Source organism: Pseudomonas sp. TKO26 (genome assembly GCF_003225665.1).
Lineage (GTDB): Bacteria > Pseudomonadota > Gammaproteobacteria > Pseudomonadales > Pseudomonadaceae > Aquipseudomonas > Aquipseudomonas saponiphila.
Map to the genome: position 1 here is coordinate 1 of NZ_QKLN01000016.1, position 57,671 is coordinate 57,671.

Here is a 57,671-nt window from a genome sequence, read left to right on the forward strand (position 1 = left end):
GATATCGGCGTGGAGACCTTGCTACAAAACGATCGTTTGGACCTAGGAGCTAGCGATCGTCCACGCCGACTCTCGACACCTAATCTGGCAGATCTGGAACAGATAAGGAGCTGGCTTGCCAGCGAAGACGCCCTCAGGGGTACGAGGCCTCTTCGCCGGCAAGCCGGTTGCCATGCGGTTAGGAGCCCTGGGGATCAACTACCGCTGCGGATCTTGTTCCACAGCCGGGTGCGGATGCGGTCGATGTCCAGGGGCATGGCCTCCAGGGCAAACAGCTTGTCCATCATCGCCGGGCTCGGGTAGACCTTGGTGTCATTCTTGATCGACGGATCGATCAGGCTGTCGGCTTGCTGGTTGCCGTTGGCGTAGTGCACGTAGTTGCTGACAGCGGCCATCACGTCGGGACGCAGCAGGTAGTTCATGAAGGCGTAAGCGGCCTGCTCGTTCGGCGCATCCACCGGCATGGCCACCATGTCGAACCAGATCGGCGAGCCTTCCTTGGGAATCGAGTAGCCGATCTCCACGCCGTTCTTCGCCTCCCGGGCCCGGCTCTCGGCTTGCAGAATGTCCCCGGAAAAACCCACCGCCACGCAGATGTTGCCGTTGGCCAGATCGCTAGTGTACTTCGACGAATGGAAGTAGCTGACATAAGGCCGGACCTTCATCAGCAGGGCTTCGGCCTGCTTGTAGTCGGCGGGATTCTTGCTGTGGTGGGCCAACCCCAGGTAATTCAGGGCCGTGGGAATCAACTCCGGGCCATTGTCGAGGATCGCCACTCCGCACTTCTGCAGCTTCTGCATGTACTCGGGCTTGAAAATCAGGTCCCAGGAGTCCAGCGGGGCGTCATTGCCCAGCACCTCCCTGACCTTGGCCACGTTGTAGCCGATCCCGGTGCTGCCCCACAGATAAGGGAAGGCGTGCTGGTTGCCCGGGTCGTTGACCTCCAGTGCCTTGAGCAGCACCGGGTTGAGGTTCTTCCAGTTGGGCAACTGGCTCTTGTCGAGCTTCTTCAGGGCGCCGCCCTGGATCTGCCGGGCCATGAAGTGGTTGGAGGGAAACACCACGTCGTAACCGGATTTGCCGGTCATCAACTTGCCATCCAGGGTTTCGTTGCTGTCGTAGACGTCGTAAGTGAAGCCGATTCCGGTTTCCTTCTGGAACGCCTTGGTGGTGTCCGGGGCGATGTAGTCCGACCAGTTGTAGATCTTCACCGTGTCGGCGGCCTGGGCCAGGGAGGCACCGAACAACAGTGCATTGAATAACAGCAAAGCGGAGTTCTTGCGGATCATGGATCGTTACCTGTGGCTGGTTTTGTTATTGGCAGGCGATCAAGGGGATCAGTAAATCAGGACGTAGGTCTTGCGCACCGTTTCCTGGATGTCCCAGATCCCGGTGCTGTTGGCCGGCAACATCAGTGCATCGCCGGCTTCTATGTGCAGTGGCTCGCCATCGTCGGGGGTGAAGGTGCAACGCCCCTGGATGAAGTGACAGAACTCCTGGGCGACGATCTGGCGCCGCCAGCGCCCCGGAGTGCATTCCCAGATCCCGGTCTCGACCCCGTCGTCGCGCTCGACGGCGGTCACCGAGGTCATCGCCACCGGGGTGCCCAGGGGCACGGCGACCGGGGTCGAGGAGTCCAGGCTGACACGGGCGGTGTTCTTGAATTGCGTGATGCTCATGGGTTCTACCTTTCACTGGACATTCAAATGGACATCGTTGGCTACGAAAAACCGGTTCAGTGCATCAAGCCTTCCATGAACCCGGCGACCCGGCTGGCCATGCGCCGCCGCCACGGAGCCGAAGCCGGGTTGGCCAGGGTCTGGTCTTCATGGACGAAGCTGCGAATGATTGCGTTGTAACCCAGCCAGCGACAGGGTTCCGGCTCCCAGGCACGCAGGGCCTCCAGGCGGCCTTGCGGCAACACCCAGGGTTGGCTGACCAGCGGGCTGTCGCGTTCGAGAATCAGGTCAGCCAGGGTCCGACCACCCAGGTTGCTGGCACCGACACCCTCTCCGCCGTAGCCGCCGGACAGCGCAATACCCTTTTGCCGGTCGCACAGCATGTGCGGCTTGAAATGCCGGGACATGCCCAGGTTGCCGCCCCAGGAATGAGTGATGCGCACGTTCTTGAGTTGCGGGAACAGTTCACCGAACAGGTAGCGGCGCAGCTCCACTTCGTCCCGGGTCAGGTCGAAGTCATGGCGCAGCTTGCCGGCAAACTGATAGCCACCACGGGCGCCGAACACCAGTCGATTGTCCCGGGAGCGCTGGCCATAGGTGACCTGGCGGCTGCTTTCACTGAAGGCCTGGCCCTGGCTCAGGCCGATCTCGTCCCAGACCGATTCCGCCAGCGGCTCGGTGGCCACCAGCAGGCTTTGCACCGGAAGTTGATAACGGCCCAAGGGGGGCAGAGTCACCGAATACCCCTCCACCGCCGGCACTATCCAGTGACTGCGCACGGCGGCCCTGGCGGTCTTGAGGCTGCCGGACTGCCAGTGGCTCACCGGACTGTTCTCGTAGATGCTCACCCCCAGGCGCTCCACCGCCCGGGCCAGGCCACGCACCAGCCTGGCCGGCTGGATAGTCGCGCAATGCTTGGCGTAGATGCCGCCATAGGGCTGGGCCACGCGGATCTGTTGGGCCAGTTGTTGCGGGTTCAGCCAACGGTAGTCATCCGGCTCCAGACCCTGGGCATAGAGCTTGTCCAGGTACTGGCGCAGGCTGGTTTCCTGCTCGGGATAGCGGGCCGCGCAATACAGCACGCCGCCCTTGCGGTAATCGCAGTCGATGCCTTCGCGTTCAAGGACGCTGGCCACTTCGTCGGGAATGCCATGCAGCAGGTCGTAGGAAGCCCGGCGCTGCAGCGGCGACAGCCCGGCCAGCAGCCGGTCCTCCCCCAGCAGATTGCCCATCAACCAGCCGCCATTGCGGCCCGAGGCGCCAAAACCCGCAGTCTGGGCCTCGATCACGGCGATCTTGAGCTGCGGTGCCTGGCGTTTGAGGTAGTAGGCGGTCCAAAGCCCGGTGTAACCGGCACCGATGATCGCCACGTCCAGGTCCAGGTCCTGCTCGAGCGCTGACCGCGGCAACAGCGGCTCGTCGAGCTGGTCCATCCACAAACTGATACTGCGCCACGCTGGCATGCAAGCACTCCGCTACCCGAATTTCGAATGCGGCGATCCTAGTGCCTGTATTCAGGGGTTGTCTTGCGCGCGGGCACGCAAAGAAATTTGCCTGACGTAGGCCTTGGGCGACTGCCCGGTGTGCTGGCGGAAACAGCTGTAGAACGCCGAGAGCGAATTGAACCCGGCGGCAAAGGCCAACTCGTCGACCCGCAGCGGCGGTGTCGCCTGGTCGAGGGCGCTCAGTACATGTTGCAGGCGCGCCTGATTGACGTAGCGGTAGAAGCTCTGCCCCAGCACCTGATTGAGCAGATAGGAGATCTGATTGCGGCTGTAGCCGCATTCGCGGGCCACCCGCTGCAGGTCCAGTTCTGGGTCGAGGTACGGCTGCTGACGCTGAAAATACTGCTGCAGGTCCTCGGCCATGAACCCCAACTGGCGCGGTGACAGCCCCAGGCGGCTGACGGCCGGACGCTGGCTGGCGGAAGCCTTGCCCGCCCCGGGAGCATGCACCAGGGAGGCGTACTCATTGACCCGCCAGATCAGCCCGTCACGCACGGTGATGGCTTCGCTGGAGCGGAACGACACCAGCCCCTGGCCACCGCGCAAGGTCACCTGGTACTGGATAAAGGCCGTGTCGCCATCCAGGCGAATCCGATCGCAATGCTCCAGGGCCTCGTCCGGGGCCCGGGGCATGCAGGCCTGCACATACTCGCGCAGCTCGTCGAGGCCCAGGGTGCGATTCTGGAAAAAGTCGTTGTACTGAATCTCGGGGTGATACAGCGCCATCACGCCATCAAGGTCGCGGTGCTTCCAGCACAGGTGATAACGCATCACGGTTTCACCGGTAGCCTGGGTCAGCAGCGGCCCGTCATCAGGGACAGACATAGGTTTCTCGAACAGGAAAAGGCAAAGCTTGCCGAACTTGCGCAGCGGCTTCAACGACCACCCGCGCGACGCGGGTCATGGCACGACAATGGCACCGCCCGCCAAGATATGACCTGCATCATGAATCCGACAAACAACTGCCGGACGGTGGGCAAAAAAACGCCGAGCCGTCATCAGCCGGTGCTACTTTTATACCCTCAAGCGAGCGGATCAATGACGATCCGCTTATCCCTACCGCGAGCACAAGGAAGCGCTCAATGAACCAGGGTGGGCCACCGATGAACAGAGTCTGGGCCAGTAAAGTCACCTTTCCCAACGCCTGCCAGCTGATGCGCTGGCATTTCCATCCCCTGGGCTTCGAAGCCAGCATGGATGCGCCCGGCAGCATGATCGCCCGGCTGTTCGACCGTGCCAGCGGCGAAACCATGATCGCCATCGCCGGCATCCCCTGTGCCACGGTGATGAGTGCAGCGGATGTCGAACGAATAATCGAGGCCGTGGAGGACGAACTGGAAGCCTTTGCTCCCTCTCTGGCGCTCAAGGCCTGAAACGCCGCCTCGACTTTAAGCCCGCCTGACCGGCGGGCTTTTTCATGCTCACTGCCGCAGATCGCGGAAATATGGCTTGTCGCCAGGCACCCGGTCCGAAGCCTTGGGCGTATTGCCCGCCGTCGACTCCTGGGGATCGACGTACCAGTAGCAATGCTTGACCGCGCGGGTTATGCCCACGTAGGCCAGGCGCAGGATCTCGTCCCGCTGCGCATTGTCGTAAGGCTCGGCGTCGCCATCCTTGCCCAGCCCGGCCTGCCGATAGACCTGGTTCTTGTAGGGTGAACTGCTCAGGTGCTGGCAATCACCCAGCAGGAACACCGCATCCGCTTGCAGCCCCTTGGCGCTGTGATAGGTCAGTTGCTTGAGCCGACGGGCCGCCGGCGGCAAGCTAGAATCGACATTAACTATTTGAGAAATATGCTGTTCAATCAATAGCTTATCGCTTGTTTTTCGAAACAGCATCAAGATTGAATCACCCTGACGGTAATGCTCTGCCAGGCGCCGAGCCAGGTCCTGGTCGTCCCGATCCAGCACCTGCACCGGCCACAGCTCCCTGTCCTGGCCAACAGCCTTGGCCTTCTTGCCGGCAATGGCCGGGGCAGCGCGGACAATGTGCTCGGCGGCGTCGATCACGTGCTGATGACTGCGGTAGTTCTCGCTGAGCATCACCCGCGTGGTGCCCGGCGACGGGAACTCCTTGTTGAACTCGATGAAGTATTTCGGCGAGCTGCCGCGCCAGCCGTAGATCGACTGCCAGTCGTCGCCGACACAGAGCAAGGATGAATGCTGGGCCCCGCGCCCCAGGTTCAAGGCCGCACCACGGCGGCGGATCTCGCGCAGGCTGGCCTTGATCCAGGAGACGATCTGCGGCGAGACATCCTGAAACTCGTCGATCATCAGGTGCGACATCGGCCGCAGGCAGGCATCGCTGAGCAGCTTGAAGTTTTCCGGCGAGCGCTCGCTGAACAGGGCGAACATCCGGTTGTAGCTCATGATCGGCGGCGACTGATCCAGCAGGTGGTCCTCCAGGGCTCGCCAGAACAGGCTCAAGGCCTCGAAGAAGAAGCGATCCGGGTCGTCCTGGGCAAAGCTCATGCCGGCTACGGCATCTCCCACCTCCAACCCCAGGTTCTCGATAAAGCCGGCCGCCGCAACAAAACAGTCCAGCAAAGGCGCCGAAGCCAGCTCGCCCTTGACCCGATAATCGAAGCCCGGCCCCGCACTGACCTGGGCAGCAAAGGCCCCTGAAACGCGCCTTGCGCTCTCGTAACTATCCAGCCAAATCAAAGGCTTACGACAAAAAGCTTGAAACAAGGTGCGCTTGACGGCGCACTCGGCACGCAGCGTCAGCTTGGCCCCGGGCCGGGTGATCTGCGGGCTCTCCCGAGGGTCGAAACCCAGCACCACCCAGGCATCCAGCTCGGCGGCATAACCGTGGCAGTAGAAGGTCGAACCGTTGATCAAAAAACTCTGGCGCTGAGGCTCGATCCCCTGAATCGGCCAGGCGCCGGCACGCAGCCACAGGTCTTCCACGGTGTCGCACAGCTCTTCGTCGCGCTTGGCCGCCAACTCGGTGACCGCCACGCGCTTTTGCACATCGGGGTGGTCGCGCTCCAGCTCTCTGAGCTGCAAGGCGTGGCGCGCCAAGGGTTGCAAGGCCAGGCGGAAGCGCTCGTCACTGCGATACAGCGCCTGGTAGCAGGCATTGAGCTGCTGGCGCTGGGCATCGTTGATGCGCAGGTCGAAGGGGTTGCTGTCCACCTCGTCCTCCGCACCTGACTGGCGCTCGCTGAGGTTCTCGAAGGCCTGCAGCCGCTCGAATCCCGGCAGGCTGCGCACCATGGGCAGGATTCGCGAGTGGAAGGTCCGCACCAGCTCCCGGGCTTCGCGGGGCGCCAGTACCCGTCCCCACAGGGCGAAGACCTCCACCAGTTTGCTGATGAAGTCCTTGCGCGACTCCCGGGTGAAGGTCACCACGGTCATGGAATCCAGCTCGAATCCCAGGTAGTGGTTGAGCAGCAACAGACGCAGCACCAGCGACGTCGACTTGCCGGCACCGGCCCCGGCAATCACCGCCGTGGCCGGTGTGTCGCTGAAGATCATCTTCCACTGGGCGGCGCTGGGCTGGGCCTGGGCCGGCAACAAGCGGGCGACATCGGCCTTGAAGCGCTTCTTCAGGTCGGCGCTCAGCGGCAGGCGCCAGTCGTCGAACAACCGGTCATCCACCCCCGGTGGCCGGTGCTCGGTGTTGCGGCTGTCACGGATCAACAACACCTGACGGCCTTCTTCCAGCCCCTCAAGCCGGCCCTCCTTGTAGCCGTATTCCACTCCTGCCGTGTGCCCGCTGCGAAAGCCGTCGGCCTGACCGTGCAGCCAGGAGGCCCGATGCTGGGCCCGCAGGCGGTTCAGGCCATGACCGAAGAAGCGCGCAGCCAGGCGCTTCAACAAGGGCATCTGGGCCAGGGGCAAAAGCTCGGGGGGCAGATCGGGACTGTGTTGCGACACGCGGACTCCAAGGGGGTGAGACTGAGCGGTAATGGTCGCCGGATTTATTCCTGGTATCCAGCGAATTGCTTGCAGGTCATTAACTTAAGCGATGAACCGAAGGTTTAACACCAAGATTCCGACAAAATAATCATCTAATTTTCCGATTGAATTACGGCATTTTTTGCGCTTTTTATCGATCTATGACTGATAGAAGATGCACGCCATCAACCAACGGTTATCGTTTTTGGCCCGGCTACAAGGCGCCATGGCGAAGCCTCATGAGGAGACGATCATGCTTGAACTCAGACCCTTCAGCTCCCTGGGCGGCGCACACCACGGCTGGCTGGATGCTCATCACCATTTTTCCTTCGCCGAATACTACGACCCCAAGCACATGCACTGGGGCAACCTGCGGGTCTGGAACGATGACGTGATCGCTCCCGGCACCGGTTTTCCCCAGCACCCGCACCGGGACATGGAAATCATCACCTACGTCCGCGAAGGCGCCATCAGCCATCAGGACAACCTGGGCAATAAGGGCCGCACCGAGGCCGGCGACGTGCAGGTCATGAGCGCCGGGACCGGGATCGCCCACAGCGAATACAACCTGGAGGCCACGCCGACCAAGATTTTCCAGATCTGGATCATTCCCAACCAGGCCGGCTCTGCGCCGTCCTGGGGCGCCAAGCCTTTTCCCAAGGGGCTGCGCGAAGGTTTTGTGACCCTGGCCAGCGGCAAGGACGGCGACGAGGAAAGCTTGCGCATCCGAGCCGATGCACGGCTGGTGGCGGCCAATCTGAAGGCCGGGGAAACCGCCGAGTACCATCTGGATGCTGGACGCCGGGCCTATCTGGTGCCCGCTACCGGGGCGATCGAGATCAACGGCTTGCGCGCCGAAGCTCGAGATGGGGTCGCGATCGAGGACGAACGCGTGCTGCGGGTGAGCGCGCTGCAGGACAGTGAAATCGTCCTGGTGGATCTGGCGTGAAGCGCTGCGGCCAATAAAAGCGCTGCGAACCATAAAAAAGGGGCGACCATGAAGGTCGCCCCTTTTTTTGCCGGCGAGCCGGCTTTGGCGCGGATCAGTTGCCGCTGATGGCGGTGTCCACAAGAGTCTGGGCTTCCTGCACCAGTTGCTTGAGGTGATCGTCGCCGATGAAGCTTTCGGCGTAGATCTTGTAGATATCCTCGGTGCCCGATGGCCGGGCGGCGAACCAGCCGTTCTCGGTCATGACTTTCAGGCCGCCAATGGCCTGATCGTTGCCCGGGGCCTGGCTGAGGATCTGCTGGATCGGCTCGCCGGCCAGCTGGGTCGAGGTCACCTGTTGCGGCGAAAGCTTGCTGAGCAGGGCCTTTTGCTGCGGGTTGGCCTTGGCATCGACCCGCACCGAGAAGGGTTCGCCCAACTCGTCGCACAAGGCGCGGTAGGCCTGGCTCGGATCACGACCGGTGCGAGCGGTCATTTCAGCGGCCAGCAGCGACGGGATCAGGCCGTCCTTGTCGGTGCACCAGACGCCACCGTCCTTGCGCAGGAACGAGGCACCGGCACTTTCTTCACCGCCAAAGCCGAGGGATCCGTCGAACAGGCCGTCGGCAAACCACTTGAAGCCCACGGGCACTTCATACAGGCGACGGCCCAGACGCGCGGCCACCCGATCGATCAGGCCGCTGCTGACCACGGTCTTGCCCACGGCGGCGTCGGCGCGCCATTGCGGACGGTTCTGGAACAGGTAGTCGATGGACACCGCCAGGTAGTTGTTCGGCGCCAGCAGGCCGCCGCTGGGGGTGACGATGCCGTGGCGGTCGTGATCGGGGTCGCAGGCGAAGGCCACGTCAAAGCGCTCTTTCAGGCCGATCAATCCTTGCATGGCGTAGCTGGAGGATGGATCCATGCGGATCTGCCCGTCCCAGTCCACCGACATGAAGCGGAAGGTGGCGTCCACTTGCCGGTTCACCACATCCAGATCAAGGCGGTAGTGCTCGGCGATCGCCGACCAGTAGCGCACCCCTGCTCCACCCAGCGGATCCACGCCCAGGCGCAGCTTGGCGTTGCGGATGGCGTCCAGGTCGATGACGTTGATCAGGTCGGCGACGTAGGTATTGAGGTAGTCGTGGCGATGGGTGGTATCGGCCTTCAGCGCCTGCTCGTAGCTGATGCGCTTGACTCCGGCGAGCTTGGCCGCCAGCAGTTCGTTGGCCTTGGCTTCGATCCACTTGGTGATGTGGGTATCGGCCGGGCCGCCATTGGTGGGGTTGTACTTGTAGCCGCCGCTTTGTGGCGGGTTGTGCGAGGGCGTGATGACGATCCCGTCCGCCAGGCCCGAGGTACGGCCACGGTTGTAGCAGAGAATGGCATGGGACACCGCCGGGGTTGGGGTGTACTCGTCACCGGCGGCGATCATCACGGTCACGCCGTTGGCCGCCAGGACTTCCAGCGCACTGGCCCCGGCCGGGGTCGACAGCGCGTGGGTGTCGATACCCACGAACAACGGACCATTGATGCCCTGGGATTCACGGTACAGGCAAATGGCCTGACTGATGGCCAGGACGTGCCATTCATTGAAACTCAGATCGAACGAACTGCCGCGATGCCCGGAGGTGCCGAAAGCCACACGCTGGGTAGGCACCGAGGCATCGGGTTGACCGGTGTAATACGCCGTAACCAGTCGCGGGATATCGACCAGCAATTCAACCGGTGCCGGTTTGCCCGCAAAAGGACTGAGAGTCATGCAAAACCTCTGGAAAAGGATGGTTCGGGAATGGAGCGCAGTTTACTGGCAGTTTGACCGCAGCGCGATGGAATCTATCCCGCAGCGCCACGCTTTTCTGTAGGCGTCGGCTTGCCGGCAAAAGGGCCCGCAAGCCTTGTGCAGTTTTCAAGAGAATCTTCACCGACCGGCCGCTAGCCAAGGGCGCAGATACAAAAACGCCAGGCTAGGCCTGGCGTTGGAGTCATCAGGCCGGTTCAACCTGAAGCGCCACCCGCTCGCGGCATGGACACTCGTCCATGTAGCGATGCGCTTCGACAAACTCGCTAAAAGGAAAGACCCGAGTCTTCAAGGGCAGCAACACCCGGTCCGCGGTCAACTGGTTGATATCGCGCAGCGCACGCTGCAACGCCACCTGATCCTGAATGATCCCCAGCTCCGGCTTGCCGGTGAAATTGCCGATGCAGTGGACGAAGAACTGAATGTTCTTCTGGAACGCCGCACAGGCAGGAAACGGTGTCTGGTTACCACCTTGCAAGCCATACAGCACCAGGCTGCCGCGGGGCGCCAGGACATCGCCAAGCATCGACATCTGCGGACCGCCCAAGCCATCGAACACCACATCGACCCCACGATTGTCGGTGAGCTTGTTGATCTGCATCAGCAGGTCCTGCTCCTCGGTGACGATGACTTTCTCGGCTCCCAGGGACAGCAGGTACTCACGTTCTTCTGCGCTCTTGGTGGCGGCAATCACCCGCACACCCGGGGCCTTGCCCAACTGGACAAAGGACGGACCGGCGCAGTGACTGGCGTCGGTCACCAGGGCGAACTGCCCGGGCTTGACCCGCGCCAGATCAGCGTAGGCGAAATAGGCGATCAACAGCGGCGTGTAATGCACGGCCGCCTCGATGGGGCTCAGCACCTCCGGGTAGCGGGTCAAGGCCGAGCGCGGCAGGACGATCAGCTCGCCGTATACCGGATAATCATTGGGACTTTCGGCGGGAAAGCTGGCGACCTTGTCACCGACCGCGAGGTCGTCGACGCCCTCGCCCACTGCGGTGACCACGCCGGCCATTTCATGCCCCAGACCCGATGGCAGACGGGCATGGGACGACGCCAGATTCTGCCGCCAGAGCACGTCGTACCAACTGATACCAATGGCTTCGACTCGTACCTGCACTTCGCCTGGCGCAGGCAACGAGGCCGCATGCTCTTCGCATTTGAGCACCTCGGCCGGTCCAAACTTGTGAAAACGAATCGTGCGGGACATCGCAAACCTCGTCAAATTAACCTCTAATGCCGCGAACTTTATCCGGGCTTTGAAAGCAAGACTATCAGTGCCTATTAATAGTCGACATGTCTGTCATTGATTCCGTGCCCTTGCTAAGCGGGGCGGACAGCACTTCCCGTGCGCGGCCTGACTACAAACAACATTTAGCCGGTGCAGAGTACCAGCCTTTACCCGTAAGATTCACGCCGACCTTTTTACCCAAAGGGTCGCTCCCGTCAAGTTCGCTGACTCTGCCAGGACTCCAGATGAATCGTAATGACCTGCGTCGTGTCGACCTGAACCTGTTGATCGTGTTCGAAACACTGATGCACGAACGCAGCGTGACCCGCGCCGCCGAGAAGTTGTTTCTTGGCCAGCCGGCCATCAGCGCCGCCTTGTCGCGCCTGCGCAATCTGTTCGACGACCCCCTGTTTGTGCGCACCGGTCGTAGCATGGAGCCGTCGGCCCGGGCGGTGGAAATCTTCGCCCTGCTCTCGCCGGCCCTGGACTCGATCTCCACCGCCGTCAGTCGCGCCGCCGAATTCGATCCCGCCACCAGCACCGCGGTGTTCCGCATCGGCCTGTCCGACGACGTGGAGTTCGCCCTGCTGCCCATGCTGCTCAAGCGCCTGCGGGCCGAAGCCCCGGGTATCGTGCTGGTGGTGCGCCGGGCCAACTACCTGCTGATGCCGTCGCTGCTGGCTTCCGGTGAAATTTCCATCGGCGTCAGCTACACCGCCGACCTGCCGGCCAACGCCAAGCGCAAGGTATTGCGCCGCAGCCTGCCGAAACTGCTGCGCGCCGACACCGTTCCGGGCGCCCTGAGCCTGGACGACTTCTGCGCCCGCCCCCATGCCCTGGTGTCGTTTGCTGGGGACCTGAGCGGCTTTATCGATGAAGAACTGGAGAAGCTCGGACGCAAGCGCCACGTGGTACTCGCCGTGCCGCAATTCAACGGCCTGAGCACCCTGCTGGCCGGCACCGACATCCTCGCTACCGTCCCCGACTACACCGCCGACGCCCTGACCGCCGCTGGCGGCGTACGTGCTGAAGACCCGCCCCTGCCGGTGCGCAGCTTCGAGTTGCACATGGCCTGGCGCGGCTCCCAGGACAACGACCCGGGAGAACGCTGGTTGCGTTCGCGGATTCAGATGTTCTTTGGCGATCCGGATAGTCTTTGATGGCAAGGTGCCCAGCCTCAACCTTGAGGCGTGGGCATACGCAAGGTCGGCATGCCGCCTCACGGCGCTAGTGCCAAAATCTCGTCTGCATGCCCAATGGACCTGCGTGCAGGACAAACTCTGGCGACCGGTTGCACGGCAAACACTCCCATCATTGACCTCGGCGAGCACAGACCTGTACTCGCCACCCTTTGCGCATCGAATCCGCCCTCTCATGCCAGAGGATCAACTCGCGCGGATTTCAGCCTCCTTGATCCAGATGCCTTCGAGCCAGACATCCTGATGCTCTTGCGCAGTAACGCCGATGCCAAGGGCCGCCAGGTTCTCCTGGCCAGCGGCACTCACCAGGTCGATCTGCGCTATCGCGTCGTCGAGGTCGACCTTCTGCACCACCGCGCGCCCAACCCCGTCGGTATAAGTCAGATCGAAGCGGCCACTCCCGGCGAGGGTCAGTCGACAGCCTTCGCGCAATTGAATCCCGGGCGTCATTTCGAAGGTCATGCCTTCGCGCAGTCGCGCCAATGGCAGGCGCAACAATCCGTCTTCCTCGGCCAGCCCATGAGCCCGTAGAACATCACTCAGATCTCTACCGGCCAGTTCACCGCGCAAGTCCTTTGCCTGTTGCTCCAGCAGATCCAGTTGCGCCAGCAGGCTGTCGCGCAAGCTTGGCAGTTCATCGTCGCTCGACGGGCGGGCAGCGAGCGCTGCTAGTGTACTTTCGACAAGGGTTTGCGCCTGTTTCGACAACTGGTCGGTATACGCAGCCAGCAGCGCAAGTGGCGGCGACAGGCGATCCTTGCCCAAGCTCGTCAACTCGGCTTGCGCCTCCAGGTAGGCCACCACGCTTTGGCTGTTCCAGCACAGTCCCAGGACCTGCTCGATCTGTTGCGCAGTGGCTCCAGCCAGGCCGAGAAACAGGGCCAGCTGCGAGATGCTGGCATCGAGTGCCTTCAGCTCGGCGGAGCAGTCCTGGGGGATGCGCCGATTATAGGCGGCGATCCATTGTTGCTGGATCTGCCGGCAGTCTTCGCCAAGCGCCACGAACAGGCCGTTATCACACGACGGCAGAGCCACCGAAAGCACCCGATCATCCTGGACGCTCATCGACACGATCGACACGTCCTTGCCGGCGTAACGCATGACCAGCGCTCGCGTCGAGTCATCACCGTCCAAGCGCAACTCACAGGCGTTCAGTGCGTGTCCCAAGACAAGGGTGCGACACAGCTTCTGCAAGCGCCAGTTGCCCGCGGGCGCATCGAAGTAAGCCTGCAAGGCCGAGATGTCCTGATCGCGACGCTGTGGCCGGTTCGATTCGAGAGTATCGAGCGCCAGATTGCTCAGCCCCAGGCGGGGCAAGCGGTCGAACATCAGCGGCAGCAAGGCCGGTGTATCGGTCAATAGCGACGAGGGCAGGCGCAGCGTCTGGCCGAACTCGCGAACCGTCACCCCGCGACAGGCTCGCAGCAGCTCCAGCGCGCGCTCCAGATAGCGGTCGAGCAAGCGCGAGAAGAACTCCTTGTCCTGTTGCAGGCCGACGAGGAACTGCCGTGACCTGGCCACCGGGGCATCCACCAGTTCCGCCACTGCGGCCATGATGCTCAGCGGATTTTCCAGCCAGCGCGCATACCAGGATTGCAAGCGCAGAAAACGTCGACTCAAGGGAAATGCCACCGCCGTCGAGTTCCACACCTTGCTGGAATGGTCCCGGCTGTCCGCGCCCTGGGAGGCGTAGTAGAACGCGAAGCACTCTGCGAAGTGATCGGTGGCCATGACCCGGGCCATGTTCATCACCTCAGCGTTCTCGAAACTGTCGAAACACAGGCTGGCCAGCGGTCGACTGATACCGCCGGCCAGCAGCTTGTTGCGGATCCCGCTTTCCAGGCGGTCGCGCATCTGCTGCAGACGGGCGGGATCGTTCTGCAACGCAACCAGTGCCGCAGCCTTGCCATGTTCACGCTCGGCGTTGGCGATCATCACGTCAATTTCATTCAGATCGGCCAGCAACTGCGTGCTCATCAAGGCATTCAGCCCTTGCAGATCCGACTTGAAGCCCTGATTGGCCATTTCCATCCGATTGACCAGATCATCGTGACTCCAGACGATGCTGGCCAACACCTGCTGAGTGGAGTCGCGAATTTCCCGACGGGTCATGCGCAGGCCACTGACCAGCGCCGCGTCAAGTTGCTGCAGTTGTCGGGTCAAGGACACGGACATGTCGTCCAACTGACGCTGCAAGCCATCAAAACGGGCGTCGACCTGATGGTTGAACACATTCATCTGCCAGCTCAGGCTCTGGTTCATGTTCTGCAATTGCTCCATGACCTGATCAAAACGCTGGTTCATCACGTTATACATCTGGGTGATCTGCTCGGAGATGGCCTTGGCCGCCTCCAGATAGGGGTCGGGTTGCGGATTGAACATGCCGAAGATGCTGGCTGCCAGATTAGCTACAGCCGTTACCACACCGAACACCCCCATGCCGCCCCCGGAAGAGAAGGCATTGGCGATCGACTTGACCGCATCGATTGCCACCACAGCGATGTTGATCGCCAGGTCGACGTAGTCCAACACCTTGTTGACGATCTCGCCAGCGTCGGAGTCGCCCAGGAAATGGTTGGACAGCATCCGCGTGAACTTGCTGATTGCCTGTACCCCTTGAAGAATCTCACGGGTGTTGTCCAGGCCACTGTTAAGCTTGTTCAGCGACGCCTCGCGCTTGGCTATGGCCTCCATGCGAGGATCGGCATTGACCTCGAACGTGCGCCGCGCTTCAAGGTTCTTGAGTTGCTTGCGCTGAGCGTCGGCCCTTTCCACTCCGCGTTCGATCTGAAATGTTTCCTGATCCTTCCATTCATTTACCAGCGCCCGCTGCTGCGCCTCATTGAGACCGGCGTCCGGCTGGATCCCGCGCTTTTGCGCAACGAACTGATACTGGCGATCGAGCGAAAGGGTGTCCAGTTTGTGCAGATCTTCGCTCTGAGCATTCAGCTCCCTGTACTGGCTAGCAACGTGGTCCTTCAAGGAGCGGATTTCTTCGGTCAGGGGGTGAGCGGATTCCACTTTCGCCCGTTTGCTCTCCTTGTAGTCGGCGAAGTAATCCTTGCCGGGCTTGGATTTTTCCGCCATCGCGTCCCCGGCCGCCCTGACCTTGGCGATATAGCCGCGATGATCGTCCAGATCGGGGGCAGACGATCCAGGCGTTGACTGTTGCGCGGGTCTAACGCCGGATGCCTGCCCCGGCACATCCCAAGCAGAGCCGGTGCCAGACGGGGTCGCGACCTGGCCCTGCTCACGAGTGACCGACGAACCCAAAGGCGGATCGAATGCCCAGTTGACCCAGGCCAGGGGCTGCGCCAGCGGATCGACCCGTGGTGACCAGGGTGCGCTGGCATAACGTGCCAGGAAGTCTGCGGCCCGGGCCTGGGTCATGGCGGGATGTACAACGGCCACCAGCAACTGGCGCATCGCCTGGTGGGCGCGGTCAATGGCTTCGTCGGGAAGCGCCATCGCCACTGGCTGCGGACTCCCGACGCTGAAGCCGGTGATCAGATCCGCCAAGGCAGGACTCCAGACCTTGAGCTGCTCGGCCATCTGCGCAGTTGCACGCGGGTAGAGAGTGAGAAAGTCGATGGTCGCCGCGGGCAGGTCCGCAGCACACACATCCGCCTTGATGTTCAGCAGGTCGCCAGGTTGTGGCGCTGCCAGCTCGACGAACTGCTCCAGCAGCTGTTTGCGCTGGAGAGCCAGCAGCGGCTGTTCCAGGGCCTGATCGAGAATCCGCTGCAGCACCGTGACGCCTTGCTCGAAGATCGCCAGGTCATAACGCCCCTCCCCGGCCAACTGCGGTTTTACTCGGCGGCAGGCGTTCTGCACCGCATCCAACGCGCCAGGGTCCGCCTCCCCCAACTGCTGTGTCAGGGCCAGGCGCAAGCTCGCTTCGTCAGCAAAGCCGCGCCCGCGCAGGGGCTGCACCTGTGCAACGACCCGCGGACACTCCTGGCGCAGCTCGGTCAGGCAGTCATCATCGATCTCGAAATGTGACAGCAGATTTTGCAACTGCCTGGCCAGGAGCGGCACCAGCAGGTAGACACAGATGGCCATGCGTCCGGTCAGCAACGGGTAACCCGTCAACAAGTCATGGCAATCGCTCGGCAACTGCGACAGATCGAAGCCAGGCTTGACTCGCGCCACCCGATTTTCCGCCGGCAAGGCCGCGATCAGTGAAGCAGGTAACAACTCGGCAAGCAGCTCGGCATTCAGCAGTTGCCCATGGCTGGCGGCGTGCTCCGCCTGCCACAACGGAGCTCCCGCCCTCAGCAGCATCGCCGCGGCCTGGGGGCGGCCGGCACGCATGGCTTCGGCCAGCAAGGTCTTGTCGGTACCGGGCAACCACCAGTCCGCCGGCGCGCCGATGGCCAGCCACTGCTCCAGGCTGGAGGTACGGGTACCCTTGGCCAGCCAGTGCAATGCGGTCAGCCCATCCTTGTCGGTGACTTGCCAAGGGGTGCGGCGCGCGGCCTGGACCCTGGGCCAGCCTGGAAACTCCAAGCGTTGCAGGCTTTGGCCCTGGGCCACGAGCAGACTGGCGTCCTGCAGCAGTGCCAGGGCGCTGGCCCCGGGCACGACAATCTGCTGGATCACCTCGTACATCCGCGTACTCGGGTTCGCCTGCCAGAGCACCAGTCGCTCGCGATCCAGCAGGGCAAAACCGCCGCTGGGCAGAACGGCCACGTCCAACCAATCGCGGGCGATGCCATTCCAGGGCTGAACGGTCACCTCCAGTGCCTGGAGTCGTCCGTCATCGCGCGCCACCTGCCAGAGTTGCAAAGCCCCGCTGCCAAGGCATGCCAGCAAGCGCCCGTCCGGCAGCAAGCGTAGCAACCGGGGTACCTCGATGCCCATGGTCAGGCTCAAGGGTTGCAAACCACTGGCCTCGGCCGTCCAGAGAAATGCCTCGCCATCGTTGCTGACCAGCAGCAACTGACCGCCGGACAGCGGAGCAAACGCGACCAACTGCGCGGAATGATCGACTCGATGGATTTGCTGGAAGCACGATGCGTCGAAGGTCCAGACCAGCAAGCTCTGTCCCTGCAACGCCGCTATCTGGTTCGGGCCTACACAACTCATGTCATGAATGCTCCCGGCCAGCTCCAACTCCTTCTGGCACTGACCATCCTGCAGACGCAGGACCAACAAAGTGCCGTCTGCGCGGCGCAACAGCAGGCGACCATCGCTCAACGGCAAGGAGGCCGTCCGCCCCGTTACAGCCTTGTCGAACGCCAAGGTACACTGGGTTTCGAAGCCTTGATACTGCGTCGTCAGCAGGTGCAGACCTGCCGCACTGATCGCCGCAACGGCGCCGCCTGGTAGCGCGGCCAAGGCCTCAATGGATTCAAATCCGAGATCCTGGGCATGGCTGGCCGGTTGTGCCGCGTATTCCACCACCCGGCTCGCCAGGGTCAGTGCCACCACCGGCTCGTCCTTGCGAGCCGCCACCAGCCATGGGTCCTGCTCTTGCTCGCAGAACGTCACGGCAGTTGCCGGATGGCACTGACGCAACTCGTCCGACACCGCAGCGATCAACGAGTCTTGGTGGCTGACTGGCACATCGTCGGACAGGTCCCAGATCATCACACCGCCCCACTGCTCCGCCAGGGCAAGGCGAACCTTCTCGCGCAGGGAACGCGGATCGTCATAAGTCAGCGACACACCGCTGAGGGTGCTGTAGGCATAGGGCGAGCGCGCGAAAGGGTCCATTTCGCTGACGAATTTCATGCCGGGCCAGCCAAGCGCGGGGGCGTTTCCCTCCTTGCGCTTGTAGCCACCCGCTTCGCGCATGGCGACAATTTCTCGATAAAACGGCTCACCCGGTGAGGCTCGCCCCTCTATGCGGCAGAGCAGGCCTTTGTTGTCATCATTGACAGCTTCGACCTGCACCGCACGGCCATAACCCGCCAGGCCCAGCGTCAGTTGCCGGCGCGTCAGGCAATTTCGCGCCACCAGTTGCAGGAAAATCCTGACCGTCTCATTGAGGCAGTAGGTACGCTGATTTTCCGGCACTCGGTTGCCCCCGGCCGCCGGATCGGGCATGCCCATGGGCGCGTTGAACCACGATACCTGCGACCAACTGCCGTGGTAGTCGTAGCTCATCACGTTGACGTGATCGACCTGATCACCCAAACCGCGCCATTGGCGTTCGGTCAAGCGGCTGATCTTGTCCGGCGCGCAGGGGACCGCAACGGCCAGTTGCTTGTCGCCAAGGGTTCTACGCAGCTCGCACAGCAAGTCCAGGTAACCGTCGCCATCCTCGACCAGCGGGTACTCCCAGTCCACCTCAAAACCATCGAAGCCCAGGGTACGCAAGGCAGTGGCTGCCGATTGTGCCAGGCGTTCGCGTTGGGCGGGATTTCTGGATATCTGCCGAAACTGCATGGCAAAGGGCGCAATGGACGACTGCGCGTCGAAAGCCTTGCCCAGCAACGACATCAGCTCAAGATCAGCGTCCAGGATGGACTGATCGGCGGTTTGGTATCTGCTCTGGTATTGACTCTCATCGGCAAGGTTGATGCTGCATCCCTCGTAGGATGCGCCATGCTTTGTCAGCCAGGCATACAACCCGCGCTTGGGCGCGCTGTCGTCGAACAGACGTTGTGGGTCCAGAGCGAAATATGAGTACGGCTCCGGTTCTCTATCGATCTGCAAAGAGATGACGGCCCCGGGGAGCGTGGGAGTGGACGGCCTGCTGTAGAGCACTTCCCACTGATTCTTCTGCTCCAACTGGACGATCCGAAAGTGGCCTTCCTCAACTGACTGTTTGCTCGGGAAACTCGGGGCAGTACTGAACGTGACGCTCGGACTCTTGGGCCAGCCACCGACGATCAGGGAAACCTGCAAGCTGGGGTTCAACTGCTTCATGAACTGCAGCGCTGCTACCTGGAAGTTATCGGACCACTCATCGCTGCTGCACAGGCTACCGTCCTCCTGAACGCTCATCATGCCGTAGGAAATGCAATTGATATGGTCGATCGGGATATCGGTGACAAAGTAATCACGCTCATACATGAAGTAGTTGGCGTAATAACCGACGAAACGTCGGGTCAGGTCCGACGATCTGGCCTTGTCGGCCATGTTCCGGTCCAAAACTCGGCGCTCGCCCCCCTCCTTTTGCAGGATCACCGCGTCCAATTGGACTTCCTGGAAATCGGCCTCTTCGGGTTTGGCACTTAAACCCTTGACGCCACTGGTATCGACATCCAGTTGAACGAACACCCGAGGCAAGTACTGCACCCCTGCGATCGCCGATCGGATGGGCAACCCGTAAAACGAGTTGGCATAGGACAACGCAACCTGCTCATAGGGACCGATAACCTGAGGCTCCTGGTAGTTCCAGGTGAGTTCGTAATGGTCTCCTAAGTCCTGGCGCAAGCAACTGCCGTGGCTCAGGCCGTCCCAGGCACAGAAATAGTTGTCGTACAGCTCGGTGACAGACCATATTTTTTTCACGTCTAGCAGGTCGCTGAAATCGACTTGGAGCTTTGAACGTAAAAACTGGATCTTTTGCGCATTACCGACGTTATCGACCGGCAGTGAATTGCGGGTGAGCCAGTCGACTGTATCTTTGGTCAGGTTGCTCGGTGTACCCACGCCGACGAAGACGTTGTTCCGTAAGCGCAACTGCTTGATTTTGATTACAGACTTGCTGTCGTTGTAAAGATAGAGGGTGTCGACTCCCTTGTTCTTTTCAAACAAGCATTGCAATCCATTGCTCAGTTTTTCTTGCATCTGATGCTCCTGCGACCCGGCTTGGGCCATGAAAGGTCCCGTCCCGACGCCGATACATCAGGACGAACAAAAAACAAAAGACTGGACGACTGGACGACTGGACCGATTCAAGGAGATCAGGTGCACCTGACACCTTGTGAGTCAGGAAGGCGCATGCATGAACACTCCTTGTTCCAAGCATTACGTAGAGGGGCATGAATGCCCCTAGAAAAAAGTAGCAAGATGATATCAATCCGGCAAAAAAATCCGCTCTCCCGCCATGGCAAGGGGAATGGGCTAAGGCTGGGACCCACCCGTGCATCACGCTGCATGGCGGCATGATTGCGCTGGCGCAACATCGATGTGTCCAGCATGTTTGGCCAGACCTTCCGATCGCATTTACCTGACCCGCACAAAATCCCCACCTGCGCGCATTGACAAGGCCAGGGCAAAAACTCAACATGCCAGCACTTGTTGGACAACCTACAACCAACAACCGACAAGTACTGTTCTTCAACCGCCAAGGCGTGCGAAGAGCTGTCGAGGAGATGAAATCCATGTCTCACCCCAAATCCGCCACACAGTGGTCGCCCTCCTGTGCCGCCCCGCGAGAAAAAATCCGAGCGCCTGGCTTCGTGCTACCGGCAGGTGCATGCGACACCCATGCGCATGTAATAAGTGCTGATTTTGAGCGCTATCCCCTGGTACCAGAGCGCAGTTACACCCCGCCTCCGGCACCTGAGGCGTTGTATCTGGACATGTTGCGGGCGACCGGGATGCAGCGAGGAGTGTTGGTGCAGCCAAGCATCTATGGCACCGATAACCGCTACATGCTCGAGGTGTTGCAACGTCACCGCGATCGACTGAGGGGAGTCGCGGTAGTCGACGAACGAATCGGCGATGACGAACTGGAGCACATGCACACCTTGGGTGTGCGCGGCGTTCGCATCAACGTTCTGTTTCGCGGAGGCGTGAACCTGGACTTGATGGAGCCCCTCGCCCATCGAGTTGCCGAGCTGGGCTGGCATCTGCAGTTTTTGATTGATGTCCGGCGGTTAGGCGAGCTGCAGGCACGGATGGCCAAGCTGCCCTGCCCTGTGGTGATCGATCACTTCGGACACTTCCCGGCCCACCTGGGCGTCAAGGAGCCGGGGTTCGAGCTGCTGCTGAAAAACGTGGCGCAACACGGTTGGTGGGTCAAGTTGTCGGGCGCCTATCGCCTGAGTGAGCAACATCCGGACTATGCCGATACGGATGCGCTGGCCCATGCCTTGCTGAGCGTCGCACCCGAACGAATGCTTTGGGGCAGCGACTGGCCTCACGTAGCGCTCCCAAGCACGCCCGACACCGGTTCACTACTGGATCGCTTGCACTCATGGGCGCCCGGTGAACGCCAAAGACAGAGCATCCTGGTCGACAACCCCGCTGTTCTGTACGACTTCAAATAACAAAAACAATAACCCAGCGGCACCAAGGTGCCGCACGGAGAACAATAATGAGTTGGTTTAGCGAACTTAATACCGTTGAAAAACGCACCTTTTATTCGGCATTTGGTGGCTGGGCCTTGGACGCCCTGGACTTCATGGTCTTCACCTTTGTCATCGCCTCCTTGATGACCCTCTGGCACATCGATAAGGGATCAGTGGGGCTGCTAAGCACCGTGACTTTGCTGTTTTCGTCGATTGGCGGATGGGGGGCGGGGATTCTGGCTGACCGCTACGGTCGGGTGCGGCTGCTGCAGATCAGCATTCTGTGGTTCTCGATCTGCACGGTGCTGATCGGCTTCGCGCAAAACTTCGAACAGCTGTTTGTTCTTCGCGCACTGCAGGGACTCGGGTTTGGCGGCGAGTGGGCCGTGGGCTCGGTGCTGATCGGCGAAATGGTTCGAGCGCAACATCGCGGCAAGGCCGTGGGTATCGTGCAGAGCGGATGGGCCATTGGCTGGGGCGCGGCCGCGCTGCTCTACACAGTGGCCTTCAGCTACCTTCCTGAAGACCTTGCCTGGCGCTCGCTGTTCTGGATCGGCATCGCACCTGCGCTCCTGGTGCTCTACATTCGTAAATACGTGCCAGAACCCGAGGTGTTCCTGCAGAGCAAAAAGCACCAGAGCGAAACAGGCAACACGGTGGCCTTCTGGCACATTTTCTCCCCTTCGCTGCTGCGCACCACTCTGTTGTCGGCCCTGCTGTGCATGGGGGTACAAGGTGGCTACTACGCGATCACCACATGGTTGCCGGCCTATCTGAAGCTGGAGAAGGGCCTGTCAGTCTTCGGCACCGGCAGCTATCTGCTGGTGGTCATCCTGGGGTCGTTCTTCGGTTATGTGTGCGGCGCCTTCCTCTCCGACCGGCTGGGGCGCCGCGCCAACTTCATCCTCTTCGCCGTCCTGTCGGGCATCAGCGTGATCTGCTACATGCAACTGAACCTGACCAATACCCAGATGCTGATTCTCGGCTTTCCCTTGGGATTCGCCGCTTCCGGTATCTACAGCGGCATGGGGGCCTTTCTGACGGAACTCTATCCTTCGGCAGTACGGGCCAACGGCCAGGCGTTCTCCTATAACTTCGGGCGAGCGGTGGGGGCTCTGTTTCCAGGACTGGTCGGCTTTATCAGCGCCCAATACAGCCTGGGCACGGCGATTGCGATGTTCGCCGGAGGTGCCTACTGCCTGGTCCTGGTGGTGACCTGCTTCCTCCCGGAAACCAAGGGCAAGCAATTGCACTGAGCGAGCCATCATTTGTTAGAGTAACGCCCGCGTATCGTTCGTTACGCGGGCGTTCTACGTTTCAAGCGTTTGAAACCGACATTCGATGACTGAGTAAAATGACTATAAAAGCAATTGGCCGACGTGATCACTTCTCGGTTGAGATCTTTCGTTATCTGGAAAGTGAAATACGTGAAGGCCGACTCCGTCCCGGTGACCGCATCCCCACTGAAAGTCGCTTGGCCGAAGCCTTCGCCGTTAGCCGAAATGTCGTGCGTGAAGCCGTGGCCCGGCTCAATTCGGCCGGCCTGGTCATCAGTCGCCAAGGGCTTGGGGTATTTGTTGCAACCGAAGCCAACCAGAGCAGCTTCCGCATTACTCAGGAGGAACTGACAGACAGCACCAAGCTGCGTCAGCTCTACGAACTGCGCCTGGACCTCGAAGTCGCCGCCGCCGCCATGGCCGCCCGACGCCGCTCGCTCAATCAGTTGAACAAGATCGCAGCGGCACTGGACACCCTGCGCGCCGGCCTGCAAAACCGTCAGGACATGCTGGAGCACAGCCTGCAGTTCAAGCGCGCCATTGCCGACGCCACAGGCAATGACTACTTTCGCAACTTCATCATCTTTCTCTGCAGCCACGTCTACGAAGCGGCCTTGCTGGAGAACCGCCTGGTGCGTTCGAGCGACCTCGGCGAAACGCTGCTGGCCGAACATCAGGCGATCTTTGACGCCATCAAACTCGGCGACCCCGATCTCGCCAGGCGCGCCACCTGGCAACAAATCATCAATTCCGCCGAGCGCAATGGATTGCGCGGATTGCAAGGCTGGGAAATCACCCGTATGAGTTCGCTGGGCGAGACGTATGCGCCGCAGTGCGCAGGCCCGGATCCCGAGCCTCGCCAACTGCAACGCAGCTTGCCGGACGGCGCATGCGACTGCCACTTCCACGTCTTTGGTGACGAGCATGGGCAGCCGTTCTCCCCTCACCGCTCCTACACCCCGCCCCCCGCTCCCCTGGAGGCCTTTCAGCGCGTCCAGAAAACCCTCGGCTTGAGTCGCGCGGTCATCGTCCAGCCCAGTGTCTATGGGGCGGATAACAGCACCACCCTGGCGGCGCTGAAAGAAGGCGGAAGTGCGTTGCGCGGCGTTGTGGTGATCGATACCGACACCGATACCCAAACCCTGCGGGCGATGCATCGCCTCGGGGTCCGCGGCGTGCGCGTCAACCTGATCTTCAAGAGTGGCGTTGAGGTATCGGATGTTGCGGCGCTGGCGGAAAAAGTCGCGCCACTTGGCTGGCATCTGCAGTTGCTGATCGATATCACCGAGTTCGCCGACCTGTATGAAACCGTGGCCAGCCTGCCCGTGCCAGTCGTCATCGACCATATGGGGCACATGCCCACCAGTTGCGGGCTGAGCCACCCGGGATTCATCGACCTGCTGCGACTGCTGAAAGAAGGCCGGGCGTGGGTCAAGCTTTCCGGCGCCTATCGCTTCACCGCGTCGAAGGACTTCCCTTACGACGACGTAACGCCCTACGCCCGAGCGCTGATCGAGGCCAACCCGAACCGCCTGCTATGGGCAAGCGATTGGCCGCATCCGTGCATACCGGTGCCAATGCCCAACGACGCCAGCCTGCTGGAGATGCTGTTCGACTGGGTTGAAAACGATGACGCGCTGATCAAGCAGATCCTGGTGGACAACCCGGCACAGCTCTACGGTTTCTGACGACTAGGGAGTCGGCGCGGCCAGGGCCGGGAACTGCGTCAACAGGTGCGGCGGGGACAGCAGTGCCACAAGGCAGGCGCCCGCCGCGTAGAAAGCGATAAAGCCCTTGCCCAGCAGCCCGGCATAGCCGACCACTATGTTCAGCCCCAGGGCCAGCATGATGTAGAGCAACGCGAAATCCAGGCTCTGGCCCCAGGTGTTGCCGCCCGCGTGGCCGATCACCCAGGACGCCAGGATCACCGCCAGGACGATGCTGATGGCCGACTGGACCTACGAGCAGTTCGACCCGACGCTACGCTTGGACGACATCAAGTGGATCAAGGATCGCTGGGGCGGAACACTGATTCTGAAAGGCATTCTCGATGTTGAGGACGCACACCTGGCCGTTGCCAGTGGCGCCGATGCACTGATCGTCAGCAACCACGGTGGGCGCCAGCTCGATGGCGCCCCTTCCAGCATCAACATGCTGCCGGCCATCGCTCAAGCCGTCGACGGTCTGCACTCATTGCTCAAACAGTCAGCATGGGCGTCCGAAGCGATCAGCGTTTCTGCCCCTCGGTCGGCTTCAAGACCCCCCGCGATGAACACCATCACCACCGCTGTCGACGTGTGCCCGGTTAAAGCTACCAGCCAGGCTCTGAGCACCATCCGTTGTCAGCAGGCCACTGCCGCTAAACCCGAAACATGTCCCCTAGCTGCCGATACAGCTCCATGGGCAAGCGAATCCCTTCTTTTTGCGCCCGGACCCAGGCTTGCTGCTTGGCCCGTCCGGGTGGGTGGACGCCCAGACGTTGCAGACGCCGCAGCTGCTGTCCCAGTCGGTTCTCGAACTGTTCATCGAGCAGGTGCGGGGCGATGGCGATCACCAGCAGCCCTGCTCCGGGCGACTGCCCGCCGCTGCGAAAGTCGGGCGCATCCAGCGACCAGTTGGCCCCGGTAACACCGCCGGCCAGCACTTCCACCAGCAAGGCAATGTTGGCCCCGCGGCTGCCACCGAATGCCAGCAAGGCGCCGTGCATGGCCTCCCGGGCGCTCAGAGTGGCAGCGCCCTGGGCATCCACTGCCCAGCCTTGGGGGATCGCCTCCCCGGCCTCGGCAGCCTTGAGGATGTTGACGAAGGCCGTGGCGCTACTGGCCTGGTCGATCAATAGCGAAGGCCCGTCACCGCAGGGGGCGGCGAACGCCAGGGGGTTGGTCGAATACATCGGCTGGCGCTGGCCGGCCACGGTCAATAACGGCGGGCCATTGCAGAAGGCCAGCGCTACCAACCCCTCGCCAGCCAGACGCCGGGTGTAATAGCCCAGTTCGCCACAGGTAAAGCCGTTGTGCAGGGCAAACAGGCTGATGCCCAACTGCCTGGTGTTGTCGCGCAAGGCAGCGAAGGCCTGGTCGAACCCCAATTGCGCGATGCCCTGGCGCGCATCACAACGAATCATCGCCGGCGCCACCTGAGTCAGCTGCGGCTCGGCCAGGCCGACAATGCGCCCGCTGGCGAACCCTTCCAGGTAATCCAGCAGATGCTCGAAACCCAGGCTGGCCAGTCCGTGGCCTTGGGCCGATACCGTGGCTTCGGCCAGGGCCCGAGCCACTTCCCGGCTGCTGCCGGCGCTCAGGCAGCAGCCCTGGGCAAAAGCCCTGGCCTCTGCCAGCGATAGGCATTTGAACGCTGCGCTCGCTTGCATGGACGACTCCCTGAGGCTACCGCGAAACAGTCTGGTGCACTTGGCCTGAAGCCCGCGCCGGCCGCCTGGCTGGCGTGTTTGGTGGCCAGGTCATTCCACCAGGCGCGGCGTACCGACGTTGGCGGCTTGTTTATCCAGGCCGAACGCGCCGAGTATCTCGGCAATTTCCCCAGACGCGTGCAAGGCCTGGATATTTTCGTTCAACGCCACCCCCAGCGCGACATTGGCCTTGGTGTGCGGGAAACCGGACTGCCCCGGCTGCAAGGTGGCCTTGACCCGAGGATCAGGCTCCGAGACTTTGATGCGCTTGCCCTGGTAAGCGCCCTTCTGCTGCGAAGCCACACCGACTGCGAAGCTGTCGATGCCCAGCGCAATCCGATTCGAGGCCAGGTCCTGCGCCATCGCCACCGGGTTGGGGTACAGCACCAGGTTGTCGCCAAAGGCCTTTTTCAGATCATCGACCCACAGGTAACCCTGCACCGTGCCGATGCGCTTGCCTTCAAGCTCGGAGATGGTCGAATACCCCTCGCTGGAGATAATCCCCATCATGTCCAGGTACAGCGGCGCGGACAGGCCCAGGGCCTTGCTGCGCTCGGCGGTACGGTACCAGTCACCTATGCCGACGTCGGCCCGCCGGGCGATCACCGACTGGATCACCGCCGCCGGGTCGACCACCGTCAGCTTGATGTCCAGGCACTCCCTGGCAGCGATACGCTTGATGATTTCGCCATCGATCCCGCTCAACTGGTTGCCCGGCCCGGGTATCGAATAGGGCGGAAAGACCCAGGCCGCGACGCTCAGCACCCCCGGGGTCAGGGTGGTGAACTGGTGGGCCGGCTTGCAGTCCGCCAAGGCCAGGGGTACACCGAGCAGGGCCGAGCCGCCCACCAGGGTGGAACAGAGGAATACCCAACGGGTAATGCATTTGAATGAGCGGATCATGGCTTCACCTGTGCTTGGATTGCGTCAATGGAACAGCAGCCGAAAGACGGCACGAACGGGTCACGCGTGCTGGCTGGGCGCCAGTCTTTTCTCCAGCGCCGCCACGCCCAGGGTCGCGGGCGCACAGACAGCGGCATACATCAGGCCGGCCAGGGTCAGCACCGGCAGATACTCGAAGGTCGATGAACCGATGGCCGAGGCGCGGCTGACGAGCTCCGGCAGCGCGATGGTGAAACACAACGACGATGCCTGGAACATCATGATCGAGAACCCCAGCAACGACGGCAGGGCCACCCGCAGCGCCTGGGGCAGGATAATGAAGCGCAGCGCGTCGAAGCGGTTCAGGCCGATCACCTCGGCCGCCTCGTTCTGCCCCTGGGCCACGGCCTCGATACCGCCGCGGATGATCTCGCTGGTGTAGGCCGCGGTGCAGTAAGCCAACGCCACGGCCGCCGCCCAGAAGGAACTCAGGGTCAGGCCGGCCGAGGGCAGGCCGAAATAGACGTACTGCAACAGGATCAACGCTGGCGCGCCGCGCCCCAGTTCGACAATCAGCAGCGAGGGATAGCGCACCACCCGACGGGTTGCCGCAACCCCCAGCGCCAGCAGCAAGCCCAGGACCACCCCCAGCACCAGGCTGACGGCGGTGACCTGCATCGACAGCACAAAGCCCTTCCACAGTTCGGGAAACCAGGTCAGCCACATCGTCAGGATCTCGTTCATCGGGCCACCCTCTGCTTCAGGGTGGCCGCCAGCCAACGCGAGACTAGCGCCACCGGCACGCTGAGAATCAGGTAGACCAGGGCCGCCACGCTGTACACCCCCAGTCCCTGAAAGGTCTGCTGGGACAACTGATAGGCCTGGAAGCTGACGTCACCGACGCCAATGGTCGAAGCCACGGCCGAGTCCTTGAGCAAGCCGATGGCATAGGTGGCCGAGGTGGGAATGGCGATGCGTACCAATTGCGGCAGCAGCACATCGAAAAATCCCTGGAGCGGCGAAAGATTGAGTACCTGCGCCGCCTCGAACTGCCCCTGGGGAATCGCCGCGAAGGCACCGCGATAGACCTCCGACATGTGCGCTGCGGTGATCAGCCCCAGGCCCAGCACCGCGGCGGCGAACGGCGACAAGGCAAGGTAGCCGCCACCGATGCCGAAGAAGATGAAGAACAGCCAGACGATCGGCGGAATCGAACGCAAGGTCAGCACCAGCATCGCCGCCAGCCAACGGCACGACTTCAGCTTCGACAGGCGCAGGGCGCAGAGTGGAAAACCCAGCACCACGCCCATGCAGAAGGCGCCCAGGGTCACGCTCAGGGTCCAGGGCACGCCGTGCAGGAGGACCAATAGAATATCCAGCATCAGCGATTCCTCACGGCCTGGAGAAACTGCGCCACCCGCGCATGCTGCGGCTTGCGCATCACCTCGGCACTGGGCCCCTGCTCGATGATCCGTCCTTCGGCCATGACCACCACGCGGTCGGAAACGGTCTCGGCAAAGTGCATCTCGTGGGTCACCACCAGCATCGACATGCCCTCGCGCGCCAGCTCTTTCATCACCGCCAGTACCTCCAGGCCCAGCTCGGGGTCCAGGGCCGAGGTCGGCTCGTCGAACAGCATCAGCTCCGGCTCCAGCGCCAGGGCCCGGGCGATGGCGATGCGTTGTTGCTGGCCGCCGGAGCAACGTGCCGGGTAGGCGTTGGCCTTGTCCGCCAGGCCCACCCGGTCGAGCAACTGCAAAGAACGGGCGTCCGCTTCCTCGGCGCTGCGACCCAGGGTGCGGATCTGCGCCAGGCTGACATTGCGCAGCACCGTGAGATGGGGAAACAGGTTGAACGACTGGAACACCATGCCAATGCGCCGGCGCAGCTTGAGCAACTCGCTCCTGGGCAGCGGGCGCCCGGCCTCGATATGCACCCCACCCATGCTGACCCGGCCGCGGGTCGCCGGCTCCAGCTGGTTGATGCAACGCAGCAAGGTGCTCTTGCCGGAGCCGCTGGGGCCGATAATCGCCACCACCTCGCCTTGAGCCATCTCGAAACACACGTCGTGCAACACCGGGTAAGGACCGAACTGCTTGTGAATCGCCTCCAGGCGCAGAAAAGGTTCGGCACTGGCCACCGGGCGCGGCGCCAGGGTGGCGCTGTCGATCACGGTCATGCTGCTCATTGTTTTTTCTCCGGACAGGGTAGACGCCATGCCTGCAAGAATCAGGCAACAACCGCTGTTATCGATCGTCGTCGACTAACGGGGTGCGCGAGAGCTTGACCGCTCCAGTCGCGCTGATCAGCACCTGCTCTTCGAGCTTCACGCCTTCATGGCCACCTTGCTCGCCGATGTAACTCTCCACCGAGAGCACCATGTTTTCCGCGAAATGGCCGTCATAGCCCCACTCGGCAAAATCCACCGCATAGGCCACGCTGGGGTACTCGTCCACCAGGCCGACGCCGTGCAGCATCATCATGTAGCGGTTGTGTTCGAACGCTTTGGGCACCGGCCAGCAGCGCTCGGCGAATTCGCGGAACGACAGCCCCGGGCGCAGCAGATCGAGGTTGCAGCTGATTTGCTGCGAAGCGATGTCCAGCAGCTCGCGCTGGGCCGCCGTCGGCGCTTTGCCGGGGCAGATGAAACTGCGGGAGATGTCCGAGAGATAGCCCCCCGGCCCGACCATGTCGGTGTCGAAACAGACCATCTCGCCGGCTTCGATGACCTTGTCCGAGGCGTCCTGGAACCAGGGGTTGGTGCGCGGCCCTGAGCTCAGCAGGCGGCTTTCGGCCCACTCCCCGCCATGGGCGACGTTGGTTCCATGCATGATGCTCCACAACTGGTTTTCGGTGATGCCCGGCACCAGGCTGGCGCGCATGCGGGCAATCGCCAGGTCGCACACATCCATCGACACCCGGTGGCTGGCGATCTCCTGCACCGACTTGATCAGCCGCGCCTGCTCCATCAGCGGCTGGGCGTCGAACAGCTGGATGCCCTGGGCCTTGAGTTTTTCCGCGCCCCAGGGGTCGCAGCGGTCCACCGCCAGGCGCCGATTGCCAGCGCCATGCCGGGTCATCAGATCAGCCACTTCGAGGGCCCAGCGCTGGGCTTTTTCCTCGACCCGCGGGCCGGCGAGGAAGTACAGCCAGGGGATCGCCGGACGGATCTCGTCGATGGTTTCGATGGGCTCGCTGTTGTGCCGGCTGCTGCTGAACTCGAACAGCACCACTGGGCCATCGGTGGCCACGAATACGTAGCGGCTGGGGGAATGCATCACCCACAGGCCAAGGTTGTTGGTATCGGTGGCGTAACGAATGTTGATCGGGTCGGCCAGTAGCACGCCGGCGTAATCGTGCTTGCGCAATTGCTGGCGGATGCGCTCCAGGCGGTACTGGCGCAGCGCCGGCCGGTCAATCGCGGCATAGGCTGCCAGCAGGTGGTGATCAACCGGGGCCAAGGCATGGTCGGTGACGCCGGCATCGCTGCGATAGCGCAACGGGCTTGGGGATACAGCATTGAGCAGCTCGGTGAAATCATTATCCGTGTGCATGCAACAACCTCCGTGGGGAAGAGTTTTGCGTTAATCAAAACCAATCGGACCAACATTCGGGGCAGTGACTTAAAGACCTGGAAAACGGATGACGGCTGTCTTTCTTATGGTTCAGGGCACGGCAACAGGCGGCTAGAGGTCCTTGACCAGGCGCAGGGCGTCGTAGATCGCCGCATGGGTGTTACGCGATGACACCGCATCGCCGATTCGGAACAACTGGAAGCGCCCCTGGGGGTTGCTCAGCACCCGCTGCGGGTTGCCGGCAATCAGGTCCCGGTACTCCACGGCGCCCTCGTTGCTGGCCTGGGGCTGGAGCTCGAAATACAGCTCGTCCAGAGGCCGGGTGCCATGGTTGACCACGATCTGGTCCACCAGCCGGGTCTTCTCCAGGTCGCTGTAATCGCTGCCAATGGTCGCCAGCAATTGCTCGCCCTGGCGCTCCACGGCTTTGAGTCGGTAGGTGACGGTGAAGGTGGTATCCAGCCGCTGCAGCGAGCGCATGTAGGGCACCAGGTTCATACCCATGACCTCCGGCGCGAACGCGCGGTCGGGGGTCATGATCTCGGTCCTGGCTCCGCTGCGAGCAATGAACTCGGCGGCCTGCAAGCCCGCGTGATCACCGGCGTCGTCATACACCAGCACGTTGCGCCCGGGTTTGACGTCGCCGGAAATGATGTCCCAGCTCGACACCAGCCACTGGTTGCCGTGCTGCAGGACGTCGGTGTGCGGCAGCCCGCCGGTGGCGACGATTACCACGTCGGGGTTTTCATCGACAACCATCGCCGCGTCGGCCCAGGTGTTGAAGCGGAACTTGACGCCCAGGCGCTCGCACTGCGCCATGCGCCAATCGATGATGCTGATCATCTCCTTGCGCCGCTCGGACTGCGCGGTCAGGCGCACCTGCCCGCCGGGCTGGTCGGCCACCTCCAGCACCAGCACCTCATGCCCGCGCTCGCCGGCTACCCGCGCCGCCTCCAGGCCGCCGGGGCCGGCACCGATGATCAGCACCTTGCGCTGTCGCGCAGCCTTGGGCACCTCATGCGGCATGCTGGTTTCACGCCCGGTGGCGGCGTTGTGGATGCAGTAGGCGGCGCCGGCGTTGTAGATCCGGTCCAGGCAGTAGTTGGCGCCGACACAAGGGCGGATCTCTTCTTCACGGCCTTCGATGATCTTGCGCACGATGTGCGGGTCGGTCATGTGCGCGCGGGTCATGCCCACCATGTCCACCAGGCCCGAGGCAATCGCGTGGCGGGCGGTGGCAACGTCCGGGATCTTCGCCGCATGGAAGGTCGGGAAGCCGGTCAGGGCGCGAATCTCCCCGGCAAAGTCCAGGTGCGGGGCGTTGCGCATGCCCTGGATCGGGATGATGTCGGTCAGCCCGGCATCGGTGGCGATATTGCCGCGAATCACGTTGAGAAAGTCGACCATGCCGCTGTCTTTGAGCAGCTGCGAAATCTGCAAGCCTTCCTCTTTCTCCAGGCCACCGGCCAGGACCTCGTCGCCGGTGTAGCGGATGCCGACGATGAATTCCGGCCCCACCCGCTGGCGGATGGCACTGAGCACCTCGAAGGTAAAACGCAGGCGATTGTGCAGCGAACCGCCGTAGGCGCCCGCCAGCTCGTTGGTCAGCGGCGACCAGAACTGGTCCATCAAGTGGCCGTAGGCTTGCAGTTCGATGCCGTCCAGGCCGGCGGCCTGCATGCGTTCGGCGGCGTCGGCGTAATCGCCGATGATGCGTTCGATGTCCCAGATTTCCAGCTTCTTGGGAAAGGCCCGGTGCGCCGGTTCCTGATTGTGCGAAGGCGACACCACCGGCAGCCAGTCGCCCTTGTCCCAACGGGTACGGCGCCCCAGGTGCGTGAGCTGGATCATCACCGCCGCGCCATGCTCGTGGCATTCGTCGGTGAGGTCCTTCATCCAACCGACCACTTCGTCCTTGTACGCCAGAATATTGTTGAACACCGGAGGGCTGTCGCGGGAGATCGCCGCCGAGCCTGCGGTCATGGTCATGGCCACGCCAGCCTTGGCGCGCTCGACGTGATAGGCCCGGTACAATTTTTTCGGCATGCCCTCTTCGGGGTACGCCGGCTCGTGGGAGGTGGTGATAATGCGGTTGCGAAGCGTCAGGTGCTTGAGGCGATAAGGCTGAAGAAGCGGATCGTTTTTCATATCGGTCTCGCATACAGGTCATCAGGCAAGGCAGACCATAGACCTCAATGTACACAAGTGTCAATAACGTGGACAGTGGTGTATATTCACCGCCGTCAAGGCCCAATGGACAAGGAAACAGCGCCCCATGAAAGCAACCAGCAACAGTGCCGAAGCAGGCGGCCGCGGCTCTCTGGAGAGCTGGCTCAACGCGGCCTACGAGAGCCTCAAGGAATCCGGGGTGGATGCCGTGCGGGTGATGCCGCTGGCGAAGAAACTCAACCTGTCGCGCACCAGTTTCTACTGGTATTTCCAGGACCGCGAAGCCCTGCTCGACGCCCTGGTGAACCTGTGGAAGAACAAGAACACCCTGAGCCTGGTGGCCCAGTCCGAGGCCTATGCCGAATCCATCACCGAGGCGATTCTCAACGTCTTCGACTGCTGGCTGAACAGCGAATTGTTCGATTCGCAATTCGAGTTCGCGATGCGCAGCTGGGCCCTGCAATCCCCCGAGGTGGCGCAGGACATCCGCGAAGCCGACGCCCTGCGGGTGCAGGCCCTGGCACGCATGTTCGACCGCTTCGGTTTCGCCCATGACGCCGCCGTGACCCGCGCGCGCTCGATCTACCTGACCCAGATCGGCTACATCAGCATGAACACCCAGGAACCCCTGGCGCAGCGCATGCGCTACATCCCCGAATACCTGCAGATCTTCACCGGCGTCGAGCCCCAGCCCCGGGAGCTGGAGCGGTTCTTTCAGCGCAACGGCTTTTCATCGGCCCAACTGCAGCATTGAAGCCAAGCGGATCAATCAAACAGGGCGCGGCCATTGAATGGACGATCATTGGCCGGCAACCACGCAGACGCGCCAACTCATGCGCTGGTCTATCGAGAGGTATCCTCAAGAATCAGATCAGCGCCCTTCTCCGCCACCATCAGCACCGCCGCATGGGTGTTGCCGGAGGTGACGTTGGGGAAGATCGAGGCATCGACAATGCGCAGCCCGGCCAGGCCATGCACCTTGAGGCGTTTGTCCACCACCGCGCGCTGCTCGTCGCGGCCCATGGCGCAGGAGCCGCACAGGTGGTAGATCGAGCCGCTGTTCTCGCGAAAGTACTGCAGCATCTGCTCATCACTGGCCACCGCCGGCCCCGGTAGCACTTCATCCAGGGTGATGCCCTTGAGCGCCGGGGCCTGCATGATCCTGCGCAGCAGGCGGCTGCCCTGGATCACCTCGGCAATGTCCTTGTCGGTACTCAGGTAGTTGGGGTCGATCAGCGCCGCATCCCGAGGATTCTTCGAGGCAATCCGGATGCTGCCGCGGCTGGTGGGCCGGCACGGGTTGAAACACAGCAGGAAGCCGGAGTACGGCTCGGGCTTGAGGCTGGCCTTGCTGCTCTTGGGAATCTGGTACGACAGCGGGTTGAAATACAGCTGCAGGTTGGGGTGCTCCTGCCCTTCGTCGCCGCGGAAAAAGCCACCGGCCTGGTTGACGCTCATGGCCAGTGCGCCCTTGCGGGTCAGCAGGTATTGCAGGCCCAGCTTGAGCTGGCCGAACAGCGAACTGAGCTGGTCGTTGAGGGTCGGCACATTGGCCTTGTAGTAGTAGCTGACGCACAGGTGGTCCTGCAGGTTCTGCCCCACCGCCGGCAGATGTCGCACCAGCGGAACCTGGTGCCGGGCCAACAACTCGCGATCACCCACCCCGGACAGTTGCAGGATCTTCGGCGTGTCCACCGCGCCGGCGCAGAGGATCACTTCCTTGCTGGCGCTGAAGGTCCGGACCACTCCGTGCTGGGTCACACTGACCCCCGTGGCGCGCTGCTTTTGCTCATCGAACAGCACCCGGTCGACCAGCGCGTAATGCTCGACCTTGAGGTTCGGCCGGCTCAGCGCCGGATGCAGATGGGCAAAACTGCTGGAGCAGCGCTGGCCGTTGCGGGTGTTGACGTCGTAGATCCCCGCGCCTTCGAATCTGGCGCCATTAAAATCTTCGCTGCGCGGGTAGCCCAGCTCCTCGCAGCCTTTGAGGAAGGCATCACAGATGGGGTGAGTCTGGCCCTGCATCGGGGTGATGCGGATGGGTCCGCTACCGCCGTGATACGGGCTGTCCCCCAGAGGGTGACTCTCCAACTTGCGGAAATACGGCAGCACCTCGTCGAAGCTCCAACCGTCGTTGCCGTCGGCCGCCCAGTCGTCGAAATCATGGGCTTGGCCGCGCACGTAGATCATTGCGTTGATCGAGCCGGAGCCACCCTGGACCTTGCCCCGAGGAGCATAGATGGCCCGGTCATTGAGCTGTTTCTGCGGTTGGCTGTAGTACATCCAGTTGAAACGCGGGTTGTAGTACATCTTGGCGAAACCCACCGGAATCTTGAACCAGAACGATGAGTCCTTGCCGCCCGCTTCCAGCAGCAATACCGAGTATTGGCCCGAGGCCGAGAGCCGGTTGGCCAGAACGCAGCCGGCGGCGCCGGCGCCGGCGATGATGTAGTCGTATGTCATGCAGGGTTACCGCTCAGATGGTATTGAAGGCAGCCGCAATGGCTGCCCATGCCCTGCCCGTCACCGGGCGGGAAGTGCTCAGCCCTTGGCCGGGGAGGTGTCCTTGACGTCGACCGGGCTCGCGGCCATTTGCAGGTGCAGGCGTTCGCCGCTGTAGGGCGAGTGCCTGCGTACCACGTCCATGTTCAGCTCCACCCCCAGGCCCGGCTCGCTGGACGGGATGATGTAGCCGTCCTCCCATTGCAAAGGCCTGGTCAGTACTTCGGCGTGGAAGCCGCCCCAGGTCATGATGCTTTCCTGGATCAGGAAGTTCGGCGTGCAGGTGGCCAGCTGGAAGCTCGCCGCCGCGCCGATCGGGCCGTTGTACAGGTGCGGCGCGATCTGCGCGTAGTAGACCTCGGCCATGCTGGCGATCTTCTTCGCCTCCAGCAGGCCGCCACAGCGCGCCACGTTCATCTGCAGGATCGAGGCACCACCGGCCTGCAGCAGTTTGAAGAACTCGTACTTGGTGGTCAGGCGTTCGCCGGTGGCGATCGGAATGCTGGTCTTGGCCGCCACTTGCGCCATGGCCTGCTCCTGGCCTGGCGGCACCGGCTCCTCGAACCACAGCGGGTCGTATTGCTCCAGGCGCTTGGCCAGTCGAATGGCCGAGGACGGCACCATCTGCCCGTGGGTACCGAACAGCAGGTCGCAGCGATTGCCCACCGCTTCGCGGATCTTGCGGCAGAAGGTTTCGCAGCGCTCCAGCACTTCCAGCGACAGCTGGTGCCCGGAGTAGGCGGTGTAGGGGCCGGCCGGGTCGAACTTCAGCGCGGTGAAGCCCTGGTTCATGTTCTGCACCGCGCATTCAGCGGCCAGGTCCGGATCGTCGTAGTCGTATTCACCACGGCTGTTCTGCGGATACAGATAGGTGTAGGAGCGCAGGCGTTCGTGGACCTTGCCGCCCAAAAGCTCATACACCGGCTTGTTCGCCGCCTTGCCGATGATGTCCCAGCAGGCCATTTCCAGGCCGCTGACCACGCCCATCATGGTCAGGTCCGGGCGCTGGGTGAAACCGCTGGAATAGGCCTGGCGGAAGAAGCGTTCGATGTGGTGCGGATCCTGGTCCAGCAGGTAGCGCTGAAACACGTCCTCGATGATCGGCTGCATTGCCTGGGGACCGAAGGTGGCGGCATAGATCTCGCCCACGCCTTCGATGCCGCAGGCAGTGCGCAGCTTGACGAACAACCAGTACATGCCGCCGATATGCGGTGGCGGAACAGCAACGATATGGGTTTCAAGGGCGACGATTTTCATCTCAGGCTCCTGCTTGCAAATGCTGTTGGGTACGTTTGACGCGAGCGCGCAAAGCGATCGCGGCCAGGGTGCCGAGGGCGCCGACCGCGGCGATGTAGCCGAAGTACAGGCGGTAGCCCAGGGCCCCGGGGAAATATTCGGTGAGGTAGCCGTTGATCAGCGGAATAAAAGCGTCCGGCAGGTAGCCCACCACCGAGACGATGCCGATGGCCAGGCCGGTGATGCGCAAGGGAATCCGGCAGGTATCGAGGATTGCCCAGTACAGCCCGCGGATGGCGTAGGTCATCAGGCCGATGAAGATCACCGTGGCAATCAACAGCCCCAGGCTGCCCAACGCCGGAAACAGGATCAGCCCGACGATGCCCAGGGTGGCCAGCAACAGGGCGAAGATCAGCACCGAGATATTCGAGAAACGGTCGCCCAGCCAGCCGCCGCCGATGCCTCCCAGCGGCCGCATCCACAACTTGATGGTGGTGATGGTGCCGGCCATGACCGCGGTCATGCCATTGCCCTGCAGGTAGTCGGAGAAGCTGTAGGTGGCCCAGAAGATGTGGTAACCGCAGAACACGATGGCGGTCACCAGCCACAGCTCGGGGATCTTCACCAGGGTCGCCAGGTCGCTGAACAGGTTGAAACGCCCCTGCTCCACCGGCGCCGTGTCTTGCATGGACTTGGGGTCCTTGAGCAGCACCAGGACGCAGCCGATGGCAATGCAGGTGAAGGAATACAGATAGACCACATGCCGGAACCCCTCGGCCGACGACTCACCGCGAGTCTCGGTGGCCAGGGCGAACAGCCCCAGGGCCAGGGTCGCCAGCAAGGCTTCCACCAGGCCACGGCCACCGTCGAGGATACCGAAGAAACGCCCCTGCTCGGTGTGGCGGGCGATCATCTTCACCCGCTTGAGCACCGAGGCCCAGAACGTCAGCCCGGTGGTCAGCCCCCAGCAGCCGAAGATGATCATCAGCCAGGTCAGAGACGGCGCCGTGGAGTACCAAAGACCCAGGGCGCCGGTGGCTACCAGCGAGAAGAAGATCAGAAAGCGCGGAGCGATGCGGTCCGCCAGCCAGCCGCTGGGCAGGTAGCTGACCAGGAAGATGGTCCCGAGCATGGAGTACAGGTAGCCCAGCTCGCTGTGGTTGATGTGCAGCACCTCAAGCATGGTGGTCTGGTAGACCTGGCGCAGGTAGAGGATCGGGTAGATCGCCCCAGCGGCCAGCACCAGCAGCATCAGTTGAAAGTACCGACTGCCCTTGTCACTGTCGCTCGCTGGCAACCCGGCAGAATCCTGAGCCGAGATCAGATCGGCTGCATGCTTAGACATAACGATGCCCTCGGGCGCCGGTATCCGGCGCCGCTCATTATTATTAGTGGGGCAGCGGCAAGCTTTGAGCTTCAAGCGGCAAGAACGACTGCGCTGCTCTTGCTTGCGGCTTGTGGCTTGCGGCTGATGACTTGCAACTGCCTTAGAAAGGCATGACCACCAGGCGGGTCTGGGTGAACTCGAGCATGCCGTGCTTGCCGTCGTCACCGCCCAGCCCTGAGCGTTTCCAGCCGGCGTGGTAGCCCTGATAGGGATCGGCCGGGGTCCGGTTGACGTACAGCTCGCCGGCCTGGATGGCCCCGGCGACTTTCATCGCGGTGCGGTAGTTTTCGGTGTAGAGCACCGAGGCCAGGCCGAACTGGTGGTCATTGGCCAAGGCCAGGGCTTCATCGATATCCCGGTACTTGAGCACCGGCAGCACCGGGCCGAAGATTTCCTCCTGCACGATCTCCATGTCCTGGCGGCAGTTGCTGAGCAGCGTCGGCGGATAGAAATGCCCTGGCCCTTGCGGCATCACACCGCCGGTTTCGAGCACCGCACCTTGCGCGACGGCTCGCTGCACCAGGCCATCAATGGCGACCCGGGACGCCGCGCTGACCAGGGGCCCCATGCGGCTTGGGTCCTGGCGCCGGTCGCCGAACTGCACGGCGGCGATTTTTTCCTTGAGCAGGGCCAGGAAGCGCTGATGCACGCTTTCGTGGACATAGACCCGCTCCACCGCCGTGCACAACTGGCCGCAGTGGGTGGTCTTGGAAGCCACGATGGCGCTGGCGGCCTGCTCCAGGTCGGCGTCGGGCTCGATGATCGCCGGGGTCTTGCCCCCCAGTTCCAACGATGGCTTGGCGATATTGGTCTTGCAGTAGTCGAGCACGATACGCCCGGCATTGACGCTGCCGGTCAGGGTGATCATGCCCACCGCCGGGTGGGTGCAGACCGTGGCGGCGGTGGCGTGGTCCATGGTCAGAATGTTCACCACTCCAGGCGGCAAACCCGCTTGCTGCACCGCCCGAGCGATTTCGAAGGCCGAAAGCGGCGTGTTGTTGCTCGGGCGCACCACCACCGTGTTGCCGGCGATCAAAGCGGGCGCGACCTTGCGCAGCAGGGTGTAGACCGGGTAGTTGAACGGGATCAGGCAGGCCACTACGCCAATGGCTTCGCGGTGCAGAAACAGCTTCTCGTCGGGGCTGTCGCTGGGAATGATCTCGCCCTCGATACGCCGCGCCCACTCAGCATGATAACGGGTGATCTGCGCGGCGTAGCGGGCCTCGTTGCTGGCGTCCGCCAGGCTTTTGCCCGACTCGGCCGCCAGCGCCTGGCCAATGGAATCGGCGCGGGCTTCCAGGGCGTCGGCCAAGACACGCAGATAATCGCCACGCTGGATGCTGGTCAGCGCCGCCCATTTTTTCTGTGCCGCGCAGGCGGCGGTCACTGCACTGTGGGCCTCTTCCTGGGTGGCGGCCGAAACATGCCCCACAAGGCTTTCATCGGCCGGGTCATAAACCGCGATGGATGCGCCGCTGGCTGGCTTGATGAAGTCGCCGTTAACAAAATTCTGTTCAAGTTGCATGAAGGTTGCCCCGTCGTTGGCAGAGAAATGGCGCAGGCAGCCTGGAGGCGATCCAGGCCCGGCGGTCAAAGGGTCTGGCGTGGTCGAGCGGGCACAGCAAAGCGATCCACAAACATGGCGATGACGTGCGGGCAAGGCTGGGAAACGCCGAAGAAGGGCAGCGACGGGCAATCGGCAAGGATCGGATACGGCATGGCTGGGCACTCGGGTTGTTGTTATGTGAGTGCTGGCAGTCTTGTCGTCCGGCACGACAAGGACAAACGATTAATCGCGCGGACTAACATGCGAAAAACGCAGGTTATGACGCACTGATGAGGGTGGCCTGACGGGCCTCTTCGCTGGCAAGCCAGCTCCTACGCAGGTTGTGCAGGTGGGCTTTGGTAGGAGTCGGCTTGCCGACGAAGGCGGTCGCGCGGCCTCTAGCCCAGCGACCTGGAGGCTGTGGAGGGCTCAAGCTGGCGCTGCGCCAGCCAGACTTCCTCTTGCAGCCACTGGCTGAACACCTGCAACTGCGGCAACGGAGCCTGGGCCGGACGCGTCACCAGCCAGTAGGACTGGTGACCTTCCACATGCACGTTATGCACCTGGGTCAACTGCCCCGCCGCCAGTTCCGCCGCCACCATGTGCCAGTCGGCAATGGTGATTCCCAGGCCATCGGTGGCCGCATGGATGGCCAGGTCCAGAAGATCGAACTCATAGCCGCCCTGAGTATCGACCCCGCTGATCCGCGCGGCATCCAGCCAGTGCTTCCAGGTCAGGTAGCGCTGGTCTTCCCGGGCCAACACATGCAACAGGGTCATGCGGCCGAGGTCGATGCCCTGATCCGTGGACTCCCGGGCCAGGAGCGAAGGCGCGCAGACGGCGATGTGCCGTTCCTGAAACAGCAGCGAACTGTCCAGGCCGTCCCACTCGCCGTTGCCGAAGCGAATCGCGCAATCCAGGGTCGCGGTTTCCGCCAGGCTGTCCTGCAGACGCGTGGTCAGGCTCAGCTCCAGCTCCGGGTGCTGCTCGCGCAGCCGCCCCAGGCGCGGCAGCAGCCAGCGACTGGCGAAGGTCGGTGGCGCGTTGAGGTGCAAGCGATTGGTATGGGATTTCTGCGCGATGCCGCGCAGCGTCAGCTCGATCTTGTCGAAGGACTGGTGCAGGGCCCGCAGCAGCACACGCCCGGCGCTGGTCAGCTCCAGGTGATGATGGCGCCGTTGCAGCAGGCTTTCCCCCAGCTGTTCCTCCAGTTGCCGGACCTGGCGGCTGACCGCACTCTGGGTGACGTTGAGCAATTCGGCGGCCCGGGTAAAGCTGCCGGTGCTGCCGGCGACCTCGAAGGCCTTGAGCGCATTGAGCGCAGGCATCTTGCGTTTCACGACAGTCTCTCTGTAACGGCTGCACAAGGCGCAGAGCATCGCATGCCATCACAGGCGGAATCTATCTGACTAACATTCGTTTTACTCACGTCTGGGCAATGAATAAATCGTTTGTCGAGCCAAGGGCGCAAGGCAACACTGCCGCTACTTCACAAAAACAACAACGAGTAGCGCCCATGCCTCACCTCCTCCTCGCCTCCCTGCGCGCCACTGGCTGAAGCCACCGCGCTCGCAGTTCTGCAAGCCCTTTCCCCCCCTTGGCTGCTGCCCTTGCCGCGGCCGGGTTGATCGCACCTGACAATAACAATCCGGGAGAAAACCCCATGCTTCAAAAACCCTCCGCCCTGCTGTGCAACGTGGCCCTGCTGGGCAGCCTCGCCACCCCCGCCCTGGCCGTGCAAGTCAGCGACCACCTGGACCTGGGCGGCGCCGTTCGCGCACGCTGGGACTACGACCCGGACCGGGATATCCAGACCTTCAACTTCGACACTGCGATCCTCAGTGCCAAGTACAGCTCCGACACCTGGATCGGCGCCGCCAAGTACCGCTTTTACGGTGGTGCCTACCCCTACCGCTACACCGACAAGGTGGGTGACGTCGCCTTCGCCGAAAGCGCCTGGATCGGCTACCGGTTCAACCCCGAGCAGCAGGTACAGGTCGGCCTGAACCAGATCCCCTTCGGCCTGCAGCCGTATTTCGGCAGCACCTTTTTCGAAACCCTGGGCAACGTGGTGGGCCTGGAGGACATCGAACAGGTCGGAGCCAAGTACATCCAGCAAAGCGCGGACTGGAATCTCCAGGCCGGCTACTACCTACGCCCAGCCTGGCAGGGCAAGGGCACCAGCAACGGTCGGACCTACTCCAGCGTGGTGTCCTCGGCCGACAGCTACGTGGCCGACGGCAGCCACAACCGCGAACGCAACACCCTGGTACTGCGCGTGGCCAGGGCCGTGCAGCTGGGTGACTGGGCCTCGGAAGTCGGAGTCTCGGGGCTGACCTCGACCCTGAAGAACAACGACACCGGCAACGACGGCCGACGCAATGCCATGGCGGTTCACTACCTGGGTAAAAACGGCCCGTGGGGCGTGCAATTGCAGGCGGCGCGCCAGCAGATGTCGCCGCGCAATCCGGGCACCGACGAGCTGGTCTCCCTGGGTGGCTACGACGGCACCTTCAACGTCGCCAGTCGCGGCAACCTGTACGTCGCCGACCTGAGTTACGACGTCGACGGCAAATACCTGTTCGACCAGCTCAGCGGGGTCAAGCTGTACGCCAACTACAGCGCGTTCGACAAATCCGCCAGCGCCTATAAAACCTCCCAACGAATGATCCTCGGCAGCTCGTTCTCGCTGAGCAAGCTGTGGATTGCCACCGAATGGCTGTTCGGCAAGAACGATCCGTACATCGGGGGCAGCAGTTATGCCCAGAGCCTGGGAGCCGGTGGCAGCAACCAGTGGGAAAACCAGGTGTATGTGAATATCGGCTACTACTTCTGAATCCTTGCCGGCCCTTTCGCTGGCAAGCCAGCTCCTGCGGTTGGCAGGAAGATGTGAATCTCTCTGCAGGAGCCGGCTTGCCGGCGAAGGCGATCTGGCGGTCCCCTTCGCGGCTCAGCCCGTGCCCGCAGAGGGCGGTCACAGGGTAAGATGGGCGCGCCAATAAGCGTCCTACAACAACAATAAACCTGCCCCGCCACTTCCAGCACTCAGCCCGCCAGACGCGGATCGCTGCTGCCTGGCGCCAGGTGCGGAGTCTGCCCGCCATGCGCCAACTGCCCTCTCTGAACACGCTCCGGGTCTTCGAGGAAGTCGCCCGCCACCGCAGTTTCAGCCAGGCCGCTGTGGTGCTCAACGTCACCCAGGGCGCGGTCAGCCGACAGATCAAGCAACTTGAGGACTACCTCGGTGTGGCGCTGTTCAGCCGCTCCCCGCAAGGGCTGACGCTGACCGAAGCCGGCGCGGCCCTGGCGCCGAATCTGGGGCAGGCCTTCGATCATATGGAACGCGCCCTGCAAGCCCTGCGCGTGCCCAACCTGCGCCAGCGCCTGCGCATCCTCGCCCCACCGACCTGGGCCACCCGCTGGCTGTCCGCGCAACTGCGGGACTTCTGCCAGCGCTACCCGGATATCAGCCTCAGCGTGACCCAGCACAACAGCCACGACAGCCCGGCCGAAGTCGACTGCGAGATCCGCTTCGGCCTGCAGGCCGCCGCCCATGGCCAGAGCCGATTGCTGGTGATGGAACGGCATATTGCCGTGGCCAGCCCGGAGCTGTTCAGCAACGGCCAGGCACCGGACCTCAAACGCTTTCCCCTGCTGCACATCCTCCATGGCGACAAGCGTTTACAGGTCTGGGAGAACTGGTTGGCGAGCATGGGCCGCGACGACATCGACGCCCGGGCGGGATTGGAGTTCAGCACCCTGGACCAGGTGATCCACACCGCGCTGGCCGGCGGTGGGCTGGCGGTGATCGACCGGCAGATGATCGAACGGGAGCTGGCGGACGGACGCCTGCTGCCGATCACCCCGGTGGAGGTGATCGGCCCTTATGGCTATTGGCTGGACGTGGCGAACGACAAACAGGGGCTCTCCAAGGTGCAATTGTTCACCCAGTGGCTGAGCCTGGTGAGCAATCCCTGAGTCGGCTTCTCGTAGCAGCTGGCTCGCCAGCGAAGACGCCAGCAAGCCATGCAAGACGCGGGGGCCGCTTCGCCGGCAAGCCGACTCCTGCAACGGTAGTGCGGTGTGGCATCAGATCGGCGCGGCGGCCTTGGGCAGATCGCTTCTGATCGAGTCGGCAGCGCCGACGCTGCACGCCTGGCTCAGCGTCAAGGACTTGGTTTCTGGCGCCCAGGCCCAGGAAATCAGCGCCCCCAGGGCCAGAATCCCGGCAAGGATGCCCATGGTCGGGCTGAGGCCGATCCCGGCCACGCTCACCGGTAGCAGGAAGGTGCTGATGGCCGACCCCAGGCGGCTCACCGCGGTGGCCAGGCCAATGCCGCTGGCGCGCACTTCGGTGGGAAAACTCTCCGCCGGGAACACCCCCACCAGGTTGCTCACCGCCGACAGCACCAGGGTAAACAAGCCGAACAGCAGCACCATCAACCAGGCTGCGCTACCCGGCAGCACCGCCAGCAGCAACAGCGCCACCGCGAGGATGATGAAGGAGTTGATCAGGAACCCGCGGCGGGAAAACTTCACCGTGCACCCGATACCGATCAGCGCGCCGAGGATCAGCAGCAGGTTGAGCATCAGTTCGGTGCCAAAGCCCTCGGCCAGGCCCATCTTCTGCAGGATCGACGGCAGGAAGGTGTAGATGGCGAAGTACGGCATGACGATGCAGACGAAGAACAGGCAGTTGAACGCGGTGCGCTTGCGGTACTCGCGGCTGAACAGCACGGCATAGCCGGAGCGAGTCTCGCCGGAGCGCTGTTCGTCGAGGACCACGTTGGCCCCCAGGTGCTTGTGCACGATGGCCCGGGCCTCGGCAATGCGCCCGCGGTTGACCAGCCAGCGCGGCGATTCCGGGGTGCCGATGCGCGCCAGCAGGATCAGCCCGGCGGGAATCGCCGAGGAAGCCAGCATCCAGCGCCAGGCATCGTCGCCGAGGCTGAGCATCGCGGTACCGACAAAGGTTGCGGCGACGTAGCCGAAGGTCCAGATCACGCTGAACGAGCCCAGCAGCACGCCACGGTGCTTCTTCGGGGCGAATTCGGCGAGCATCGCGTGGCCGACGCTGAAATCACCGCCCAGGCCGATGCCGATCAGCACCCGGCAGAGAAACAGGCCCATGGCGGTCTCGGCATAGAACTGCAGCACCGAGGCCAGGGTGATCAGCACGAAACTGACCAGGAAGATCTTCTGCCGCCCCAGGTGATCGGAGATCCAGCCGAAGAACAGGCTGCCGATGAACAGCCCCATCAGTGCCGAGGCACCGATCAGGCCCTGCCAGAACGCATCCAGTTGCATCTGCGGGCTGAGCAGGGTGAAAGCGATACCGATCAGGCCGAGGATGTAGCCGTCGGTGAAGTGCGCGCCGAAGGTCAGGCCGGCGATTTTCAGATGGAACCGGCCAATGGGCAGGTCATCGATCTTGAGAGTTGCAGCGCTCATGTTCGTCTCCATTTATTGTTCTTGGATAAGAGATGAATCGAACCACGCAGGCGCCGGCTTGCTGGCAAGCCAGCGCCTGCATTGGCGGGGGTGAGGGCTAGAGGCCGCCCATCAGCAGGTATTTGATCTCCAGGTAGTCATCCAGACCGTAGCGGGAGCCTTCGCGACCAAGGCCCGACTCCTTGATCCCGCCAAAGGGCGCCACTTCGGTGGAAATGATCCCTTCGTTGATGCCCACCATGCCCGCTTCCAGGCCTTCGGCCATGCGCCAGACCCGACCGATGTCGCGACTGTAGAAATAGGCCGACAGACCAAATGGCGTGTCGTTGGCCCGCTGCAGCACGTCGGCCTCGTCCTGGAAACGGAAGCACGCCGCCACCGGGCCGAAGGTTTCTTCCTGGGCGATCAGCATCTCGCCGTTGGCCTCGGTGAGGATGGTCGGTTCGAAGAAGGTGCCGCCCAGGGCATGGCGACGACCGCCGCAGAGCAGCCGGGCGCCCTTCTCCAGGGCATCGCCGACATGCGCCTCGACCTTGGCCAGGGCCGCCGCATTGATCAGCGGCCCCTGCTCGGTATCGCCGTCCAGGGCGCTGCCGACCCGCAGCGCGGCAACCGCCTCGGCCAGCTTGGCGGTGAAGGCCTCATACACGCCGTCCTGGATGAAGAAGCGGTTGACGCAGACGCAGGTCTGCCCGGTGTTGCGGAACTTCGAGGCCATGGCGCCCTTGACCGCGGCATCCAGGTCGGCGTCGTCGAAGACAATGAACGGTGCATTGCCCCCCAGCTCCAGGGAGACTTTCTTCAAGGTGTCGGCGGCCTGGCGCATCAGCAGTTTGCCGGTACGGGTCGAGCCGGTGAACGACAGCTTGCGCACCACGCTCGAAGCCTGCAGCGCCTGGCCAATGGCGGGCGCATCGCCGGAAACGATGTTCAGCACCCCGGCGGGAATGCCCGCCTGCGCCGCCAGCACGCCAAGGGCAAAGGCCGAAAGCGGGGTTTCTTCCGAGGGCTTGAGAATCATCGTGCAGCCGGCGGCCAGGGCCGGACCGACCTTGCGCGTGACCATGGCCAGGGGGAAGTTCCACGGAGTGATCGCCGCGACTACGCCAATCGGCTCCTTGGTCACGATGCTCCGCGCGTCGGCCTTGTGGCTGGGGATCACGTCCCCATAGGCGCGCTTGGCCTCCTCGCCGAACCACTCAAGGAAGCTTGCGGCGTAGACCACTTCGCCCATGGCTTCGGCCAGGGGCTTGCCCTGTTCGCGGCTGAGCAAGGTGGCCAGTTCCCGCTGCTGGGCCAGCATCAGCTCGCTCCAGCGCTTGAGCCGCTGGCTGCGCTCCTTGGCGGTGAGTGCGCGCCAGGCGGGCAAGGCGCGCTGAGCGGCGGCAATCGCCAGGCGAGTTTCTTCGGCGCCAGCCTTTTGCACCTGGGCAATCAGTTCGCCATTGGCCGGGTTGTACACCGGGTAGCTGACGCCGCCGCAGGACCATTGGCCATCGATGAAATGACCGGTACGGATCAATGCGCTCATGCCATGGCCTCGCTCAGGGAAAAGCGCTCCAGCCCCGGACGGGCCGTGCGCAGGATACGTTTGCCGGCGGTGTAGTCATTGATCACATCGCAGGGGGTGTAGTTGCGCTCCAGCTCGTGCAGTTCCTCGGCATCCAGGGTGGTATCCAGCGCCGCCAGGGCGCTGTCGAACTGCGCCGTGGTATCGGCCCCCACCAGCATGCAATCGACCCCGGCATGCTTGAGCACCCAGGCCTGGGCCACCTGGGCATTGGACAGGCCGCGAGCCCGGGCCACGCGCTGCACCGAGCGGGCGATCTGCAACGAGGCCTCGTCGCTGTACATCTGCTGGGTGAAGAAGTCGGTCTGGTTGCGGGTCGACTGCAGCTCGCCAGTGAGCAGGCCCCGGGCCAGCGGGCTGAACACCGAGACGCCCAGGCCCTGGTCACGGCAGAACGGAATCATCTCCCGCTCTTCCTCGCGGTAGGCGCAGTTGAGCTGCAGCTGCATGTTGATCGGCTTGACCCAGCCATGGCGCTCGCAGGCCATGAGCAGCTTCGCCAGTTGCCCGGTGAGCATGGTGGAGACGCCGATGTAGCGAGCCTTGCCGGCGCGGACGATGTCGTTCAGCGCCTGCATGGTTTCTTCCACCGGGGTGTTCACGTCGAAGTAATGCAGCATGAACACATCGACGTAATCCATGCCCAGGCGCTTGAGCGAGGCATCGATGCTGTCGAGGATGTGCTTGCGCGAATGGCCGCTGGCATTGATCCCGTTGCGGGTGCCGTAGCCGACCTTGGTGGTGATCACCAGGTCTTCGCGGCGCGCCAGGCGCTTGACGATGCGCCCCACCACTTCTTCGCCGACGCCTGCGGAATAGAAATCCGCCAGGTCGATGAAATTCACGCCGTGGTCCAGGGCGTGGGCGACGATGGGCTCACTCTGCTTTTCATCGAAGATCCAGGGCTTCCAGTCCGGGGTGCCCATGTTCATGGTGCCCAAGCACAGGCGCGAGACTTGCAGGCCGGAGTGGCCCAGACGAATGTATTGCATGCTGCGCTCCTCAGGCCTTGGGGGTGTAGAACGGGTTGCTGATCTGATTCACCACATCCGCCAACTGGGCGCGCTCGGGCTTGCCGTTCAGGGCCGCGCGGATCGCCGTGCGGCAGGCGTTGTAGTTGTTGAGGTAGACCGCATCCAGATCATCGCAGTCGGGATTGACCCAGTTGGCGGTGACGATTGCCCAGTGGTCTTCGGCTTCGGCCGGCAAGGTGCCGTCCAGCAGCGCTTCGAGCACCGCCTTGGCAATACCGGCCTGGGATGCGCCCCAGGTAGCGTTGCCATGCAGCTCGCTGGCAATCGCCGCCTTGTTCACATACAGGGTCATGGGCTTGACCGGGATGTTGGGCCGGGCAATCACCATGAACGGGCAATGGCCCTGGCTCGGCGAGGCCAGGCTGTTGGCGAAGGCCTGGCCGGCAGGACCGTTGCGCGGCCCGATGAGGATGTTGATATGGGCGGCATTGACGCCTGGGCCTTCGAAGCCCTCGCCGATGTAGAGGTCGAGTGGTTGCATGGGTGTTTACTCTTTGAGGTCACAAGGAAAGAAATGACGCGGGATCGGCAGTGCCGCTCCCGCTACGTTTCGTTAGTCGGGTTCAAAGAGCGCGAGCGAGGAAGGCTGCAGAGATGGCCCTGCAAGTGAAGGGTAAGGGACTGAGTCATGGCGCAAACGCTCTTTGTTGTTATGGATGAGCTGTGTTTGCGCTGTTTTAGCACCGGGCTGGCGGGGCCCCGTAACCATTAAAAGTCATGCGGCCATGAGCTTTTGTCATAGCCGCCGATCTGTGGCGCATGGGTTCGCCGGAAAGAATATGGATCCAGCCACGATCAAGGTTGCGAATCGCTTCCGGCGGCGTCGCGCATCAACCTCAGCAACGCCTGAAGCGGGTGCGCAACAGACTGGCCGTCCTGGCGCTTGACCTGGCTTCGACACGAATAGCCATCCGCCAGCAGGCGCCCTGTCCCATTGAGACGGGCCACCAGTGGCCCCCAGGACTGACTGTAAATGACCCCGGAGGTCGCGGCGTTTTGGGTTTCGTGGCCGTAGGTTCCGGACATCCCGCAACAGCCGCTGGCCTGCACCTGCAACTTCAAGCCAACCCGCGCGAAGATCGTCTGCCACAGGGCCACGCTACCCGGCTCATTGGTTTTTTCGGTGCAGTGCGGCAGAAAGTGGTAAGCCTCCTGATCGGCGCCCAGCGTCGATGGCGCCAGTACCTGCACCAGCCATTCCTGGGGCAACAGCACCGTCGGCGCTTGATCTTGCCCCAGGGTCTTGGCGTACTCCTGCCGATAGACCAGGGTCATCGCCGGATCAAGCCCCACCAAGGGAATCTGATATCGGTGCAGTTGGCGCAGCGATCGGCCGTTGAAATGCGCGGCCTTGTCGAAGGCCCGCAAAAAGCCCTGGACCTGCAGCGGCTTGCCATTGGCGGCGAACGGCGCGATGTACACCTCAAACCCCAGCCTGGAAATCAGTTCGATCCAGTCAGCCAGCAGCGGCGTTTCGAAGTAACGGGTAAAGGCGTCCTGCACCAGAATCACGCTGCGAGCGCGTTGCGCCTGGTCCAGTCCCTCAAGCAGTGCGGGGGACGCCACGCGCACGTTCCAGCGGCGGCAAACCTCATCGAAATTCAGCAAGCTCAGCAGCGGGCTGTCGATCATCCCGGCCACCCGCCGCAGAACCGCCCCCGCCATCCGCGAGCCGATGATGCCGTTGTACAAGCGCGGCATACGGGCGAAGAAGGGAATCGTGTACTCCAGGGAACCGATGAGGTAATCCTTCAGCGGCCGCAGATAGCGGCTGTGGTACAGCTGCAGGAATCGCGAGCGAAACTCCGGCACATTGACTTTCACCGGGCACTGCCCCGCACAGGACTTGCAGGCCAGGCACCCGGCCATCGCATCGTAGACCTCATGGGAAAAGTCTTTCTGGCCCATCTTCTGCGCCAGCGTATTCACCGCACGTCGCGGCAGGCCAAGAAGCGCGGAGCTGGACGACAGAGCCTCCTGGCAAGCCAGCACATCGACACCTTGCTGGCCCTGCAAGCGCAGCCACTCACGCACCAGTGAGGCGCGGCCCTTGGGCGAGTGCACTCTGTCGCGGGTGCCTTTCCAGGAAGGACACATGGCGTCATCGGGATCGAAGTTGTAGCAGGCGCCGTTGCCATTGCAATGCACGGCGGCGTCATAGTGCGACCAGACCCGCTCATCAATGGTGCGATCAAGCTCGCCCCGCAACTGGACTTCATCCACCCGGGTCAACCGGGCGCCGGGCAGCGTCTTCGGCGTGGCGATCTTGCCCGGATTGAGTTGGTTGTGCGGGTCAAAAGCCGCCTTGAGCTCCTGCAGGGCCGGATAGAGTTCGCCGAAGTAATCGGGCACATATTGCGAGCGCAACCCTTTGCCGTGCTCGCCCCAGAGCAAGCCGCCGTGCTTTTGCGTCAGCTCGGCGACGGCGTCCGAAATGGGCCGGACCAGGGCCGCCTGGGCCGGGTCCTTCATGTCCAGGATTGGCCGCACATGCAGGACTCCGGCGTCGACGTGGCCGAACATGCCATATTCCAGGCCATGGCTATCGAGCAGCTCGCGGAATTGCCCGATGAACTCGGCCAGGTGCTCGGGAGGAACCGCGGTATCTTCTACGAACGGCTGGGGTCTGGCGGCGCCTTTGACATTGCCCAGCAGCCCCACTGCCCGCTTGCGCATTGCGTAGACCCGCTTCAATGCCTCGGCGCCGACCGCCAGGGTGTGCCCCAATCGCACCACGCTGGCATCACGCTGCAGGTGCAGGACAAATTCATTCACCCGTTGCAGCAGGGCCGCCTCGTCGTCGCCGCTGAATTCAACCAGGTTGATGCCCAGGGTCGGCACATCGGGGTCCTGGGGAAAGTACTCGGCGACGCCGTGCCAGACGATGTCGTTCATGGCCAGCGCGAGGACCTTGGAGTCCACCGTCTCGATGGACAGGGGCTTGAGCGCCATCAACGCCTTGGCGTCGCGCAATGCGTCCATGAAGCCGGCATAACGCACATTGACCAGGATCGAATACTGGGGAACGGGCAGCACATTCAGCGTGGCTTCGACAATGAACCCCAGCGAGCCTTCGGAGCCGCACAGGACACTGTTCAGGTTGAGCCGCTCACCCGGCTCCTGCAAATGCGCCAGGTCGTACCCCGTGAGGCAGCGGTTCAGCTTGGGAAAGGTATGTTTGATGAGCTCGGCATACTGCTGCGTGATCTGCGCTGCACAGCGATAGATGGCACCGACCTTGTCTTCGCGACGAGCCTGCGCCTGCCAGTGCTCAGGCTCCAGGGGCGCACTGTCGAGCCGCTCGCCACCGATGAGAATGGTCGACAGCGCCAGCACATGATCGCGGGTTTTGCCGTAGGTGCAGCTGCCCTGGCCGCTGGCGTCGGTATTGATCATGCCGCCGATCGTGGCCCGATTCGAGGTCGACAGCTCGGGCGCGAAAAACAGTCCATGGGGTTTCAACGCGGCATTGAGCTGGTCTTTGACCACGCCGCTTTGCACCCGCACCCAACGCTCCTCGACGTTGATCTCAAGGATGCCGTTCATGTGGCGTGACAAGTCCACCAGGATTCCACTGGTCAACGACTGGCCATTGGTGCCGGTTCCGCCGCCACGGGGCGTGAGCACCACCGAACTGAAGGGCGCCAGCGCCGCGAGGCGGGCCAGCAACTGAACGTCTTGCACATTGCGCGGAAACACCGCGGCTTGCGGCAGGCGCTGATAGATCGAGTTGTCGGTTGCCAGCACGGTCCGCAGTCCATGATCGCGAGCGATTTCTCCCTGGAAACCTTCCTGTTCCAGGCGAGCCAGGAACAACTCGCAGGCTGGGTTTTTGACTTCTTGGGGAGACAACCGGGCAATCATGCTGGAATTCCTACTGGCGATACCGCTAATCTGAGCATTCTCGTTATGTATGCTTACTCCCCGGCCGTTGATTCATGGCAAGGGGCACACCTCCGATTCTGTGGGGCCAGAACGTTTCACACAAACGTAAAACCTGCAGCATTTGCATGAGCTTTATGAATGAACCCACGCCGACTGACTCCCTCGATGTCCCTGCTGGTCGCTTTCGAGGCCGCCGCCCGCCATTGCAGCTTCACCAAAGCCGCGGACGAACTTGCCCTGACGCAAAGCGCGGTGAGCCGACAAGTACAGGCCCTGGAGTCGCAGCTGGAGATCTCGCTGTTCAAGCGCGAAGGCAGAAAAATCGAACTCACCGCCGCCGGCGCCCTTTACCAGCACGAGCTCAGCGCCGCATTGGGCCGCATTCGCAGCGCCACCCTGCAGACCATTGCCTTCAAGGAAGAAGATGGCCCGTTGAACCTGGCGGTGCTTCCAACGTTCGGCTCAAAATGGCTGCTGCCGAAAATGCATGAGTTCTATGCCCTGCATCCCAGGAACCTGGTGCACATCCATTCAAGGATCATTCATGCCGACAACCCATCCAGCATGGGCGACATGCAGGCGATCATCTGCGCGGGGAAAGGCGATTGGCCGGGCTACGTGTCGCACCTGTTGCTGCAAGAAAAACTGATCGTTATCGCCAGCCCCAAAGCCCTGGCAGACAACCCCGGGCTATCGCTCGACGACATCACCCAGCATTTGCTGCTGAATGTGGTTTCTCGCCCCAACGGCTGGTCCGACTGGTTTGACCTCAACAACCTGGATCACCAGAAAATGCGCACGGGCCCCAGCTTCGAGCTCACCGCCCACCTGATCCAGGCGGTGGCCGCAGGAATCGGCATCGGGCTGGTTCCCGATATCCTGGTGCAGGACGAAATCGAGTCTGGAACCGTGGTCAAACTGTTCGGCCCCACGCAAAGCGGTCGCAACTACTACCTGACTTGTGCCGCGCGCTATCAGCATTTTCCGGCATTCAAGACATTCAGCGCCTGGTTGCTGTCCCTCCCCTCCTGAAGCGAGCGCAGCAGCGGGCACAGCAGCGCATCACCAGCTGATGATCATCGGCAGCAGCGGACGCAAATCCTGGCGCCGGCCGCTGGCTCCATGATCGATCTGCACTTCGATCAGGTGCTCATCCCCCCGGACCAGGGCAAATCCCGGCAGCTGGTTCGCGCAGTGGGCAGCCGCTGAAAACGCCTGGCGGTCCGGCGTGGTGATGCGCACGGCGGTCATCTCGCGAAAGCCGTTGGGATGTGCAAGCGGCTGGGCGCGCTCAATCGGCGCCTCATCGGGTCTTTTGGCAAAGCCAAGAAAAAACCACATCGGTTCGCTGACCGGCGCCTGCCCTACCTCGACTTTCAGGGCCGCGGGCAAATACCGGGGGCGATATTCCCAAACCGGAAACAGCGGCGTCTCGCCCTCGGTGGAGGGCCTGAAGCAGACGCCAAAGGGCGCGGCGTTTGCATCGCCGCCCTTGAGGCGATCATAGAGTCGTGTCGGTGCGGTCAACTGACTTTGCGCCTCTGCCTCATCGGTGAGGTACAAAAGTTCGATGAACGCATTGCGCAAGAAGAACCTTCTGTTGGCAGTGCCTTGGCCCGGGTGGGTGTTCGGTGTCCCTTCAACCAGCCCCAGGGCTTGCAATGCCTCAGCGCCTTGCCCGTGATCATTCACGGCGATAAAAATGTGGTCTGTTTCCATGCTCAATTCCCTTTGATCCTGATCATCAGTAGCAGCTCTTTTGCCTGGGGTAAAAAAGCCGGCAAGCAGTCTGACATGGCCGATTGCGGCCATCCACCAACAATGCTCGAGCGCACTTTGGCCAGCGATCCGTTGCAAGGAGATGCCCCCCTCAATAGCGCTGCCAGCTCAGCTATTGGCGGGGGGAAAGATATTCAGCGAGCAGAGGGAGGGAGTCGGTTCAGGACTCGGGACAGTGATAGACGTTGCCCGAAAGCGTCACGTTGGTTTGCTCCAGGCGTTTGTCCGAACCGGTCTGTCCGGCGCGCTGAGTGAGCAGGTAAACCCGGTTGCCGCCCATCGCCGCGGCCTTGTTCTTCAGGTCGTTGCGAGCGCCGGTTTCGAGGTTGGCGTTGCCGGTGATGCTGCCCATTAGAAAGTCGCCCTGACTGCCGGTGACATCGCCAAGGAACTTGCATTCACGTCCCGGTTCATTGTTGGTGATGCGCACATTGTTGGCCCCAGGCCCGGCGATTGAAGTGGGCGCACAACCTGCCAGGACAAACAACGCGGTACACAGACCGATCCCCGTGAGCCTATGAGAGAGATACATCCGGATGATTCCTTTAGTGCATTTGCCGCGATACCCCGAGCGGAAAATCCTCCCGGGCGGTAGAGCGCGCAGTATCGAACGTTGCTAAAGCCGGAGTTGTATTTATCAGTGAATTTGCAGTGAAAAAATGTAAAGGGTGACCAAGGGTTCGCCAGCGGCAGGATCACTACCAACCGCAGGGTTGTTCAGCAGGATTCGCGCTCCACCAGCGGGCAGGCCACTCGGTGAATCGCCGGTTGCTCCCTGCGCTCAATGAGGTATTGAGCAGCGCGCCGCCCCATCTCGTAATACGGCAATTGCACGGTACTGAGCGGCGGGTAGAACAGCTCGGCAACACCGATCATGTTGTCGTACCCCAGCACCGCTACCTGATCCGGAATACGCAGGCCGCGACTGAGCAAGTACTGGTAGGCGAGCAAAGCGATCCGGTCGTTACCGCACACCAGCAGGTCGAACGCCGGCCGGCCTTGCAGCTCGCCCAGGCGGCTCTCCAGCACGGCAATGGTTTCCTGGTAGGCGTCGTCCCGGGACAGGTTGTATTGAGGAACATCGGCCACGGCTATCCCGGCTTCGGCAAAGGCCCGGGCCAGTCCCAGCTGCCGCTGCTCCCAGGCCAGGCTGCTCTGCGGCAGGTTGATGCACAGCGGACTGCGGTAGCCCCGCTTGAGGGCGTAGCGCACCGCCTGATACTGACCGTCCGCGTCATCCGGCACGTAGCAGGCCACGCCGGGCTCAAGGCTCATGCAATTGCTCAGCACCAGCGGCAGGCTGCGCAGCACCGAGGGGATCTCGACGGTACGCAACTGCATGGCGCTGAAGATGATCCCGTCAGGCTGATGGGACAGCATCAGATCGATGGTCTGCTGGTTCGGCGGCACTTCGAAGACGTTGACGATGAACAGGTTCCAGCCGTTTTCACGGGCGGTGCGCTCCATGGACAAGAGCATTTCCACCGCGAAGGGCGTGGTGGCGGTATCCAGGGCGAAGACACCGATGGTCTTGCCACCGGACGAGCCGCCACGGATCTTTCGCGCAGACAGACTGGGGACATACCCCAGGGTCTCGACCGCTTGCAGAACTTTCGCCAGGGTTTCCTGATTGACTTTTTCCGGGGTATTGAGCGCCCTGGACACCGTCATGAAGGAAACCCCTGCCAGGCGCGCGACATCTTTGACTGAAGCCATTCGCAGGTGCCAATGCTGTTATGGCCGGGCATCATGTCACGCTTGGCAAAAGCATGACAACACAGCGTCGGAACTCGTGCCAGACGCTCCTGGCCCAGGCATCAGAGGCCCAGGTCGGCCAGGCGCCAGAGCGAAACCTCGCCGAAGGCACCGCAGCCATTGATGGCAAAAGCCGTGATCGCCTGACTGTCGGGACGGGGATAGATCCGACTGCTCAAGCAGTAGGCGCCATCATCGACAAACACCTCGATAGAGGAACGGTCGAGAAAGATCCGCAGGGCGATCCGGGTTTGCCCCGCGGCTATCGGCACGCTGCGCACCCCGCTCACACCGGCTCCTGAATGCTGCCGGTCAAGCACCAGACGGCGCGCCATCGCATCGAAATACACCAGGGTCCGCTCCTGCCGATCCTCACTGCAGCGCAGGGCAAGGCCGAAGCGCTCGGCGCTACTGCCAGCCAGGTCCAGGGTCAGTTCGAACTCCAGCAACGTACCTCGCTCATCGAGCAGGCAATCGGCGGATTCCACCGCGCCAATCGCCAAGCTCCGCAGTGACTGGCGCAACCCTGTCAACTCGCGGGCTGGCCGCATGCGCAGCCGTTCGCCGTCGCGGCTCAACTCCCGCGGCAGCGACAGCGCTCCACACCAGTGATGCGCCTGACTCGGCATCGGGCTGTCCCACATGTCCATCCAGGCCCACAGCAGGCGGCGCCCGTCCGGCGCCAGCAGGGTCTGCGCGGCATAGAAGTCATGACCGTGATCCAGCTCGCGCACCTTGCCGCACTCGCTGAAAAACCCACGGTCGTCCAGCAGGCCGATTCGATAGCTGTTCTGGAACTTGTTCCAGTTGTCATGGCCGCTGGGTTTCAGGCCCTGGGGCGAATAGAGAAACACGTCGCTGCCATCGAGCTCGAACAGGTCCGGACACTCCCACATGTAGCCGTCCGGCTGGCGTTGCCCCTGCAGGGCGCAGTTCAGGTACTCCCAGTGCTGCAGATCGTCCGATTGATAGAGCAGCAGCTGCGGGTCGTCGCCGCGTCGAGCGCCAAGGGCCATCCACCACTGCCCTGCCCGCCGCCAGACCTTGGGATCGCGAAAATGCATGACGCCCGGCTCCGGCGCCGTCTCGATCACCACCCCGTGCTTGTGAAACGACACGCCATCGCTGCTGCTGGCCAGGCACTGGACCTGACGGATGTTCTGGTCATCGCCCGGAGCCCCCAGCCACACGTGCCCGGTGTAGATCAGGTACAGCCTGTCGTCCGCGACCACTGCCGACCCCGAGAAACAGCCGTCGCGGTCATAGGCATCACCAGGCGCCAGCGCGATGGGCAGATGCTCCCAATGCACCAGGTCACGACTCCTGGCATGCCCCCAGTGCATCGGCCCCCATTGCGCCGAATAGGGATGATGCTGGTAGAACAGGTGATATTCGCCGCGAAAAAACACCAGGCCGTTGGGGTCGTTCATCCATCCCGCCGGCGGCGCAAGATGATAGGCGGGACGAAAGTCGTTGCCCCGCTCAGCCAAGGTTTTTTCGATAGCGCGGTGCGCTTGGTCCAACAGTGCCGCGTGCATGGCTGGTTCCTGTCTAGGGTTCATAACGAAGGGCAGATTGAGCGATGGCGGGCAGCTCCGGCGAATCGCCAGGCCCGTCTTGGGAGGCGCCGCGCACGGGATCCTTGCGCAACAGGGTCCATGACAGCAGCAGGCAGGCGCCGACCAGCCCTGCCATGAGTACGTAGACGTTGGCGAAACCGAAGTGGTCGTAGCCGTAGCCCACCAGCGGCGACAGCAGCATGGCGGTCAATTGCTGGGCGAACTGAAAGCCCACCAGGTAGATCGAGGCGGACAGCCGAGCGTCGAAGTTGAGCGAGATGTATTTGAAGATCGAGATCAGCAGGATGGGCACTTCCAGGGCGTGCAACATCTTGCAGGTGGCGATGGTCCAGGCCTCGGTTGCCAGCCCGGAGCCGAGGATGCGCACGAACATGATGCTGCCCGCCAGGATCAGCCCGTACTTGGCGCCTGTGCGGCTGACCAGCCAAGGGGCAAACAGCATCAGCACTGCCTCGACCAGCACCTGAGTCGAGTTCAGGTAGCCATAGGCGCGGGTGCCCTGCTCCGGGGTCGAGAAAAACGAGGAGAAATACACCGGGAACTGTTGCTCGTAGATCATGTAGATCCCGCAGACGCCGGTCAGATAGAGGCTGAAGGCCCAGAATCGCGGGAGTGCCAGCAACTTCCACAGGTCGCTCAGCCGCACCGGGTGGGCAGCCGTGCCTGCCTGCGCCGCCGGCTGGCTCAAGCGGCTCAGGTCCAGGCGCGACAGGATCAGCAGGAACACGATGCCGGCGGCGCTGCTCATGTAGAACGTGATGTCCGGATCAATGTTGAACACCACGCCGACCACGCCGGTGGCACTGGCCCAGCCCAAGGATCCCCACATTCGAGTGGTTCCAAACTCGAAACCGGCATGCCGCGACAGGCGCTCCGTGTAGGACTCGATCACCCCCACGCCGGCCAGCATCGCCAGCGCCAGGAACGCCGCGCCGACCAGGGCGCCAAGCACCACGTTGTGCGCCAGCAGGCCGGCGTAGAAGTAAATGGCAAAGGGAGCAGCCGTGCACAGCAGGATGCCAATCCACACCAGCAGCTTCTTGGACAGCCCGAGGCGGTCTTGAAGAGCGCCGTAGAACGGTTGGACCAGCAGCGCCGCGATGGCGTTGGCGGCGAAGATGAAGCCGGTTTCCGTGCCATTCAGGCCAATGACTCGGTGCAACCAGATGGAAAACAGCGAATAGCTGGACGACCAGGA

General features: G+C 62.6%; 40 protein-coding genes and 2 pseudogenes (1 of these 42 running past the window's edge). 11 read left to right on the plus strand and 31 right to left on the minus strand.

Annotated features, from left to right (window positions below):
• Positions 1-194 precede the first annotated feature (194 nt).
• Genes DNK59_RS20730 through DNK59_RS20745 form a run of 4 tightly spaced genes read right to left on the minus strand, consistent with a single transcriptional unit; the run spans position 195 to position 4,009 of the window.
• Positions 195-1,289, minus strand: a complete 1,095-nt coding sequence (locus DNK59_RS20730; protein ID WP_110724419.1) for a polyamine ABC transporter substrate-binding protein — start codon at positions 1,287-1,289, stop codon at positions 195-197.
• A 48-nt stretch (positions 1,290-1,337) separates the two neighbouring features.
• Entirely contained in the window at positions 1,338-1,679 is a 342-nt protein-coding gene (locus DNK59_RS20735; RefSeq protein WP_110724420.1) for a cupin domain-containing protein, read from the minus strand.
• A 56-nt stretch (positions 1,680-1,735) separates the two neighbouring features.
• Positions 1,736-3,142, minus strand: coding sequence for an FAD-binding oxidoreductase (locus tag DNK59_RS20740; protein ID WP_110724421.1), 1,407 nt, complete (start codon positions 3,140-3,142; stop codon positions 1,736-1,738).
• 51 nt (positions 3,143-3,193) lie between these two features.
• Positions 3,194-4,009: an AraC family transcriptional regulator gene (locus tag DNK59_RS20745; RefSeq protein ID WP_110724509.1), complete on the minus strand. Its 816-nt coding sequence runs from the start codon at positions 4,007-4,009 to the stop codon at positions 3,194-3,196.
• 278 nt (positions 4,010-4,287) lie between these two features.
• On the opposite strand from DNK59_RS20745, the gene DNK59_RS20750 reads away from it, so the two are divergent.
• Positions 4,288-4,557 (plus strand): DUF1652 domain-containing protein, encoded by a 270-nt coding sequence (locus DNK59_RS20750; protein WP_042941150.1) that lies wholly within the window; start codon positions 4,288-4,290, stop codon positions 4,555-4,557.
• 48 nt (positions 4,558-4,605) lie between these two features.
• Here DNK59_RS20750 and DNK59_RS20755 read toward each other — a convergent pair whose 3' ends face one another.
• Positions 4,606-7,065: a UvrD-helicase domain-containing protein gene (locus DNK59_RS20755; protein ID WP_110724422.1), complete on the minus strand. Its 2,460-nt coding sequence runs from the start codon at positions 7,063-7,065 to the stop codon at positions 4,606-4,608.
• 274 nt (positions 7,066-7,339) lie between these two features.
• Between DNK59_RS20755 and DNK59_RS20760 the strand changes: the two genes are divergently transcribed.
• The gene (locus tag DNK59_RS20760; RefSeq protein WP_110724423.1) at positions 7,340-8,035 is read left to right on the plus strand and encodes a pirin family protein; all 696 of its coding nucleotides are present in this window, start codon (positions 7,340-7,342) and stop codon (positions 8,033-8,035) included.
• Positions 8,036-8,129: 94 nt separating this feature from the next.
• On the opposite strand, the gene pgm is transcribed toward DNK59_RS20760, so the two are convergent.
• Both pgm and DNK59_RS20770 read right to left on the minus strand, forming a co-directional pair.
• On the minus strand, positions 8,130-9,776 hold the full coding sequence (gene pgm / locus DNK59_RS20765) for a phosphoglucomutase (alpha-D-glucose-1,6-bisphosphate-dependent) (protein ID WP_110724424.1): 1,647 nt from the start codon (positions 9,774-9,776) through the stop codon (positions 8,130-8,132).
• 226 nt (positions 9,777-10,002) lie between these two features.
• The gene (locus tag DNK59_RS20770) at positions 10,003-11,025 is read right to left on the minus strand and encodes a zinc-dependent alcohol dehydrogenase family protein (protein ID WP_110724425.1); all 1,023 of its coding nucleotides are present in this window, start codon (positions 11,023-11,025) and stop codon (positions 10,003-10,005) included.
• Between the two features lie 266 nt (positions 11,026-11,291).
• Between DNK59_RS20770 and DNK59_RS20775 the strand changes: the two genes are divergently transcribed.
• A complete protein-coding gene (locus DNK59_RS20775) occupies positions 11,292-12,206 on the plus strand; it encodes a LysR family transcriptional regulator (RefSeq protein WP_092314939.1) in 915 nt (304 codons plus the stop codon).
• Between the two features lie 225 nt (positions 12,207-12,431).
• Here DNK59_RS20775 and DNK59_RS20780 read toward each other — a convergent pair whose 3' ends face one another.
• On the minus strand, positions 12,432-19,709 hold the full coding sequence (locus DNK59_RS20780) for a glycoside hydrolase family 18 protein (RefSeq protein WP_158288757.1): 7,278 nt from the start codon (positions 19,707-19,709) through the stop codon (positions 12,432-12,434).
• A gap of 815 nt (positions 19,710-20,524) precedes the next feature.
• Between DNK59_RS20780 and DNK59_RS20785 the strand changes: the two genes are divergently transcribed.
• The 3 genes from DNK59_RS20785 (at position 20,525) to DNK59_RS20795 (ending at position 24,401) form a co-directional block, all read left to right on the plus strand.
• Positions 20,525-21,415, plus strand: a complete 891-nt coding sequence (locus DNK59_RS20785) for an amidohydrolase (RefSeq protein WP_110724427.1) — start codon at positions 20,525-20,527, stop codon at positions 21,413-21,415.
• A gap of 47 nt (positions 21,416-21,462) precedes the next feature.
• Positions 21,463-22,692, plus strand: coding sequence for an MFS transporter (locus DNK59_RS20790; RefSeq protein WP_110724428.1), 1,230 nt, complete (start codon positions 21,463-21,465; stop codon positions 22,690-22,692).
• Positions 22,693-22,790: 98 nt separating this feature from the next.
• Positions 22,791-24,401, plus strand: a complete 1,611-nt coding sequence (locus tag DNK59_RS20795; protein ID WP_110724429.1) for an amidohydrolase family protein — start codon at positions 22,791-22,793, stop codon at positions 24,399-24,401.
• Between the two features lie 6 nt (positions 24,402-24,407).
• Here DNK59_RS20795 and DNK59_RS20800 read toward each other — a convergent pair.
• Positions 24,408-24,659: pseudogene (locus tag DNK59_RS20800) on the minus strand (ABC transporter ATP-binding protein); the annotation flags it as partial.
• Between DNK59_RS20800 and DNK59_RS20805 the strand changes: the two are divergent.
• Positions 24,598-24,891 (plus strand): annotated as a pseudogene (locus tag DNK59_RS20805) (alpha-hydroxy-acid oxidizing protein); the annotation flags it as partial. The pseudogenes DNK59_RS20800 and DNK59_RS20805 sit on opposite strands and share 62 nt — an antisense overlap.
• 181 nt (positions 24,892-25,072) lie before the next feature.
• Here the strand turns inward: DNK59_RS20805 and DNK59_RS20810 are convergent.
• The 7 genes from DNK59_RS20810 to DNK59_RS20840 all read right to left on the minus strand — a co-directional run bounded on the left by DNK59_RS20810 (position 25,073) and on the right by DNK59_RS20840 (position 32,727).
• Positions 25,073-26,083 carry an Ldh family oxidoreductase gene (locus DNK59_RS20810; RefSeq protein ID WP_110724430.1) on the minus strand — a complete coding sequence of 337 codons (1,011 nt, stop codon included), beginning with the start codon at positions 26,081-26,083 and terminating at the stop codon, positions 25,073-25,075.
• A 90-nt stretch (positions 26,084-26,173) separates the two neighbouring features.
• Entirely contained in the window at positions 26,174-27,025 is an 852-nt protein-coding gene (locus DNK59_RS20815) for a transporter substrate-binding domain-containing protein (protein WP_110724431.1), read from the minus strand.
• Positions 27,026-27,085: 60 nt separating this feature from the next.
• Complete coding sequence (locus DNK59_RS20820) at positions 27,086-27,748, minus strand: amino acid ABC transporter permease (RefSeq protein WP_110724432.1); 663 nt, start codon at positions 27,746-27,748, stop codon at positions 27,086-27,088.
• The gene (locus DNK59_RS20825; RefSeq protein WP_110724433.1) at positions 27,745-28,386 is read right to left on the minus strand and encodes an amino acid ABC transporter permease; all 642 of its coding nucleotides are present in this window, start codon (positions 28,384-28,386) and stop codon (positions 27,745-27,747) included. The genes DNK59_RS20820 and DNK59_RS20825 overlap by 4 nt, the downstream gene beginning before the upstream one ends.
• Positions 28,386-29,192 (minus strand): amino acid ABC transporter ATP-binding protein, encoded by an 807-nt coding sequence (locus DNK59_RS20830; RefSeq protein ID WP_092314949.1) that lies wholly within the window; start codon positions 29,190-29,192, stop codon positions 28,386-28,388. The genes DNK59_RS20825 and DNK59_RS20830 overlap by 1 nt, the downstream gene beginning before the upstream one ends.
• Positions 29,193-29,250: 58 nt before the next feature.
• A complete protein-coding gene (locus DNK59_RS20835) occupies positions 29,251-30,558 on the minus strand; it encodes a Xaa-Pro peptidase family protein (protein ID WP_110724434.1) in 1,308 nt (435 codons plus the stop codon).
• A gap of 132 nt (positions 30,559-30,690) precedes the next feature.
• Positions 30,691-32,727 (minus strand): NADH:flavin oxidoreductase, encoded by a 2,037-nt coding sequence (locus DNK59_RS20840; protein ID WP_110724435.1) that lies wholly within the window; start codon positions 32,725-32,727, stop codon positions 30,691-30,693.
• Positions 32,728-32,854: 127 nt separating this feature from the next.
• Here DNK59_RS20840 and DNK59_RS20845 point away from each other — a divergent pair, with 127 nt between their 5' ends.
• Positions 32,855-33,502 carry a TetR/AcrR family transcriptional regulator gene (locus DNK59_RS20845; protein ID WP_110724436.1) on the plus strand — a complete coding sequence of 216 codons (648 nt, stop codon included), beginning with the start codon at positions 32,855-32,857 and terminating at the stop codon, positions 33,500-33,502.
• Between the two features lie 89 nt (positions 33,503-33,591).
• Here DNK59_RS20845 and DNK59_RS20850 read toward each other — a convergent pair whose 3' ends face one another.
• From DNK59_RS20850 to DNK59_RS20870, 5 genes are all read right to left on the minus strand, one after another.
• Positions 33,592-35,211, minus strand: coding sequence for a GMC family oxidoreductase (locus DNK59_RS20850; protein ID WP_110724437.1), 1,620 nt, complete (start codon positions 35,209-35,211; stop codon positions 33,592-33,594).
• Between the two features lie 78 nt (positions 35,212-35,289).
• Positions 35,290-36,507 carry a mandelate racemase/muconate lactonizing enzyme family protein gene (locus tag DNK59_RS20855; RefSeq protein WP_110724438.1) on the minus strand — a complete coding sequence of 406 codons (1,218 nt, stop codon included), beginning with the start codon at positions 36,505-36,507 and terminating at the stop codon, positions 35,290-35,292.
• Position 36,508: 1 nt separating this feature from the next.
• A complete protein-coding gene (locus DNK59_RS20860; protein WP_110724439.1) occupies positions 36,509-37,831 on the minus strand; it encodes a nitrate/nitrite transporter in 1,323 nt (440 codons plus the stop codon).
• Between the two features lie 142 nt (positions 37,832-37,973).
• Positions 37,974-39,398 carry an aldehyde dehydrogenase gene (aldA, locus tag DNK59_RS20865; protein ID WP_110724440.1) on the minus strand — a complete coding sequence of 475 codons (1,425 nt, stop codon included), beginning with the start codon at positions 39,396-39,398 and terminating at the stop codon, positions 37,974-37,976.
• Positions 39,399-39,817: 419 nt separating this feature from the next.
• On the minus strand, positions 39,818-40,759 hold the full coding sequence (locus DNK59_RS20870) for a LysR substrate-binding domain-containing protein (protein ID WP_110724441.1): 942 nt from the start codon (positions 40,757-40,759) through the stop codon (positions 39,818-39,820).
• 323 nt (positions 40,760-41,082) lie between these two features.
• Here DNK59_RS20870 and DNK59_RS20875 point away from each other — a divergent pair, with 323 nt between their 5' ends.
• Complete coding sequence (locus DNK59_RS20875; RefSeq protein WP_110724442.1) at positions 41,083-42,255, plus strand: hypothetical protein; 1,173 nt, start codon at positions 41,083-41,085, stop codon at positions 42,253-42,255.
• Positions 42,256-42,521: 266 nt separating this feature from the next.
• Positions 42,522-43,397, plus strand: coding sequence for a LysR substrate-binding domain-containing protein (locus tag DNK59_RS20880; protein WP_110724443.1), 876 nt, complete (start codon positions 42,522-42,524; stop codon positions 43,395-43,397).
• 111 nt (positions 43,398-43,508) lie between these two features.
• On the opposite strand, the gene DNK59_RS20885 is transcribed toward DNK59_RS20880, so the two are convergent.
• The 5 genes from DNK59_RS20885 to DNK59_RS20905 form a co-directional block, all read right to left on the minus strand.
• Positions 43,509-44,870 carry an MFS transporter gene (locus DNK59_RS20885; protein ID WP_110724444.1) on the minus strand — a complete coding sequence of 454 codons (1,362 nt, stop codon included), beginning with the start codon at positions 44,868-44,870 and terminating at the stop codon, positions 43,509-43,511.
• A gap of 97 nt (positions 44,871-44,967) precedes the next feature.
• Entirely contained in the window at positions 44,968-46,401 is a 1,434-nt protein-coding gene (locus DNK59_RS20890; RefSeq protein ID WP_110724445.1) for an NAD-dependent succinate-semialdehyde dehydrogenase, read from the minus strand.
• A complete protein-coding gene (locus tag DNK59_RS20895) occupies positions 46,398-47,432 on the minus strand; it encodes an aldo/keto reductase (RefSeq protein WP_110724446.1) in 1,035 nt (344 codons plus the stop codon). The genes DNK59_RS20890 and DNK59_RS20895 overlap by 4 nt, the downstream gene beginning before the upstream one ends.
• A gap of 10 nt (positions 47,433-47,442) precedes the next feature.
• Complete coding sequence (fae, locus tag DNK59_RS20900; protein ID WP_110724447.1) at positions 47,443-47,955, minus strand: formaldehyde-activating enzyme; 513 nt, start codon at positions 47,953-47,955, stop codon at positions 47,443-47,445.
• Between the two features lie 314 nt (positions 47,956-48,269).
• Positions 48,270-51,338 carry an FAD-binding and (Fe-S)-binding domain-containing protein gene (locus tag DNK59_RS20905; RefSeq protein WP_110724448.1) on the minus strand — a complete coding sequence of 1,023 codons (3,069 nt, stop codon included), beginning with the start codon at positions 51,336-51,338 and terminating at the stop codon, positions 48,270-48,272.
• Between the two features lie 159 nt (positions 51,339-51,497).
• Here DNK59_RS20905 and DNK59_RS20910 point away from each other — a divergent pair, with 159 nt between their 5' ends.
• Positions 51,498-52,391, plus strand: coding sequence for a LysR substrate-binding domain-containing protein (locus tag DNK59_RS20910; protein ID WP_110724449.1), 894 nt, complete (start codon positions 51,498-51,500; stop codon positions 52,389-52,391).
• Positions 52,392-52,421: 30 nt separating this feature from the next.
• On the opposite strand, the gene DNK59_RS20915 is transcribed toward DNK59_RS20910, so the two are convergent.
• The 5 genes from DNK59_RS20915 to DNK59_RS20935 form a co-directional block, all read right to left on the minus strand.
• Positions 52,422-53,078: a VOC family protein gene (locus DNK59_RS20915; protein WP_110724450.1), complete on the minus strand. Its 657-nt coding sequence runs from the start codon at positions 53,076-53,078 to the stop codon at positions 52,422-52,424.
• 220 nt (positions 53,079-53,298) lie between these two features.
• Positions 53,299-53,670 (minus strand): DUF4156 domain-containing protein, encoded by a 372-nt coding sequence (locus DNK59_RS20920; RefSeq protein ID WP_110724451.1) that lies wholly within the window; start codon positions 53,668-53,670, stop codon positions 53,299-53,301.
• A gap of 185 nt (positions 53,671-53,855) precedes the next feature.
• Complete coding sequence (locus DNK59_RS20925) at positions 53,856-54,854, minus strand: LacI family DNA-binding transcriptional regulator (RefSeq protein ID WP_110724452.1); 999 nt, start codon at positions 54,852-54,854, stop codon at positions 53,856-53,858.
• Positions 54,855-54,955: 101 nt separating this feature from the next.
• Positions 54,956-56,431: a glycoside hydrolase family 32 protein gene (locus tag DNK59_RS20930; protein WP_110724453.1), complete on the minus strand. Its 1,476-nt coding sequence runs from the start codon at positions 56,429-56,431 to the stop codon at positions 54,956-54,958.
• Positions 56,432-56,444: 13 nt separating this feature from the next.
• On the minus strand, positions 56,445-57,671 hold the 3' portion of the coding sequence (locus DNK59_RS20935) for an MFS transporter (protein ID WP_110724454.1). The gene runs 63 nt beyond the window's last position; only the last 1,227 of its 1,290 coding nucleotides appear in the window; the start codon falls outside the window, past its right edge; it ends in the stop codon at positions 56,445-56,447.

What these genes read in the sequence shown, in the direction of transcription:
- DNK59_RS20730 (WP_110724419.1), bottom strand. Translation starts at nt 1,289, where the DNA reads ATGATCCGCAAGAACTCCGCTTTGCTGTTATTCAATGCACTGTTGTTC.
- DNK59_RS20735 (WP_110724420.1), bottom strand. Translation starts at nt 1,679, where the DNA reads ATGAGCATCACGCAATTCAAGAACACCGCCCGTGTCAGCCTGGACTCC.
- DNK59_RS20740 (WP_110724421.1), bottom strand. Translation starts at nt 3,142, where the DNA reads ATGCCAGCGTGGCGCAGTATCAGTTTGTGGATGGACCAGCTCGACGAG.
- DNK59_RS20745 (WP_110724509.1), bottom strand. Translation starts at nt 4,009, where the DNA reads ATGTCTGTCCCTGATGACGGGCCGCTGCTGACCCAGGCTACCGGTGAA.
- DNK59_RS20750 (WP_042941150.1), top strand. Translation starts at nt 4,288, where the DNA reads ATGAACAGAGTCTGGGCCAGTAAAGTCACCTTTCCCAACGCCTGCCAG.
- DNK59_RS20760 (WP_110724423.1), top strand. Translation starts at nt 7,340, where the DNA reads ATGCTTGAACTCAGACCCTTCAGCTCCCTGGGCGGCGCACACCACGGC.
- pgm (WP_110724424.1), bottom strand. Translation starts at nt 9,776, where the DNA reads ATGACTCTCAGTCCTTTTGCGGGCAAACCGGCACCGGTTGAATTGCTG.
- DNK59_RS20770 (WP_110724425.1), bottom strand. Translation starts at nt 11,025, where the DNA reads ATGTCCCGCACGATTCGTTTTCACAAGTTTGGACCGGCCGAGGTGCTC.
- DNK59_RS20775 (WP_092314939.1), top strand. Translation starts at nt 11,292, where the DNA reads ATGAATCGTAATGACCTGCGTCGTGTCGACCTGAACCTGTTGATCGTG.
- DNK59_RS20785 (WP_110724427.1), top strand. Translation starts at nt 20,525, where the DNA reads ATGTCTCACCCCAAATCCGCCACACAGTGGTCGCCCTCCTGTGCCGCC.
- DNK59_RS20790 (WP_110724428.1), top strand. Translation starts at nt 21,463, where the DNA reads ATGAGTTGGTTTAGCGAACTTAATACCGTTGAAAAACGCACCTTTTAT.
- DNK59_RS20795 (WP_110724429.1), top strand. Translation starts at nt 22,791, where the DNA reads ATGACTATAAAAGCAATTGGCCGACGTGATCACTTCTCGGTTGAGATC.
- DNK59_RS20810 (WP_110724430.1), bottom strand. Translation starts at nt 26,083, where the DNA reads ATGCAAGCGAGCGCAGCGTTCAAATGCCTATCGCTGGCAGAGGCCAGG.
- DNK59_RS20815 (WP_110724431.1), bottom strand. Translation starts at nt 27,025, where the DNA reads ATGATCCGCTCATTCAAATGCATTACCCGTTGGGTATTCCTCTGTTCC.
- DNK59_RS20820 (WP_110724432.1), bottom strand. Translation starts at nt 27,748, where the DNA reads ATGAACGAGATCCTGACGATGTGGCTGACCTGGTTTCCCGAACTGTGG.
- DNK59_RS20825 (WP_110724433.1), bottom strand. Translation starts at nt 28,386, where the DNA reads ATGCTGGATATTCTATTGGTCCTCCTGCACGGCGTGCCCTGGACCCTG.
- DNK59_RS20830 (WP_092314949.1), bottom strand. Translation starts at nt 29,192, where the DNA reads ATGAGCAGCATGACCGTGATCGACAGCGCCACCCTGGCGCCGCGCCCG.
- DNK59_RS20835 (WP_110724434.1), bottom strand. Translation starts at nt 30,558, where the DNA reads ATGCACACGGATAATGATTTCACCGAGCTGCTCAATGCTGTATCCCCA.
- DNK59_RS20840 (WP_110724435.1), bottom strand. Translation starts at nt 32,727, where the DNA reads ATGAAAAACGATCCGCTTCTTCAGCCTTATCGCCTCAAGCACCTGACG.
- DNK59_RS20845 (WP_110724436.1), top strand. Translation starts at nt 32,855, where the DNA reads ATGAAAGCAACCAGCAACAGTGCCGAAGCAGGCGGCCGCGGCTCTCTG.
- DNK59_RS20850 (WP_110724437.1), bottom strand. Translation starts at nt 35,211, where the DNA reads ATGACATACGACTACATCATCGCCGGCGCCGGCGCCGCCGGCTGCGTT.
- DNK59_RS20855 (WP_110724438.1), bottom strand. Translation starts at nt 36,507, where the DNA reads ATGAAAATCGTCGCCCTTGAAACCCATATCGTTGCTGTTCCGCCACCG.
- DNK59_RS20860 (WP_110724439.1), bottom strand. Translation starts at nt 37,831, where the DNA reads ATGTCTAAGCATGCAGCCGATCTGATCTCGGCTCAGGATTCTGCCGGG.
- aldA (WP_110724440.1), bottom strand. Translation starts at nt 39,398, where the DNA reads ATGCAACTTGAACAGAATTTTGTTAACGGCGACTTCATCAAGCCAGCC.
- DNK59_RS20875 (WP_110724442.1), top strand. Translation starts at nt 41,083, where the DNA reads ATGCTTCAAAAACCCTCCGCCCTGCTGTGCAACGTGGCCCTGCTGGGC.
- DNK59_RS20880 (WP_110724443.1), top strand. Translation starts at nt 42,522, where the DNA reads ATGCGCCAACTGCCCTCTCTGAACACGCTCCGGGTCTTCGAGGAAGTC.
- DNK59_RS20885 (WP_110724444.1), bottom strand. Translation starts at nt 44,870, where the DNA reads ATGAGCGCTGCAACTCTCAAGATCGATGACCTGCCCATTGGCCGGTTC.
- DNK59_RS20890 (WP_110724445.1), bottom strand. Translation starts at nt 46,401, where the DNA reads ATGAGCGCATTGATCCGTACCGGTCATTTCATCGATGGCCAATGGTCC.
- DNK59_RS20895 (WP_110724446.1), bottom strand. Translation starts at nt 47,432, where the DNA reads ATGCAATACATTCGTCTGGGCCACTCCGGCCTGCAAGTCTCGCGCCTG.
- fae (WP_110724447.1), bottom strand. Translation starts at nt 47,955, where the DNA reads ATGCAACCACTCGACCTCTACATCGGCGAGGGCTTCGAAGGCCCAGGC.
- DNK59_RS20905 (WP_110724448.1), bottom strand. Translation starts at nt 51,338, where the DNA reads ATGATTGCCCGGTTGTCTCCCCAAGAAGTCAAAAACCCAGCCTGCGAG.
- DNK59_RS20910 (WP_110724449.1), top strand. Translation starts at nt 51,498, where the DNA reads ATGAACCCACGCCGACTGACTCCCTCGATGTCCCTGCTGGTCGCTTTC.
- DNK59_RS20915 (WP_110724450.1), bottom strand. Translation starts at nt 53,078, where the DNA reads ATGGAAACAGACCACATTTTTATCGCCGTGAATGATCACGGGCAAGGC.
- DNK59_RS20920 (WP_110724451.1), bottom strand. Translation starts at nt 53,670, where the DNA reads ATGTATCTCTCTCATAGGCTCACGGGGATCGGTCTGTGTACCGCGTTG.
- DNK59_RS20925 (WP_110724452.1), bottom strand. Translation starts at nt 54,854, where the DNA reads ATGGCTTCAGTCAAAGATGTCGCGCGCCTGGCAGGGGTTTCCTTCATG.
- DNK59_RS20930 (WP_110724453.1), bottom strand. Translation starts at nt 56,431, where the DNA reads ATGCACGCGGCACTGTTGGACCAAGCGCACCGCGCTATCGAAAAAACC.